The organism is Anaeromicrobium sp. (genome assembly GCF_025210435.1).
Lineage (GTDB): Bacteria > Bacillota > Clostridia > Peptostreptococcales > Thermotaleaceae > Anaeromicrobium.
In genome coordinates this window covers 1-42,189 of sequence record NZ_JAOART010000108.1, presented here as the reverse complement: position 1 = coordinate 42,189, position 42,189 = coordinate 1, and the positions used below count along the sequence as shown (strand labels likewise).

General features: G+C 31.6%; 33 protein-coding genes. 28 read left to right on the top strand and 5 right to left on the bottom strand.

Going from position 1 to position 42,189, the window contains the following annotated elements:
• The first annotated feature begins 211 nt into the window (after nucleotides 1–211).
• From N4A57_RS13530 to N4A57_RS13460, 15 genes are all read left to right on the top strand, one after another.
• Nucleotides 212–709 (top strand): shikimate kinase, encoded by a 498-nt coding sequence (locus tag N4A57_RS13530; RefSeq protein ID WP_293658521.1) that lies wholly within the window; start codon nucleotides 212–214, stop codon nucleotides 707–709.
• Nucleotides 710–951: 242 nt separating this feature from the next.
• Nucleotides 952–3,273, top strand: a complete 2,322-nt coding sequence (locus tag N4A57_RS13525; protein WP_293658520.1) for a pyridoxal-dependent decarboxylase — start codon at nucleotides 952–954, stop codon at nucleotides 3,271–3,273.
• Between the two features lie 25 nt (nucleotides 3,274–3,298).
• Nucleotides 3,299–5,365: a methyl-accepting chemotaxis protein gene (locus N4A57_RS13520; RefSeq protein ID WP_293658519.1), complete on the top strand. Its 2,067-nt coding sequence runs from the start codon at nucleotides 3,299–3,301 to the stop codon at nucleotides 5,363–5,365.
• A 294-nt stretch (nucleotides 5,366–5,659) separates the two neighbouring features.
• Nucleotides 5,660–5,956 carry a hypothetical protein gene (locus tag N4A57_RS13515; protein ID WP_293658518.1) on the top strand — a complete coding sequence of 99 codons (297 nt, stop codon included), beginning with the start codon at nucleotides 5,660–5,662 and terminating at the stop codon, nucleotides 5,954–5,956.
• Nucleotides 5,957–6,206: 250 nt separating this feature from the next.
• Complete coding sequence (locus N4A57_RS13510) at nucleotides 6,207–7,388, top strand: MalY/PatB family protein (protein WP_293658517.1); 1,182 nt, start codon at nucleotides 6,207–6,209, stop codon at nucleotides 7,386–7,388.
• 333 nt (nucleotides 7,389–7,721) lie between these two features.
• Nucleotides 7,722–8,540, top strand: a complete 819-nt coding sequence (locus N4A57_RS13505) for a transporter substrate-binding domain-containing protein (protein ID WP_330671520.1) — start codon at nucleotides 7,722–7,724, stop codon at nucleotides 8,538–8,540.
• 22 nt (nucleotides 8,541–8,562) lie between these two features.
• Nucleotides 8,563–9,231 carry an amino acid ABC transporter permease gene (locus tag N4A57_RS13500; RefSeq protein ID WP_293658516.1) on the top strand — a complete coding sequence of 223 codons (669 nt, stop codon included), beginning with the start codon at nucleotides 8,563–8,565 and terminating at the stop codon, nucleotides 9,229–9,231.
• A gap of 11 nt (nucleotides 9,232–9,242) precedes the next feature.
• Complete coding sequence (locus tag N4A57_RS13495; RefSeq protein WP_293658515.1) at nucleotides 9,243–9,980, top strand: amino acid ABC transporter ATP-binding protein; 738 nt, start codon at nucleotides 9,243–9,245, stop codon at nucleotides 9,978–9,980.
• A 408-nt stretch (nucleotides 9,981–10,388) separates the two neighbouring features.
• Nucleotides 10,389–11,672, top strand: coding sequence for an amidohydrolase (locus N4A57_RS13490; RefSeq protein ID WP_330671521.1), 1,284 nt, complete (start codon nucleotides 10,389–10,391; stop codon nucleotides 11,670–11,672).
• 29 nt (nucleotides 11,673–11,701) lie between these two features.
• The gene (locus N4A57_RS13485; RefSeq protein ID WP_293658514.1) at nucleotides 11,702–12,826 is read left to right on the top strand and encodes a BMP family ABC transporter substrate-binding protein; all 1,125 of its coding nucleotides are present in this window, start codon (nucleotides 11,702–11,704) and stop codon (nucleotides 12,824–12,826) included.
• Between the two features lie 63 nt (nucleotides 12,827–12,889).
• A complete protein-coding gene (locus N4A57_RS13480; protein ID WP_293658513.1) occupies nucleotides 12,890–14,443 on the top strand; it encodes an ABC transporter ATP-binding protein in 1,554 nt (517 codons plus the stop codon).
• Nucleotides 14,436–15,521: an ABC transporter permease gene (locus N4A57_RS13475; protein ID WP_293658512.1), complete on the top strand. Its 1,086-nt coding sequence runs from the start codon at nucleotides 14,436–14,438 to the stop codon at nucleotides 15,519–15,521. The genes N4A57_RS13480 and N4A57_RS13475 overlap by 8 nt, the downstream gene beginning before the upstream one ends.
• A gap of 1 nt (nucleotide 15,522) precedes the next feature.
• A complete protein-coding gene (locus N4A57_RS13470; protein WP_293658511.1) occupies nucleotides 15,523–16,461 on the top strand; it encodes an ABC transporter permease in 939 nt (312 codons plus the stop codon).
• Nucleotides 16,462–16,479: 18 nt separating this feature from the next.
• A complete protein-coding gene (locus N4A57_RS13465; protein WP_293658510.1) occupies nucleotides 16,480–17,793 on the top strand; it encodes an amidohydrolase in 1,314 nt (437 codons plus the stop codon).
• A 184-nt stretch (nucleotides 17,794–17,977) separates the two neighbouring features.
• Nucleotides 17,978–18,727: a tRNA threonylcarbamoyladenosine dehydratase gene (locus N4A57_RS13460; RefSeq protein ID WP_293658509.1), complete on the top strand. Its 750-nt coding sequence runs from the start codon at nucleotides 17,978–17,980 to the stop codon at nucleotides 18,725–18,727.
• A 162-nt stretch (nucleotides 18,728–18,889) separates the two neighbouring features.
• On the opposite strand, the gene N4A57_RS13455 is transcribed toward N4A57_RS13460, so the two are convergent.
• Nucleotides 18,890–20,494, bottom strand: coding sequence for a peptide chain release factor 3 (locus tag N4A57_RS13455; protein WP_293658508.1), 1,605 nt, complete (start codon nucleotides 20,492–20,494; stop codon nucleotides 18,890–18,892).
• A gap of 252 nt (nucleotides 20,495–20,746) precedes the next feature.
• Here N4A57_RS13455 and N4A57_RS13450 point away from each other — a divergent pair, with 252 nt between their 5' ends.
• From N4A57_RS13450 to N4A57_RS13430, 5 genes are all read left to right on the top strand, one after another.
• Nucleotides 20,747–21,841 (top strand): GerAB/ArcD/ProY family transporter, encoded by a 1,095-nt coding sequence (locus N4A57_RS13450; RefSeq protein WP_293658507.1) that lies wholly within the window; start codon nucleotides 20,747–20,749, stop codon nucleotides 21,839–21,841.
• Nucleotides 21,838–22,821, top strand: coding sequence for a YeiH family protein (locus N4A57_RS13445; protein WP_293658506.1), 984 nt, complete (start codon nucleotides 21,838–21,840; stop codon nucleotides 22,819–22,821). The genes N4A57_RS13450 and N4A57_RS13445 overlap by 4 nt, the downstream gene beginning before the upstream one ends.
• A 141-nt stretch (nucleotides 22,822–22,962) precedes the next feature.
• Nucleotides 22,963–24,330: a hypothetical protein gene (locus tag N4A57_RS13440; protein WP_293658505.1), complete on the top strand. Its 1,368-nt coding sequence runs from the start codon at nucleotides 22,963–22,965 to the stop codon at nucleotides 24,328–24,330.
• Nucleotides 24,331–24,389: 59 nt separating this feature from the next.
• Nucleotides 24,390–24,605 carry a hypothetical protein gene (locus tag N4A57_RS13435; RefSeq protein ID WP_293658504.1) on the top strand — a complete coding sequence of 72 codons (216 nt, stop codon included), beginning with the start codon at nucleotides 24,390–24,392 and terminating at the stop codon, nucleotides 24,603–24,605.
• Between the two features lie 158 nt (nucleotides 24,606–24,763).
• Nucleotides 24,764–26,035 carry a methyl-accepting chemotaxis protein gene (locus N4A57_RS13430; RefSeq protein WP_293658503.1) on the top strand — a complete coding sequence of 424 codons (1,272 nt, stop codon included), beginning with the start codon at nucleotides 24,764–24,766 and terminating at the stop codon, nucleotides 26,033–26,035.
• A 55-nt stretch (nucleotides 26,036–26,090) separates the two neighbouring features.
• Here N4A57_RS13430 and N4A57_RS13425 read toward each other — a convergent pair whose 3' ends face one another.
• From N4A57_RS13425 to N4A57_RS13415, 3 genes are all read right to left on the bottom strand, one after another.
• Nucleotides 26,091–28,364 carry a xanthine dehydrogenase family protein molybdopterin-binding subunit gene (locus N4A57_RS13425; protein WP_293658502.1) on the bottom strand — a complete coding sequence of 758 codons (2,274 nt, stop codon included), beginning with the start codon at nucleotides 28,362–28,364 and terminating at the stop codon, nucleotides 26,091–26,093.
• Nucleotides 28,365–28,564: 200 nt separating this feature from the next.
• Nucleotides 28,565–29,020 (bottom strand): (2Fe-2S)-binding protein, encoded by a 456-nt coding sequence (locus N4A57_RS13420; protein ID WP_293658501.1) that lies wholly within the window; start codon nucleotides 29,018–29,020, stop codon nucleotides 28,565–28,567.
• Between the two features lie 19 nt (nucleotides 29,021–29,039).
• Nucleotides 29,040–29,915, bottom strand: a complete 876-nt coding sequence (locus tag N4A57_RS13415; protein WP_293658500.1) for an FAD binding domain-containing protein — start codon at nucleotides 29,913–29,915, stop codon at nucleotides 29,040–29,042.
• A 259-nt stretch (nucleotides 29,916–30,174) separates the two neighbouring features.
• Between N4A57_RS13415 and N4A57_RS13410 the strand changes: the two genes are divergently transcribed.
• The 8 genes from N4A57_RS13410 (at nucleotide 30,175) to N4A57_RS13375 (ending at nucleotide 41,719) form a co-directional block, all read left to right on the top strand.
• The gene (locus N4A57_RS13410) at nucleotides 30,175–30,882 is read left to right on the top strand and encodes a cache domain-containing protein (protein ID WP_293658499.1); all 708 of its coding nucleotides are present in this window, start codon (nucleotides 30,175–30,177) and stop codon (nucleotides 30,880–30,882) included.
• Nucleotides 30,883–31,321: 439 nt separating this feature from the next.
• A complete protein-coding gene (locus N4A57_RS13405) occupies nucleotides 31,322–34,606 on the top strand; it encodes an efflux RND transporter permease subunit (protein WP_293658498.1) in 3,285 nt (1,094 codons plus the stop codon).
• Nucleotides 34,593–35,699 (top strand): efflux RND transporter periplasmic adaptor subunit, encoded by a 1,107-nt coding sequence (locus N4A57_RS13400; RefSeq protein WP_293658497.1) that lies wholly within the window; start codon nucleotides 34,593–34,595, stop codon nucleotides 35,697–35,699. The genes N4A57_RS13405 and N4A57_RS13400 overlap by 14 nt, the downstream gene beginning before the upstream one ends.
• A gap of 12 nt (nucleotides 35,700–35,711) precedes the next feature.
• Nucleotides 35,712–37,157, top strand: coding sequence for a sensor histidine kinase (locus N4A57_RS13395; RefSeq protein ID WP_293658496.1), 1,446 nt, complete (start codon nucleotides 35,712–35,714; stop codon nucleotides 37,155–37,157).
• 22 nt (nucleotides 37,158–37,179) lie between these two features.
• On the top strand, nucleotides 37,180–37,878 hold the full coding sequence (locus tag N4A57_RS13390) for a response regulator transcription factor (protein WP_293658495.1): 699 nt from the start codon (nucleotides 37,180–37,182) through the stop codon (nucleotides 37,876–37,878).
• A 552-nt stretch (nucleotides 37,879–38,430) separates the two neighbouring features.
• Complete coding sequence (locus N4A57_RS13385) at nucleotides 38,431–40,365, top strand: S8 family serine peptidase (protein ID WP_293658494.1); 1,935 nt, start codon at nucleotides 38,431–38,433, stop codon at nucleotides 40,363–40,365.
• An 18-nt stretch (nucleotides 40,366–40,383) separates the two neighbouring features.
• Nucleotides 40,384–40,827 carry a hypothetical protein gene (locus N4A57_RS13380; protein WP_293658493.1) on the top strand — a complete coding sequence of 148 codons (444 nt, stop codon included), beginning with the start codon at nucleotides 40,384–40,386 and terminating at the stop codon, nucleotides 40,825–40,827.
• A 226-nt stretch (nucleotides 40,828–41,053) separates the two neighbouring features.
• Complete coding sequence (locus N4A57_RS13375; protein ID WP_293658492.1) at nucleotides 41,054–41,719, top strand: hypothetical protein; 666 nt, start codon at nucleotides 41,054–41,056, stop codon at nucleotides 41,717–41,719.
• Between the two features lie 346 nt (nucleotides 41,720–42,065).
• Here N4A57_RS13375 and N4A57_RS13370 read toward each other — a convergent pair.
• On the bottom strand, nucleotides 42,066–42,189 hold a 124-nt coding region (locus N4A57_RS13370; RefSeq protein ID WP_293658522.1), incomplete at its 5' end, for an IS3 family transposase.

Genomic DNA, 42,189 nt, shown 5'->3' with positions numbered 1-42,189 from the left:
GGAAAATATATTGAAAATCTTTGGAACCCTGGAACGTCACAACATCCTATGCTACTCCAACATGACACATGAACCTATATACGAAGATTCACACTTTCGCTTGTGACAAGGACTTGGGTGGAAAAAATTTTCAATATATTTTCCTGAAGTAGGCTCACATAACTCAAGTTTGAAAATGATAAATCTATAGAACACAAAGGGATGATAAATTATGAAAAATATTGTATTAATAGGTATGCCTGGTTGTGGAAAAACTACCATAGGAAAAAAAGTTGCCCACAATTTGAATAGAGTATTCATTGATATAGATGAAGAGATAGAAAAGATAGCAGGAAAAACTATTCCTGAGATATTCAAAAGAGGAGAAAGTTATTTTAGGGAAATGGAGACGAAGGCCACTGAGATTGTTAGTGAAAAAACTAATGGAGTAATATCCACAGGTGGAGGAATAATAAAGAATCCATATAATGTGAAGATAATTAAGAGAAATGGAGTAATTATTTTTATAAATAGGCCTATAGATAATATATTAGAGGATATAGATACGGAAAGTAGGCCTCTTTTGAGTAAGAAGGAAAATTTGTTCAAGTTGTATGAAGAAAGATATGATTTGTATAAAAAATATTGTCATATGGAAGTTATGAATGATAGAAGTTTAGAAGAGATTATAAAGAATATAATAAATTTTTTGAATATGCCTAAAGCTTAAATAATCAAGAAATTACAGATAATCACATATTTTGTATATATGTGATTTTTTATATAGAAAAAAATATATTTTACTGGTAAATCATATGCCTAATCATTTAAAAATAAAATAAATCGCAAGAAATGACAAAAAATTGTAGGTTAATATTGTAAAATTAGTTAAATAATGTAATGTTATGTAATGATTAAAGATTACTATAATATTAAAATGCTTTAATCACATAAAAATAGGGAGGAAATAGGGTGAAAGATTCAAATAATTGTCTTTGTCTTGTAGAACCAGAAATAATCGCTGAAAAATATGAGTTTAATGGAGAAAAATTTCAAACGTATAATGAGTTTATCTCACAGCTATTGAAAAACTATGAGGATTATTTTAATCATATAGATGAAAATATGTTACCTAATAGGGATAAGGAAGTGTTAATGAAATTATTTAACTATCATATTAACAATGTGGGAAATCCAGATGGCCAATGTAAATATGGATTGGAAACAAGGGAAATTGAATTGAAATTATTAAATAAAATATTCAAATATTTACATCTAAATCCTTATGGAGGAAGTGATACAAATACTTTTGGATATTTTACATTAGGTCATAAGGAAGCATCAATTTTTGCTCTTAAATCAGCAAAGACAAAATTTAAAAAAGAAAAATTAGAAACCCTTTTAATGGGTTATGGAAAAATTCCATTGAGTATGTATGAATCAGCAGTTTTGTTAAATATAGAGAAACAAATAATTGTGGAAGATGAAGGAAAAGAAATTTTAGGCCATTTTAAAAATGAAGATTTAAAGAAGAAAGGTATATTCTTCACAATTTCATTACCAAACCAGTATACGAAAGAAGAGATGAATAAAATAAAAAATATTATTAGGGAAGTAAGGAAAAATTTTACAAATTCATATATTCATTTAATGGTTCATTCTATTAATGATCTAAAGGTCCTTTCAGGAGGGATGAATCTATTAGAGAAAAATGAATCTCATGTATATATTGACTCTGTATCTATTAGTTGTACTTGTGCAAAGTCATCTTACTTAACAGGACTATTAATAACTAGTGTGGAAGTGCAAAAATATTTTAATGATGCTACTGTTCAGTATATAGGTGCAGAAGACAGCACTGTTGTTGGTTCTAGAAATGGAAACTTTCTTTTCTTTGATGATTATTTTTTCAATAGATTTAGTTTAGATGAAATAGGTGAGTTAAAGAATCTGAGGGAAGAAGAATTAAGTGAAGTATTTGCTAAAAATCAATTATTAGAAAAGGATTATCATGGGTACAAAACCTTTATGGAAAAATTAAAAATTCTAAAACCCATGTCAATGGGTTATCCCATTAACCAACTTTGGGATGATAGTCAATTAAATAATTTGTTTGAAATGTTAATAAAAGAGAGTATTATGTACAATACATGTAATGGAATTTTTTCAGTAGACTTAAATTTAGATACAATAAAAAATCCTACATATGATACTTCTTATACGGATAAATTTGATAATGAAATTATTAGTTTTTATAAAAATATATTTTTCCACGAACAGGTACAGGAAAAATTCACAGGATATGTAACAACTGGTGGAACAGAAGGAAATTATATAGGATTACTTACGGCAAAGAGAAAATTCAAAGAGAATGGGGTATTGTTTTTAACTGGAGAGACTCACTATAGTCTATCAAAGGGAGCAGCCATATTTGATATAAAAACAGAAAAAGTTGAACATGATCCCATATGGGGAGAAATGGATTATACTTCATTAAAAGAAAAAATCATCCTAAATAAAAGGTTAAATCCAAACTTAGGAGCTATCATAAATATTAATTTAGGAACAACTATGAAAGGTTCTATTGATAAGTTAAAAAAAGTTGGAGAGGTTTTAAGGGAATGTGAAATGCCTAGAGAACAAGTATATATCCATTGTGATGGAGCATTACACGGACATATTTTACCTTTTTTAAGTACATATGAAGAAATAATACCTTTTAAACTATCACCAGAAGATGAAAATTATATGCCTATAGACTCCATAGCTGTAAGTGGACATAAGTTTTTAGGAGCTCCATTTCCATGTGGTATAGGAATTTTTAGAAAAAGCAATATAGATATTATTATGAATGAAATAATATCAAATCTTACATCTATTATTGAAAATAGCAAAAATGTATATACGGATGAAGATGTTCAAGATTATTTTCATAAATATGGAACGATTATTACAGGATCTAAGAATTCATACATGTCTGTTGTTATTTGGAAAAGAATATGTGAGTTAGGAGAAAAGGGATTAGGCGAGTTTGCACAAAATACTATGGAAGTTAGTAGATATGCGGAACAAAGGCTGAAGGAAGTAGAAAAAGATACCAATATAAGGCCATTTAGGAATGAAAGTTCAAATATTATCATTTTAAAACCTTCTCCTAGGGCTAAGATTAGAGAAAAATGGGGAATGCCTGAGGTAATAGATGAAAATAACCACTCCGTATCTCATCTTGATATTATGCCCCATGTTTCACCAGATGTGATTGATGAGTTTATAGATGACTTAATGGCAAAATAAAAGGAGAGGAGAGGAGGTTACAAGTATGAGAAGAATATCTTACAAAATAGCCCTGGCTATTATTTTATGTACATTACTAGTGTCTGTGGGAATAAGTGCTGTGAGCTATGTAAAATGTAGTGAGATTATTAGCAATGATGCAAATGATAAAATGTTATTGACTGTACAAAATAAAGCAAATGAATTTGATAAAATGATGAATTCCCTTGAAGGTTCAGTAGATAATTTAGGAAATAGCATTTCAGGAATATATGATGAGAGTAAATTAAGTGATCCTAATTATATGGACACTTTTATTAAAAGTATCCATCCCCTAGTTTATAATGGTGCAAGAAGTGCAAAGGGAAATATTGATGCTTACTTTGCATTTAATCCAGAATTAATTCATGGAGATAAGCTTTATCAATCAGTATATCTTATAAACGACAGGGGTGATTATGAAAATGTGGGAGATGCTACACCCCTTGAAGATTTAACTCCTTCAAATGAAAATGCAGCCTGGTACTTTAGACCTATTAAAGGAGGACAAGGCATATGGAGTAATCCTTACTATGATGAAAATTTAAAGGCTAATGTGATTACATATTCTTCACCCATTTATAAGGGAAATAAGTTAATTGGTGTTGTGGGTATGGATATAGATTTTACATTTATTGAAGAGAATGTTTTATCTATGAAATTATATACTAGTGGATATACTACCTTATTAAATTCAAATAAGGATATTATTGTACATCCTACAATAAAGGAGAAGATTAACCTAAAAGATCTAGGGGGTAATGCATTTACAAAACTAGAAGCTATTATAGATGAGAAACTTTTAGGTATTCAAGAAACAGAATTTGAAGGAATAGATAAAATAACTAGTTTTTCAAAAATGGATAATGGATTTATAATTATGGCCACAGTCCCTAAGAGTGAAATTTTAGCACAAGCACGGGAAATGCTAATTTTCCAAAGTTTTATACTAATAGGTGTGTTAATTATTTCTATGATAGGTGCCTATTATACGGGTAAAATTATCACTAAGCCTATTCATAATTTAATCAATCTAATGGCATATGCTGAAAAAGGCGATTTTACAATTAGGTCAGATAGTAAAAGTTCAGATGAATTTGGGAAACTTACAGATAGCTTTGAAAATATGGTACAGGGACAGAAAAATATGATGCTAGAAATAAAAGAGGTGTCAGCACTTGTGGATTATGATGCAAAGGGTTTAAATGAAGTAGCTGAAAAAATTAATCATTCATCCAATGAAGTGGCAAGTTCCATAGGTGATGTGGCACAGGGAACCAATTATCAAGCCCAAGATTTAGCAGAGATTACTAATCAATTAATAAATTTTGGTGATGAAATGGATAATGTTGCAAAACTTGTTTCAGAAGTGAGCAATAAAACAAATTCAATTAATTCAAAGGCTAATGTAAGTAACGATCAGTTAGAAAAATTAATATCATCCATAGAGGTTATGAATAAAGCTTCTACCAGTGTAAAAGAAAATATTTCAATATTAAGTGAAAATATTAAACAAGTAAGTCAAATTACAGAGGTTATTAATAGTGTATCAGAACAAACTAATCTTTTAGCACTAAATGCAGCCATTGAAGCGGCAAGAGCGGGGGATGCGGGTAAAGGATTTGCAGTAGTAGCAGATGAAATAAGAGGATTAGCTGAACAAGTAAAACAATCTTCTAGCAATATAAACCAATTAATTAGTAGTATTTCAAATGATGCTGAAACAGCAGTAGATAGGGCAGATCATGTAAGTGTACAGTTAATAGAACAAGAAAGAATTGTTAGAGATTCTATTAAAACCTTTAAAGATGTCATAAGTGAAGTGGAAGCAGTCATTCCAAAGGTTACACATATTGATGTTGTCACATCAGATGTGATTGGAAAGAAAGAAAATATTATCGAAAAGGTACAGTCTGTATCGGCAGTATCTGAAGAAGTATCGGCTGCAACGGAGGAAATTGCGGCTACAATTCAGGTGGTCAGTGAAGCCACAAGAGATATTTTAGATACAAGTGTGGAACTAAGAGAACGTTCTGATTCTATGCAAGGAAATATTGAAAGATTTAAACTTTAGGCATATGAAAAAAATAAACTAGTCAAGTCTCTGAGGGATTTGGATTATTTTCAAGGCATGGTGAGTGAGCATATTAAACATATGTGAACGACTCCATAACGAAGAAAATAATCCAAATAACCAGTGAAATGACTAATTTATTTTTTGAATATACCTTAAGTAAAAATTATGAATCTAATATGGGGGGATTATCCTATAGGATTCCTTTTTATATGATGACATGGAAAATATTTGTAAAGAAATTCATTGAATTTTTTGTAAATTCATTTATCATATAAGTAAGGGGGGATTTTTATGAAGATAGAAGGTTATAGAGATTATCTAATTAAGGACAAAGGTAGAGATGAAGTTGACAAAATCATGGAGGTTTTAGGTAAGTTAGAAGCTGAGTATAAAATTGCGTTAGATGAAATGGTCAAAAGGGAAGAGGAAGTGCAAAGATTGAGAACTACTATTTATTTTGACACGGATCTTACGCCAAGGGATAAAAGAATGTATCCTGAAGTTTTAAAATCCTATTATACTTTTGCCACAGGAAAAGAACTGCCACCCATGAGATTCAAAAAGAAGGGTCAAAAATATAACTCATGAGAAAACTGTTTTATAAATTGTTTATGAAAAAACATATGATTAATGATAAATTTTAAGGACACGGATTTAAGTCGTGTCCTTTATTTTATTGGAATGGAAAAACTTACGACAATAGGATTAACTGACCTGTTGTATAAGCACATTCTATAATAAAGATAGAGAAGATAAGATTTTTCTATTGGATTATTATGTAAATGAAAATTATAATGAAATTTGTAAGATTATAAGGCATATGAAAGAAGGGGTCTTTATGAAATATAATTTTGATGAAGTAAGGAATCGTTTAAATACAAATTGTATAAAATGGGATGGATTAGAAGAAGTATTTGGTATTGTAGATAAAGATATACTACCTTTATGGGTAGCAGATATGGATTTTAAGGCTCCTAAGTGTGTATTAGAGGCTATTATGAATAGGGCTGAACACGGTATTTTTGGATATGCTGGAGGATATGATACATATTATGATGCAGTAATTCATTGGATGAAGCATCGTCATAATTGGAATATAAAAAAAGAATGGATTGTATTTACACCAGGAGTTGTTACGGCATTAAATATCCTAGTAAAAGCATTGACTAACCCTAATGATAAAGTAATCATTCAATCCCCCGTATACCCACCATTTTTTAAGGCAGTTAAGAATAATGGATGTGATGTAGTTTCTAATCCTTTGAAGTTTGATGGAAGAAAATATGTAATGGATTTTCATGATTTAGAGAAAAAAATTGATGATAGGGTAAAACTTATGTTTTTATGTAGTCCCCATAACCCAGTAGGAAGAGTGTGGAGTGAAGAAGAATTAAAAAGGCTTGGAGATATTTGTATTAAAAATAATATAATCCTTGTATCTGATGAAATTCATGCTGATTTAGTATTAAAAGGTCATGAGCATAGACCCTTTCCTTCAATAAGTGAGGAGTTTGCTCAAAATACTATTGTTTGTACAGCCCCAAGTAAGACTTTTAATATTGCAGGTCTTCAAATGTCAAACATTATTATCCCAAATGAAAAAATAAGAAATAAGTTTTTAAATGAAAGGGAAAGCTGTGGAATTTCAAGGCCAAATGTATTTGGAATAGAAGCATTAAAAGCAGCATATGAACATGGAGAAGAATGGTTAGATGATTTATTGGTATATATAGAAGAAAATTTAAAATTCTTAACAAAATATATAGAAGAAAATATCCCAAAAGCAAAGGTAATCCAACCTGAAGCTACATATTTAGTATGGCTAGATTTAAGAGAGCTAGGATTGAATAAAAATGATTTAGAAAATCTTATTCATAGTAAAGGAAAGCTATTGTTAAATCAAGGATATACCTATGGAGAAGAAGGAGAAGGATTTGTAAGAATAAATATTGCTTGTCCACGATCTGTATTGAAAGAAGGACTAAGTAGGTTGAAAAAAGCTGTATATACCCACATATAGGAAAAAATCATAGATGAAGATTAATTATAGATTTCGTATTTATAAACCAGCTTTATGTGTGCCTATTTCAGGAAAATATATTGAAAATCTTTTCCACCCAAGTCCTTGTCACAAGCGAAAGTGTGAATCTTAGTATATAGGTTCATGAGTCATGTTGGAGTAGCATAGGATGTTGTGACGTTCCAGGGTTCCAAAAATTTTCAATGGTTTCCCTTATAGGCAAGTTACTGTATAAAGAAATCTTAGCGTTACGAAATCTATATACATATGGTAATATTCTCAGCTTGACCTTTGTGGTTATACATAATTTTTTTATAAAAGGGGAGGATTAATATGTTTAAGAAGAAGAAATTAGGAATACTGTTAGCAGTATTAGTAATGAGCACTATGCTATTTGCAGCATGTGGTAAAAAGGAAGAGGTAAAAACTGATGGAAGTGCACCTCAAGAGGTTGAAAAAGTAATGAGAGTTGGAACAGGTGGTACATATAATCCATGGTGTTTTAAAGAAAATGATAAGCTTCAAGGATTTGAAGTAGATCTTTGGAATGAAATAGGAAAAAGATCAGGATATAAGATTGAATTTACAGTATCAAAGTTTAGTGGATTAGTTGGATTGTTAGATGCTGGTCAAATTGATACGGTGGCACACCAAATGTCCATTACGAAGGAGAGACAAGAAAAGTATAATTTCACTGAACCATATGCTTATAGTAAATACGATTTTATAGTAAAAAAAGATAGCCCTTATGAAAAAATAGAAGATTTGAAAGGTAAAAAAGTTGGAGCTTGGTTAGGTGGAAATGGAGAAAAAACATTAAGAGCATTAAATGAAGAATATGAACTTGGTTTAGATATGTCATTTTATGATGGAACTCCTTTAGAAAAGGAAGTAGAAATAGAAAGACTTGATGCATGCTGGCAAGGGGCAGTTAAATCTCAAACAGTGATAACTAAAGGAAATTTAGATGTAAAACTAATGGGAGCAGATACAGAAATAGGTGCTGAAATCAATGCATATCCATTCGCAAAAAGTGAAGATGGCAAAAAAATGTCAGAAGAGATTAGCAAAGTGATTAAAGAGATGCATGAGGACGGAACACTAACTGAACTATCTAAAAAGTGGTTTGGCCTAGATACCACAAAAAAGTAATAATTTAGTGAGTGATTAGAATATGAATGTTTTCAGTTTTAAGTTTGCATTGAGGCTACTTCCCTTAATGCTAAAATATCTCCATGTGACCCTTTTTATGTCTGTATTATCTTTAGTATTTGGGTTGATGATTGGAATTATGATTGCGTTAATTATTCAAACTAAAATAAAAATTTTGTATCCAATTACAAGGATATACGTTTCCTTTTTTAGAGGAACACCACTTATAGCACAATTGTTTTTCTTATATTTTGGATTAGTTCAGATTTTTCCAAGCTTAAAGGGAATGGATGCTTTTACGGCTGCAGTTATAGGACTAAGCTTAAATGCTTCAGCATATATGTCTGAAACTATTAGAGGTGCCATATCCTCTGTAGATAAAGGACAAATGGAAGGGGCTTTATCCATAGGAATGACCTATCTTCAGGCAATGAGAAGAATTATTTTGCCACAAGCTGCAAGGGTGGCCATACCAGCCTTGTCCAATAATTTTATTGATATTATAAAGGGTTCTTCCCTTGCTTTTACATTAGGAGTAGTGGAAATAATGGCTACAGCCCAAATGGAAGGAGCTGCAGCCTATAGGTTTTTTGAAGCTTTCACAGATGTGATTATTATATATTGGGCCCTTATCTGGTTCTTTGGGTACTTGCAAAAAAAATTAGAGATTAAGATGAGTAAAGCATATTAGGATGTGTCTATATGATAAAAATAAAGAACCTATATAAAAGCTTTAATGAATTAGAGGTCCTAAAGGGAATTAATTTAGAAATTAAAAAAGGTGAAGTAGTTGCAGTGATTGGCCCCTCTGGCACGGGAAAATCTACTCTCCTTCGATGTATAAATTATTTAGAGGTTCCTGATAAAGGTGAAATTCAAATTGAAGATTTAAAGGTGAATATAGAAAATGCAACAAAAAAACAAATATATGGATTGAGAAAAGCCACTTCCATGGTATTTCAAAGCTATAATCTTTTCAAAAATAAAACAGCCATACAAAATATTATGGAACCATTAATTGTAGTAAAAAAGATGGATTACAAAAAGGCAGAAAGGATTGCATTAGACATATTAGAGCAGGTAGGACTAGGGGATAAAAAAGATAGCTATCCTTCAAAACTATCAGGAGGACAGCAACAAAGGGTTGGAATTGCTCGAGCCATGGCTGTAAGGCCTAAAATTATGTTATTTGATGAACCCACATCTGCATTAGACCCGGAGCTTGTAGGAGAAGTTTTGGATGTAATAAGAGGATTGGCAAAAAAACATACTACTATGATTATTGTTACCCATGAAATGAGATTTGCAAAAGAAGTGGCAGATAGAGTTATATTTATGGATGGAGGAAATATTGTTGAAGAAGGTTCACCCCATGAGATTTTTAATAATCCAAAACATGAAAGAACAATAAAATTTAAAAAAACTATTGACTGTTATTAATGATTTTCCTTTTCAGTTATAATCCCATTATAAAGTGGGCTTCATGTGACCTTGGGAAGGAGTTTCACAAAAAAATTTAGAACAGAATATTTTAAGCATATTCAAAAAATAAATTAGTCATTTCACTGGTTATTTGAATGATTTTCTTCGTTATGGAATCGCTTACATATGTTTAATATGCTCGCTTACCATGCCTTGAAAATAATCCAAATTTCTCAGAGAACTGACTAGTTTATTTCTTTCATATGCCTTAGTAATTAAACGATACCCATAGTAAGGTATCGTTTTGTGCTTTCTGTTGAAATCAGGAATTTACTTAAAAGTAAAATTGTAGTAATATGTAGTAATATAAGGAAAAATACAGAAAAAGATTGACTAATACGTTAGTAATGGAAAGGGGTGTTTTAAATTAAAGATAAGTTATGCCATATTATAGATAATAATTCTGAGGAATTAATTAATATAGGGAACCATATATTTAAAAACCCTGAACTGGGATTTAAAGAGTACAAGACTTCAAAAATCATTCAGAAATACCTAAAGGATTTGAATATACCCATAGAAGAAAATATATCTATTACTGGTTTAAAAGCTACTATAGGAAATGGTCATGGTATAAATATTGGAATTATTGCAGAAATGGATGCAGTTCCAACAGGAGGACACAAATACTCAAGTGATGATTTGGGGGCCGCCCATACTTGTGCCCATTCAAATCAGATAGCCATTATGTTGGCCGTTATGAAGGCATTAAAGGAATCTAAAATATTAGAAGAAATAGGGGGAACTGTTACCTTTATTGGAGCACCAGCAGAAGAATTTACTGATATTGATTATAGGGAAAGTTTAATAAAAGAAGGAAAAATAAAATATTGTTCTGGTAAACAGGATATGATATCCAAGGGGGTATTTGATAATATTGATCTAGTTATTTCATGTCATACTATGGGTGGAGTAGAAGGTAGAATGACAGATATTAATTCATCCTTAAATGGATTTATTCAAAAGACCATAACATACATTGGAAAGGCTGCCCATGCAGGAGCTGCACCTCACTTAGGAATAAATGCATTGAATGCTGCTGTAATAGGTTTAACAGCAGTAAATGCTCAAAGGGAGACTTTCATTGATGATCACAATATTAGGGTCCATGGAATAATTAAAAATGGAGGTCATACGGTTAATTCAATACCAGAGAAGGTTGAGATTGAGGCTTATGTAAGAGGTGGAGATGTTCAATCTATAATAGATGCAAATCACAAGGTAAACAGAGCCTTTGAAGCAGGGGCTTATGCAGTAGGTGGTAAATGTTTAATAAAAGATAGGGTTGGATACATGCCCCTTAAACAATGTGAGGATTTATCTAAAGTTATTAAAAATAATATGGATAAGTTTATAGATGAAAAAAATATAATAGATGGTCAAAAGTCCATGGCATCAGGAGACATAGGAGACTTAGCTTCTATAATTCCTACTATTCAGTTTGGATTTAGTGGCTTTTCTGGAAATGTCCATGGTTCTGATTTTTCCATTGTGGATGAGGAGATGGCCTACATAATACCAGCTAAAATAATAGCCATGAGTATATATGATCTATTAAAGGATCATGGCAAGTTAAGTAAAGAAATAAAAAATAACAATATACCAAGATTATCAAGGGAAGAGTATTTAAAATCCTGGTTAGGTTGTTAATTTAATAAAAAAATATGAGGTGGGGTTATATGAAAAAATTATTAAGCCTATTGCTAGTTCTTTGTATCATGTTCTCTTTAAGTGCATGTGGTTCAAAACCAGAAGAAGCTAGTAATGGAGGAGAAGAAACAAAGGAAGTAACAAAGGTAGCTTTATTAGTATCAGGTTCTTTAGGTGATAAATCATTTCATGATTCATCCCAGGGAGGAATAGACCTAATTAAAGAAAAATATGGTGATAAGGTAGTTACAAAAACTATTGAAATGGGATCTGACAAAACTAAGTTTATCCCCACACTAGAAGACGTATCTGAGGAAGATTGGGATGTAATTATTACGGGAACTTTCCATATGAAAGAGCCTATAGAAGAAGTGGCACCAAATTATCCAGATAAAACTTACATATTGTTTGATACGGCTGTAAGTTATGATGAAGTTGAAGGTTTGGATAATGTATATTCAATTTTATATAAGCAAAATGAAGCAGGTTTCCTAGCGGGTGTATTGGCAGCTCAAATGACTACAGCAACAGATGTTGATAATATTAATCCTGATAAGAAGATTGGTTTCTTAGGTGCTATGGATATTCCAGTAATAAACGATTTCCTAGTAGGATATATTGAGGGAGCTAAATATATTGATGAAGAAATAAAGGTAGATATTTCTTATATAGATTCCTTTAGTGATGCAGCTAAAGCTAAAGAGTTAGCCATAATTCAATATGATACTAAGGGTGTAGATATAGGATTTAATGTGGCTGGTAGAGCAGGTCTTGGACAGATAGAAGCTGCATATGAAAAGAATACCTATGCAATTGGAGTAGATTCAGATCAAGCATTACTATTTGAAGATAAGCCAGAGAAGGCAAATAAAATAGCTAGTTCTGCATTAAAAAGAGTAGATAAATCATTACTTCGTGCCCTAGATATGTACTTTGAAGGGAATATTCCAACAGGTAAAAAAGAATCTATTGGTTTAGAAGAAGGAGCTATAGGTCTTTCTAAGAATAAGTATTATGAAGAAATAGTACCAAAAGAGATTAAAGACAAGGTTTTAGAGATAGAAGGTAAGATTGGTTCAGGAGAAATTAAAGTTAATTCAGCCTTTGGTCTTAGCAGTGAAGAAATAGGACAACTAAAAGAATCTGTAAAATAATTATTTATTAATAATATGAAGTCAGCCTAGTGCTGACTTCATATCACTTAAGGAGTGTAATTGATGTGTAAATTTTTGGAGATGGATAAGATAACGAAAATTTATCCAGGTGGAGTTGTGGCAAACTATGAAGTTGATTTTTCTGTTCAAGAAGGAGAAATACATGCTCTTATAGGTGAAAATGGTGCGGGAAAGTCAACACTTATGAAAATATTATTTGGAATGGAGAAACAAACGGAAGGTAAGGTGTTTCTAAAGGGAAAAGAATTAAATATGAATTCTTCCCTAGATGCTCTTAGTAATGGAATAGGAATGGTTCACCAACATTTTATGCTAGTACCTAGCTTATCTGTGGCTGAAAATATAGTATTGGGAAGTGAGATAAAAAAGGGTGTCTTCTTAGATAAATCTAAGGCCATAGAACATGTAAGACAATTATCAGAGAAATACAATTTACCCGTTAATCCTAAATCTAAAATAATGGATATATCCGTTTCTAATAAACAAAAGGTAGAAATTCTAAAGGCCCTATATAGGGGAGCTAAAATACTAATATTAGATGAGCCTACTGCTGTATTAACTCCTCAAGAAATTGAAGAATTGTTTGAACAACTCAAATTATTGAAAGAATCAGGCCATACAATAATATTCATATCTCATAAACTACATGAAATAAAAAAACTATGTGATAGATTGACTATTATGAGAGATGGGAGATCCATGGGAGTATACAAGGTGGATGAAGTTTCTGAAGATGATATATCCAGGTTAATGGTTGGTAGAGATGTAAAGCTTGATATAGAAAAGAAAGAACCCAAAGCAGAAGAAGTCCTATTAAATGTTAAAGACGTAAGTTATGTGGACGAATTTGGAAAGGGTGCAGTAAAGGACGTATCCTTCTCTGTAAGACGTGGTGAAATTGTAGGTATAGCTGGCGTGGAAGGTAATGGCCAATCAGAGATAATAGAAGTTATTACAGGACTTAAAAGGGCCAATAAGGGAGACGTTTTCCTAAAGAATAAAAATATAGGTAAGATGAATATTAAAGAAATACGTAATTTAGGAATGTCCCATATACCAGAAGATAGGATGCATACGGGGATTGCCCCTAATATGAGTGTAGAAGAAAACTTTATTTCTGAAAAATATTCCAGTGAGGAATTGACTAAGAGGGGCTTTTGGTTAAATAAAAATAAAATAAATAATCTTTCCCGTAGTTTGATAAAGGATTTCAACGTAAAAACGGATAGTGAAAAGTCTCCTATTAAAGGTCTATCTGGAGGAAATATTCAAAAGGTAGTTGTGGGAAGGGAGTTTAGTTCTGATTCGGACCTTCTCATTGTAAATCAACCTACTAGGGGTATTGATGTGGGAGCCATAGAGTTTATCAGAAAGAAAATAGTTGCCATGAGAGATAGGGGGAAGGGAATATTATTAGTTTCTGCTGACTTAAATGAGGTAATGACTTTAAGTGATTCCTTAATAGTTATGAATGAAGGTGAAATAGCAGGATACTTCCCTAACTCAAAGGACGTGACAGAGGAAGAATTAGGATTATATATGTTAGGAGTTAAGAGGCAAGAAAAAGAAGAAATAAGGAGGGCTACAAATGAATAGGCTAAAAAATAGTATAAATAAATTTGATGCACTAAGAACCTCATTAGCAATTTTAATAGCCCTTAGTATATCGACTATTATAATTTTTTTCACCAGTGAAACCCCAATTTATTCATTACAGAATTTCCTATTTGGACCACTACAAAGATTAAAGTATTTTTCTTATGTATTAGAGATGATGATTCCTTTAATCTGTACAGGACTTGGTTTATCTATAATATATCAATCTAAAAACTTTAGTTTAATTGCAGATGGATGCTTTTATATGGGCTCTATTATTGCGGCCTTTGTGGGAATAAAATTTGCAGCACCCATGGGAATACATCCTCTAATAGGTATGGCTTGTGCTGGTCTTGTGGGTGGAACAATAGGTATGCTACCAGGAATAATTAAAATTAAATGGAAGGCTAATGAATTAGTTACATCCCTTATGTTTAACTATATTTTTTACTTCTTTGGATTATATATAGTTAATTACTATTTAAGGGATCCAAAGGCCAGTGTATTTGCCTCCTATAAGTTTAAAAAGTCCTTTGGATTACCAAGGATTTTACCTGGTACTAGGCTTCATTTTGGATTTGTCATAGCCATAGCATTTATAGTTTTAGTCTATATCTATTTATATAAAACTAAATGGGGATATGAGATCAGAACGGTGGGAGATAATCTAAATTTTGCAAGATATTCTGGCATTAATACGGCTAAGGTTATAATCTGTTCTCAATTTATAGCAGGTTCTATTGCAGGAATGGGTGGAGCTATTGAAATGTCAGGAATGTATAAGCGGTTTTTATGGGATGTACCTCCTTCATATGCTTGGGATGGAGTTATAGTAGCCCTTTTATCTAGGAATAATCCTAAATATGTTCCACTAGCTGCCTTTTTTTTATCCTATTTGAGAATAGGAGCAGATATGATGTCTAGAAGGGCAGATGTGGATAATGAAATAATAGCTATTATACAAGCTGTTATGATTTTATTAATTGCAGCAGAAAGGTTCCTGGCCTTTTGGAAACAGAGACAGGAAGATAAAAAAGCTAAAGAAAAATATTTAAATGAAAATGTGGAGGTGGCATAATATGGAATCTTTATTTGAAATGATATTAAATGATGCCTTTTGGTTTGCAGTCATAAGGGCCACTACTCCAATTTTATTTGCAACTCTAGGTGCCGTAGTAGCCAGTAGGGCAGGTGCCATAAATATAGGAATAGAAGGAACCATGTTAACTGCAGCCCTAATGGGAGTAATATTTAGTGCTTATAGTCAAAGTGTGTGGATAGGACTTATGGCAGCAGTTATAGCTGGAATTATTCTAAGTATAGTATTAGCCTATTTTGCTTTTAAATTAAAATCTAATTTAATCGTAACGGGTATAGCCATAAATATATTTTCAGCAGGAGGAACTGTATTTCTTTTATCATCCTTAACGGGAGACAAGGGAACTTCCACATCTTTAAATAGTTTAGTATTACCTAATATACATATTCCCATAATAGAGGATATGCCTGTGGTAGGATCCATATTATCAGGTCATAATATTTTAACTTATGTGGGATTAGTATCTATAATATTTATGTATATATTATTTAATCATATGTCCCTAGGACTAAGAATTAAGGCTGTAGGAGAATCGCCAGAGGCAGCAGAATCTGTAGGTATAGATGTATTTAAAATAAAGTTTATTTCCCTTTGTATGAGTGGTGTATTTGCAGGTCTAGGAGGAGCCTTTCTATCTATGGGATATGTATCTTGGTTCTCAGCAGGTATGACTGCTGGAAGGGGATATATAGCATTAGCTGCTAGGGCCATTGCAGGAAATACTTCCATAGGAGCACTACTAGCATCCCTTTTATTTGGATTTGCAGATACTTTATCCAATTATTTACAGGCCTTTAAAATCCCTGTGGAATTTATCCATATGACTCCATATATAATGACCATAGTTGGATTTATTGTAATATCCATAGTAAATAGCAAAAAAGAGATTAATAGAAAGAAAAAAATGATGAACGAATAATTTTATGAAGGTGATATAATGTCATACAAATGTATATACAATGGAACTATTTTAACTATGAATGAAGATAGACATATTATAGAAAAGGGTGCCATTATTATTAGAGATAGGGAAATCATAGAGATAGGAGATTGTAAAGAATTACTTTCAAAATACCATGATTGTGAGATGATAGATGGAAAGGGAGGCATAATAATGCCTGGATTTATCAATGGTCATTGTCATGTTTCCATGAGCCTTTTTAGGACACTAGGGGAAGATGTGCCCGATAGGCTTAGGAAATATATATTTCCACTGGAAGAAAATATAGTAGATGAAAAACTAGTAAGGGTTGGAGCTAAACTGAGTATGGCAGAAATGATCCTTGGTGGAGTCACTACCTTTGTGGATATGTACTATTATGAAGATGAAGTGGCAAAGGTTACTAAGGAAATGGGAATGAGGGCCATCCTAGGAGAGTCCGTATTAAATAAGAAAACTCCAGATTCACATAAACCCTATGGTGGAATTGACTATAGTATTAATTTTATTGAAAAATGGAAAAAGGATGATTTAATAATTCCTGCCATAGGGCCCCATGCTACCTATACTAATGATGGGGAACATCTATTAAAAATTAAAGATATTGCTCATAAATATGATGTACCTATTTTAATGCATCTATCGGAAATGGATTTTGAAATAGAAAGATTTAAAAATGAGTATGGTAAAACACCAATTGAGTATTTAGATAGTATAGGTTTTTTATGTGAAAAACTAATAGGTGCCCACTGTGTTTATACTACAGATAATGATATGGAAATTTTAAAGAAGAATAGAGTAAGTGTTATACATAATGTGGGTGCAAATGCTAAAAGCGCTAGACCCATAGCCCCTATTCATAGAATGCTCAAAAAGGATATTTCTGTGGGAATAGGAACTGATGGACCCATGAGTGGAAATCATCAAGATATTATTAGTGTAATGCACCAGTACACTAAATTTCAAAAGGTGAGAGAAGGAGATAGAAGTATTGCCAGTGCCCTAAGTGCAGTGGAACTTGGAACTATAAGAGGGGCTAAGGCCATTGGACTAGATAAAATAATAGGTTCTATTGAAGTTGGAAAGAGGGCAGACATAATCATAATTGATACGAATACTCCAAATATGTTACCTTTATATGATTATTATGCAGGTATTGTATATGGAGCATATGCAAGTAATGTGACCATGACTATGGTAAATGGAAAAGTACTTATGAAAGACAGAAAATTATTAACTACTGAACTTTCACATATATATGATGAAGTTAGTCAAATGAAAGATATTATATTAAATATGATAAAGTCCTAGTAAAAAGGCCTATGATAAACAAATTTTGTCATAGGCCCTATTTAGTCTATAGGGGATTGTAACAATGAATACAAATATGTAAAATAATTAATAATAAATTTATATTTAGGCTCATTAAAATTAACTTGAAAATCATTATCACATAAAGTAAAGTGTTACTAGAGTATTTTTAAGGAGGCAGGACATGTTACACGAATTTTCAAGAACAGAAATGGTTATTGGTAAAGAGGGACTAGATAAATTAAAGGGAAGTAAAGTTTTAATCTTTGGAGTTGGTGGAGTAGGTTCTTTTGTGGCAGAAGGGTTAGCCCGCTGTGGAGTGGGGCATTTTGTTTTATGTGATGATGATGAGGTATGTTTAACAAATATTAATAGGCAAATTCATGCCACTAGAAAAACTGTTGGGAAATCTAAAGTGGAAGTTATGAAAGAAAGGATTTTAGATATTAATCCAAAGGCAACTATAGAAACTTATCATATGCTATATAATAAAGATACGGCTGAGGAGATTCTTCCAGAGCATTGTGATTATGTGGTAGATGCCATTGATATGGTATCAGCTAAACTAGATTTGATTGAGAGATGTAATAAAAGGGCGTTTCCTATTATTAGTTCCATGGGAACAGGTAATAAACTTAATCCAACCATGTTAGAAGTAACAGACATTCATAAGACTAGTATATGTCCTTTAGCAAGGGTCATGAGGAAAGAATTGAGAAATAGAAGGATTAAGAAGTTAAAGGTAGTATATTCTAAGGAACAGCCAATAACTCCTAAAGTATCAGAGGGAGATTGTAAAACAGATTGTATTTGTCCTAATACGGATAGGACCTGTGTTGAAAGAAGATCTATTCCAGGAAGTGTTTCCTTTGTGCCTTCTGTGGCAGGACTTATTATTGCATCAGAAGTTGTTAAGGATTTAGTTAATAAATAAGAAATTGTAAAAGAGGATGAAAAAAAGTCTAGAAACATTTGTATTATATATTTACAAGGTATTCAATTATCTAGAAAATATGCCTTAGTAGGCTTTTAATAATCATCTTACTAAAATACCCATGGATTCTATAAAAATCCATGGGTATTTTTTAACAATAATCTATTCAACTAAAGAAGTTTCTCTTAAGGATAATCCTTCGTTTCTTTCTATTATCTGTCTGATAGACCATTCGTTTGAGAATAATAATACAGGTTCTTCATCCTTATTCTCAACTAACATAGTATCCATTGTCATGGAGAATTTAGAAGCATTGAAGTTATCCATTTCTACCCAACGAATATAACGATATGGTAATCTTTCCATAGTAATATCCACACCATACTCGTTTTTAAGTCTATATTCTAATACTTCAAATTGAAGTACTCCAACTACTCCCACAATAAGTTCTTCTATACCTATATTAGGACGTTTATATACTTGGATTGCTCCTTCTTGGGCAATTTGAGTAATTCCCTTTAGGAATTGCTTCCTCTTAAGAGAATTCTTTGTGGATATGGTTGCAAAATGTTCAGGAGCAAATTGTGGTATTCCCTTATATTTTAGTTTTACGTTTTTAGCTGATAGGGTATCACCAATATTAAATATTCCTGGGTCATGTATACCTATAATATCTCCAGGATAAGCTGACGTCACCATTACACGATCCTGGGCCACAAATTGCTGTGGTTGGGCAAGTTTTACCTTTTTATTTCTTTGTACATGATTTACAGCCATACCCTTTTCAAATTTACCAGAACAAATTCTTAAGAATGCTATTCTGTCCCTGTGGGCAGGGTCCATATTAGCTTGAATTTTAAAGATAAATCCAGAGAAGTTATCTGATTCAGGATCGATTTCACCTAAATTACTAGTACGTGGTGTAGGTGGCATGGTTATGTCTAAGAATGACTCTAAGAATGGTTCCACACCAAAGTTAGTAAGGGCACTTCCGAAGAATAATGGAGTTAATTCTCCCTTTAATATCTTATCCAAATCAAAATTATCTCCTGCAATGTCTAAAAGCTCAATATCTCCCATTAGTTGTTCATGAAGTTCTTCTCCTAATAAGTCATTAAACTTTTCGTCTGTTAAATCACCTTTAATTGCATCAGCAATGGATTGTCCGTGGTTTCCATCATCAAAGACTTCTATTTGTTCCTTGTGACGGTTATAAACTCCTTTAAAATCCTTACCTGAACCAATAGGCCAGTTCATAGGACATGAACGGATTCCCAGGACATTTTCAATATCTTCAAGGAGTTCAAAGGGCTCTCGTCCTGTACGGTCCATCTTGTTTATGAAAGTAAAAATAGGAATTCCTCTCATTTTACATACTTGGAACAATTTCTTTGTTTGGTCCTCCACACCCTTTGCAGAATCAATAACCATAACGGCACTATCTGCTGCCATAAGAGTTCTGTAAGTATCTTCACTGAAATCCTGGTGACCTGGTGTATCTAGAATATTAATACAAAAGTTATTGTACTCAAATTGAAGCACACTGGATGTGACTGATATACCCCTTTGTTTTTCTATTTCCATCCAATCTGATACGGCATGTTTTTGTGATCTTCTAGATTTAACAGATCCTGCTGATCGAATGGCTCCTCCATATAATAGGAACTTTTCAGTTAAGGTAGTTTTTCCCGCATCCGGGTGGGAAATGATTGCAAAGGTTCTTCTTCTTCTAACCTCATCAATGAAACTTAAATTTTGTTCTGTCATTTTTAATCTTCCTTTATTTAAAATTTTTCATATGCCTTAAAATACTAATCCTATTGATAATATAACCATATGGTGTGCCTGTCAATTGTTATTTATAAAAATTTTTGAATATGCCTAATAAACTTTATGACTTGATCTTATGTTAATGGCAGGGAAATACATTAGAAGAATCTTTTAATATATTTTATTAGTTTGTGAAACAATATGATATATTCCATTAATATAGTTTTATCATACTTTGGAGGGAAAATAATGGGTAGAGAAGAAATTTCTGATAGACAAGGTGTACTATTAGTAGTAATGTTTGTAATAGGAAGTACATCCATATTAGGCATAGGAGGAGAGGCAGGTAGAGATTCTTGGTTAGCAACCATACTAGGAACAATTATTTCCTTTCCCGCTTTGATGATTTACGCAAAAATACTTGCTACTTTTCCTAAGGAAGATTTATTTTCCATACTTGAAGTAGTTTTTGGTAAATTCCTAGGAAAATGTATTTCCATATTGTATACATGGTTTGCCTTTCATTTAGGTGTATTGGTCCTTAGGAATTTTGGAGAGTTTGCATCTACTGTATCCTTATTAAAAACTCCCATGATGGCAACTATAATTATTCTTAATCTGTTGTGCATATGGGCAGTTATAAGTGGAATAGAAATATTAGGAAGGTGGGTACAAGTTACTTTTATTATGCTTATAGTTCTAATAATAGTAACCATATTTTTTTTAATACCTGATATGGACATAAATAGAATACAGCCTATCTTATCAGATGGGATAAAACCCGTATTAAAAGGTGCCTTTTCAGTTTTTACATTTCCCTTTGCTGAAACAATTATATTCTGTCTTGTTTTTTCATCTTTAAAGGATAGTAAATCTTCCTATAGGGTTTATACATGGGGATTAGTAATAGGTGGGTTTATGGTTATTAGTACAGCCTTTACTGGAATTCTTGTTTTAGGAGAAAATAATTATAAGGAATTATTCTTCCCTTACTATAGTGCTGTAAGCAGAATAAATATTGGGAATTTTATACAGAGATCAGAAATTGTAGTATCAATAGCCTTTCTGGTAGGAGGATTTATTAAAATAAGTATATGCTTTTTGGGAGCCTGCAAAGGGGTGGAGAGGATCTGTGGACTAAAGGATTATAGAACCATAGTAGTGCCAGTGGGTTTATTAATGATTAATCTATCTAATATAATTTATGATAACGTAAGGGAAATGGTCCAGTGGGCTTTTAAAGTATGGCCCTATTATGCTGTAGTATTTCAAGTGATTTTACCTACTATAGTCCTTTTTAGTATCCAAGTAAGAAAGAAGAAATTTAAGGGGGAAAAGGAATGAAATATATTAAAGAGTATATGCCTGGTATTATTTTTATTCTAGGAATTTCTTATTTATCCATGTGTATAAATGAATTATTAAAAAACCATATAAATATTGAAGCTCTTACAATTGCCATAATCATAGGTATTATTTATAACAATACAATGGGAACCCAGAACATCTTTAAAAAGGGTGTTACCTTCTCTTTGAAGAAACTTTTAAAGGTAGGGATAGTTTTATTAGGTTTCAAGCTTAATATTTATGCCCTATTAAAGCTAGGTCCTAAAATAGTAATAATGGTATTAGTATATGTTACTGCTGCATTAACCTTATCCATAATATTAGGAAAATTATTTAAAGTAGATAAAAAATTAGCCACATTAATAGGGGTAGGAACCAGTATATGTGGGGCATCGGCAGTAGTTGCCATGGCTCCTTGTATAAATGCAGATGATGATGATTCTGTAATCTCCGTATCTGTTGTTAGTCTTTTAGGTGCCATTGGAGTAATATTATATTCAGCCATTGGCACAAGTTTTATAGACATAAGTTCAGTTCAATATGGAGTATGGTCAGGTATTTCTCTTCATGGTGTGGCCCATGCCCTTGCAGCTGCATTTGCACTAGGAGATAAATCTGGAGAAATTGGAACTATTGTTAAAATGACAAGGGTATTGATGATGGTTCCCATATCCATAGTATTAAGTTCTATTTTTAACAAAGAAGGTATAAAAAATAAAAAGGCTAAGTTTCCAACCTACGTTTTATATTTCATATTAGCTAGTGTTATAAATTCATTTAAAATAATTCCAGTAGACATGACTAGAATATTAACAAAGGCAAGTTCACTATTAATACTTATGGCCATGACAGGAATGGGATTGTCTGTTGATTTTAAAAGTATTCTAAATAAGGGAATAAGGTCATTTGTTATAGGAACTATACTTTTCATAATTCTTTCTACTTTAAGTTTGGTTATTATTCTTAATTTCATATAAATTATAGATTTATTATTTATAAATTTCCTTTGTGTGGGCCTACTTCAGGAAACCATTGAAAATTTAAATTTCATATCTTTATGCTTTTTGAAGGTTTTTAGGAAAATTTGTAGAAATTAATCCTTAGTAGGAGGAGTTTTTATGAAGAAGTTGATTTTCTTATTATTTATAATATTTATGGCTTTTACCTCTATTGTAGCCTATGGGCATGGAGAGTTGGAGAAATTAAAGTTTACAATTTATGTACCTGAAGATGAGGTCCTATTAAAATCTGGTTTTACCAATGAGGATAAGGATATATATGTGGTAACTATGAAAGAAGAAAAATTAGATGTATTTAAAAAGTATAAATTTAAATTACTCATCTACGATAAAAATACTGGAGAAAATAAAGAAACAAGAACTATGGAAACTAAAGAGTTAGCACCCCATTACTCCATAGAAGCTAAAGTTCACAATAAATTTAAATATATGATGGTGTACAAGTACTTAAATAGGGGAACAGAGAATGAAATAAATATATATGATTTAAAGGAATTTAAACTTTTAAAATCTATTTCAATAAATGAAGAGAATAGGGAGAGACAATCCTTAATAGATTTCTCTGGAGATGGGAAATATTTAATATATCCCATGGAACCTAGGAAAAAAACTTTTATGGAAGAGAGTAATAAAATAAGATTACCTAGGATTACTGATCTAGTATTATATGATTTAGAAAATATGAAAGTATTTAAATATATAAGTATGGAAGAAAAACTTAAAAGTGATCCAATTCAAATTGAAAACATAATCTTATCAGATGATGGTAAGATAATATTTTATGACGGAGTCCATTTATACTATAATAACAAAAAGGATTACTATACAAAGAGTTATTATCATGTGAAAAAAATAATACATGTGGAAAAGGACTTGATAAGGGATGTTAAAATAAATGAAAAATATGGACCCTTTAAAAGTGTAGATTTTATAAGGGATAAAAATATATTAAGTGCTAATTTTGGCGTAGGAAATGTATCCATATATGGATTTGATTTGCTGGATGGAAGTATGAAGTATAATGATACTTACAAAAGGAGTATAAACAGTGATTGGACATTAATGACTAGTGCTTTAACCGTAGATAAATCTAAAATAATAGGATTATATTCTGATAAAACCTTAAGAATATTAAATTCTAATAGGGGGAAAAAAATAAGTACTATGAAATTGGAAAAGAAAACTACCCTACCCATATTTGTGGCCACAGATGAATTAATATTTGTACCAGCCTTTTTAAAGTATGGAGAAGATGTTAGTATGCCTAGTGAGTTTTATCATGTGGTAGACATGAAAAAGGGACTAGTAAAGTATAAAATTAATAATAAAAAAATTGCTCGTATACTTAGTATAAGCGAAAATAAGGAGGTTGTTTTATCTCAGGAAGGTATATTTTGGGATAATGAACTTTCAAATAATATATATGTATGGGACATAAGTAAATTAACTAATATGAAAGGGGAATAGGCCTCGTAGATTTCTTTTTGGGGTTTTTCTTGGTATAATTATAAAAAAGGAGATTTGGAGTGAGAACTATGGTGTATGGATTAGGAGTATTTTTTGTAATATTAGGATTATTCTTCATATCTTTAGGAATGCTATTTGTAAACTACGAATTATCCCCATTAAAAATAATAGTTAATAAAGAATTAGTTTATAAAAGCAACAAGTTAGGAATTCAAGTAATGGTTCCTGGAGCCATACTAGTAATGATGGCCCTTTGGATAATGGTTAAATTTTAATTGTTTTTACTTTTTTATTTTTTAGGACCTTTTGTTCAATCTAGGACATGAAAAAGAAAAAAATGTGGAAAAACCATGAAAATTAGAAATTTTTGTTATATAATGTAATATATAGACATATGAAAATGTGTGAGGAAATTAATATAGGGGGAGTGAAAGTGAAGCTAAGTAAAAGAATGGTTTTAATGAATGTGGGCATGTGCATAATCGCATGTATATCTATTATAAGTTATTTAATGATTAGTATTTATAATAATATTGAAATGGCAAAGACTATGATTACTTTATCTGTTGTAGGAACATTAATCATGTCGATAGTATCATATTTGAACAATAGATATGTAATAAAATCTGTTGTCATGTTATCAGATATTACAGATAGATTAGCCACTTATGATTTTACCTTTGATGAAAAAAGTGAAGCTGTTAAGTACTTAGATAAGAAAGATGAAGTGGGAGATATGACTAGATCATTGGCTACTATGCAAATGAATCTAATAGAGTTGATGAAAAAGTCACAAGAGGTATCAAAAGAACTAACTACTTCTTCACATGAGTTAAAATCCATATCCCAACAGACATCTACTTCTTCTGAGGAAATTGCAAGGACTATTGAGGAACTAGCTAATGGAGCTACTAATCAAGCTAGGGAAACGGAAAATGGATCTGAGTCCGTATGTGAATTAGATGAAATAATAGAATCAAATAGGTTATTGATGGATAATTTAAACGAATCTTCTAACAAGGTAGTTGAAGTAATCAATGAAGGATTAAATGTAATTAAGGAATTAATAGATAAAACAGATGAGAGTGGGAATGCAGCAAAGGACATTTTTAGTATAATAGTTAAGACTAATGAGAGTACAGAAAAAATAGGACAGGCTAGTAATGTAATTGCAAATATATCAGAACAGACCAATCTCCTTGCTTTAAATGCAGCTATAGAAGCTGCTCGTGCAGGGGACGCAGGAAAAGGATTTGCTGTAGTGGCAGAAGAAATAAGGAAGTTAGCAGAAGAATCAACTAACTCAACTAAAGAAATTGATACTATAGTAGTAGAACTAAGAGAAAACGCTGGTGGTGCAGTTACTAAGATGAAAGAAGTTGCAAGAATAGTAGAATCCCAAGTGGTAAGTGTAGGGGACACAGAGAGTAAATACCATGAAATTGCCAATGCCATGTCCTTATCAGAAAAGGCCATGGAGAGATTTATCATATCTATAGAAGAAATGGGCCAAAAGAAAGAAGAAATTTTGAGAGTTATGGAAGGCCTATCAGCCATAACTCAGGAAAATGCAGCTAGTACCCAAGAAGCCGCAGCTTCAACAGAGGAACAATCTGCTGCCATAGAAGAAGTGGCTAATTCTAGTGAGCGTTTGTCTCACCTAGCTCAAGAATTACAAGAATCTATAGTTAAATTTAAGTTTTAAAATAACAAAGAGGATATCCCATGGGATATCCTCTTTGTTATTTTAAAAAGTAAAACTACTTATTATTTTTAATTGCCTCATATACACGTTCTTCTGTTAAAGGAATTTCATGGAAACGGATACCTATGGCATCATATACTGCATTGCATATGGCAGGAGCTGTGGCAACTGAACTTGTCTCTCCCACACCCTTAACTCCAAAGGGACCAGTAGGATCATTAGATTCTACAATGATTGTATATATTTCTGGAATATCCATAGCCGTAGGAAGGTTGTATTTTTCAAAGGAATAATTTAGCTGTTTTCCCTTAGAATCATATTTTATTTCTTCTCCTAAGGCATAACCCATTCCCATAACTACTCCTCCTTCTAATTGTCCTTCTACTATTTGAGGATGAATGGCTTTACCTACGTCGTTGGCGCATACTACTTTTATAACGTTGACCTTCCCTGTGTCCATATCCACTTCTACTTCGGCAAATTGAGCGAAATAAGGAGGTGCATTTTTAGGAACAATCTTACCTACTCCAACAAACTGCTTTCCTTCCAAATGGGCTTGTAGAGCTATTTCCCTAAGACTCATTCTGTTTTCTGGATTATCTGTACAGAAAACGAAACCATCTTCCATGATTAAATCTGGTGCATTCATTTTAGTTGTGGCATATTCTAATATTTGTTTCTTTGCATCATTAGATGCTGCTACTACGGCTGAGCCAGAGGCATAACAAGTTCTACTAGCATGACTTCCAATTTCATATGGAGTAGATTCCGTATCAGCAAAGGTTATGGATACCTTTTCAAAGGGAACTTCTAAAACTTCTGCTGCCATTTGACTTAAGGTAGTTATGGTTCCTGTACCCATATCCGGTACTCCACTGGCAACATGAACAGAACCATCCTGTTGAATAGTAACATAGGCATTTGAATAATCTACACAAAATGGCCATGCGTTAGATACGTGGGTACCAATACCCATACCTACACCTCTACGTATGCTTCCATTTTCCTTATTAAGCTTACCTCTACGTTCCCATTCTATGGCATTTGCACCCTTGTCCATACATTCTTCTAAACCTGAACTTAAACATTCATAAGGTAATATCCATGATTTACCCGGTTTCATTATGTTTTTTCTTCTAATCTCTAATGGATCTATGCCTAAGGCTTGAGCCATAATATCTACTTGAGATTCTATGGCAAACATGGCCTGGGGATTACCAAATCCTCTCATGGCTCCAGCTGGTGTTGTATTAGTATATACACAATGGCCATCATACATTTGATTTTCACAATAATATATGGAAAGACCCATGGCACCTAAAACTCCAGGAACTTCCGCACTAAAACTACAATATGCTCCTGCATTTAGAACAGATGACATCTGTCTAGCTGTAAAGGTACCATCATTTTTAACACCAGTTTTCACAGTTACATATCCACTATGGCGAGTATCCGATGCAATAAAGTCTTCTTTACGATCATATACAACTTTAACAGGTTGTTCTGAAAGGATGGATAGGGCCACTGCAATAGGCTCTGCCTTTGCGGACAATCCTATACGAACACCAAATCCACCTCCAATATAAGGAGGGTTTAATACCCTTATTTTACTGTAGGGCAAATTAAATAGACTAGCTAGAATTCTTCTAGTTGGATGGGGTGTTTGAGTAGTTGACCAAACGGTAACCTTACCTCCTACCCCCACTTCAGCCAAAGCAGCCTGAGTTTCTAATTGTGCTTGTTTTTGAACGGGCAATTTAAAGGTGTGTTCAAATATATGATCTGCAGATTCAAAACCCTTATCTACATCTCCCTTCTCTATATGGACCCTTTCAGCCACAATATTATTTTCCTCTTCTGTAGGATGGATTTCATAGGCATCTTCCTTCATGGCTTCAAAAGGTTCAAATAGGGCAGGTAGAATTTCATATTCAACTTGGATTAATTTTAGTGCTTCCTTTGCTATTTTTTCAGATATGGCAGCTACGGCAGCTACTTCATCTCCCACATAACGAACAACTGAATCAAATAGGTATTGATCTTCCACAGGTTTTAAAGGTGGTATAGTAGTTTGTGCTGCCACGGATGTGTTAAATTTTACCCTAGGTGTATTTTTATATGTGGCAATGGCCTTAACACCAGGTAATGATTCGGCTTTTTTTGTATCTATTTTAATTATTCGAGCATGGGCATGGGGGCTTCTTAGGACTTTACCATAAAGCATCTTAGGAAGTGTCATGTCCGTTGTAAATGTGGCCTTTCCCATGGCCTTTTCAATTCCATCTAATTTTTTAACATTTTTACCTATAGTAGAATATTCTCTTTTCACTATTTTCCCTCCAAAACATGTTTTTCAGATTTATTTTCTTCACATAATGATAAGGCATATTCAAAAAATAAATTAGTCATTTCACTGGTTATTTGAATTATTTTCTTTGTTATGGAATCGCTTACATATGTTAAATATGCTCGCTCACCATGCCTAGAAAATAATCCAAATTCCTCAGGAAATTCACTAGTTTATTTTTTTCATATGCCTAAAACAGCTTCTTCAATTTTTACGTAACCTGTACATCTACAAATATTACCAGAAATAGCTTCTTTCACATCTGATTTATTTGGAGATGGATTTTTATCTAGAAGAGCTTTAGATGACATGATCATACCTGGAGTACAAAAACCACATTGTATTGCACCCTTACTAACAAACGACTCTTGCAACTTATGAAGATTATCCTTAGTACCAATACCTTCGATAGTTTCCACAACAGAATCCATAGCCTGCATAGCTAAAACTATACATGAATTTACTGCATTACCATTCATAATTACAGTACAAGCACCACATTCTCCTTGTCCACAGCCTTTTTTTGTACCTGTTAATTGAAATTTATCTCTTAATATATCTAACAAAGTTTCATCTGGGGATACATGTACTTGAACCATTTCTCCATTTAATGTAAACTTAAGTAATTTTTTTTCCACTTCTCTGACCTCCTGAGTTTTATATGTCTAATCCTGCTTCTGATAAAGCTTCTTTTAAGGCCCTTTGTATTAAAGTTTCTAATACTTCTTTCCTATATTCTGCTGAACCTCTTAAGGAACTACTTCTTGGATGCGCATCCTTTGCTGCTAGTTTTGAAGCTTTAATAATCAATTCATTATTAATTGTAGAACCCTTTAAAAGGTCTTCTGCCTTTGTGGCCCTTGTAGGTTTAGGTCCCACTGGTGACATGACAATTCTAGCCCAATCAATAGAATTATCTTCATTTAATGATAATACAACGGCCACATTTAACATTGGTAGAGCCAATGCATTACGTTGACTTAATCTAACAAATGAACTTCCTTGATTTTTTTGCAGAGCCTTAAACTTTATGTGTGTAACTAATTCACTTGTAGAATCAATAACCGATTTACTAAGTCCACTATACATGTCTTTAACAGCTATATATTTTGTTCCATTACTATCCTCAACTTGTGCCATAGCATCTAAAGCAACTAGGGCAACAGCACCATCAGCTGCTGGCTGGGCTTTTACCACATTTCCAACAAGGGTGGCTGTATTCCTAATTTGAAGGGAGCCAACAGTTCCACAAGCTTTAGCCAATAAGGATCCTTTTTCATTTATCAAATCTGATTTATTTACCTCATTATGGGTAACTCCAGCTCCAATTAAGATTTCTCCATCTTTTAGTTGGATTTTTTTTAAAGATTCAATCTTATTGATATCAATAAGATGATCACATGTTATTTTCTCAGATTTTAAATCTAAGATTAAGTCAGTACCTCCAGCAATTACTCTACAATTGCCAGCATATAAGGAGAAACTCTTAATTACGTCTTCTGTAGATTTAGCTATAATATAATCTTTTAACAACTTAATACCTCCTCTTGAAATTTTGTAAAAATTAGACTATTCTTTTTATTTATAAGACCATATTTCCATATCACTCCGCAGTATTTCAAATTTCTTCAAATATTTACAAAAATATGGTCTATAAACTATATTTTAACAACTTAATGAATAAATTTCAAATGATTGTTAATTTCCATGAATAGACTTATGGGAAAATAGAGGAATATGTAGAAATTTAAAGAATTATCAAAGAAGGGAATTAAAGAAAGGGGGAAACCATGTGAGGGGGAAAAAATTAAGTTTATACTTAGGATTAATACTTGCCATAATAATATGCAATGTAATGATGGGAAGTTTAATTTATGCGGAAATGATGGAATCTAGTATTTCTAATAATATGGAGTATATTCATAATATATTAGATCAGGCCACAAGGAACCTAGATGAAAAATCTTTAAGAGAGATACACTCAGATAATGTATATGAAACAATAATAAACAATAAAATTACGGAAAGTGGATATCTGTTTTTAGCGGATAAGGATGGAACCATACTAATACATCCAAATAAGGAATTGGTAGGTACAAATATTTCTCAAAGGGAATTTATTAAAGACAGGTTAGACTATGATGCAGGAACAATAGAATATGAATATTTAAATGAAAATAAGATTCTTTTTTATAGAACTTCAAAATCAGGTTTTAAATTAATTTTCATTACTAGTAAAGATGAGCTAGTAAGTTTTAAAAAAGCATATATTATGGTAGCTATTATGATAGTTACTTTAATTGAAATGATAATTTGCCTTATTTTAGTTAAATTATTTTTTAAGGATGAATATTATTATGATAATCAAATTGGGTCATGTGGCAATGATGAATTAAAAAGTAAATTAGAAAGATTAAAAAACTATAGATTAAACAATACAATCACAGAGGAAGAATACAATAGAAAAAGAGAAAGTATAATTGATAAATATGAAATTTAAAAAGGATGTGAATTTTCACATCCTTTTTTTAGTACACAAAAGATCTATGAACCCTTTAAAGTATGGTATGGGCCTTATATTGGTGTGCTAGAGATCTCTTGTATATGTGCTTATTTATTGGACGAAGCTATGGATAAAAAGTTCCCAATTAGGCATATTCAAAAAATAAATTAGTCATTTCACTGGTTATTTGAATTATTTTCTTCGTTATGGAATCCCTTACATATGTTTAATATGCTCGCTCACCATGCCTCGAAAATAATCCAAATTCCTCAGGGACCTGACTAATTTATTTTTTTCATATGCCTTAATCTTTTTTTTATATGAGTTAATAAAAAATTAATATTTACTTTCTTATTATTTAATCCTTATGGATTAATCTATAATAGACAGTTATATAGATTTATCATTGTTAAAAAACAAAGGCGGTGGAGGGAATTTGAGTAATAGAAATGAGATAAATGATAAAATAAATATTTTAGGCCAAATATCTAATTTTTTCCTAGAAAGATATAGGGTAGTATATTTAATACTTATAGGATTGTTGTTATTAGGAGGAACTGCATACATAGGATTACCTAGAGAGAGAACACCTGAGATTGAACTTCCCTATGTAAACATAATGACCACATATGTGGGGGCGTCACCTAATGAGATAGAAAATCTTATTACGGATGAAATAGAAACTAAGATAAATGGATTGGAGGATATAAAATCCATTACGTCCACATCACAAAATAGTGTGTCTAGTATAATTATAGAATATGAAATAGGAACAGATGTGGATAAGAAAATACAAGATATAAATAATGAACTATCAAAAATGAAAAGTAAACTACCAGAAGATAGTGATGAACCTATAGTTAGAAAATATGACATAGGAAAATCCCCAATTATGAAATTAAATATAAGTGGAGATTATGATTTAGTTACTTTAAAAAATATAGCAGAAGATATTAAGGATGAAATAGAAAAGATAGATGGAATACAAGAAGTAGATTTAATAGGGGGACTTGATAGGGAAATACACATATATATTGAGGATGGAAAGTTAAAAACCTATAATCTTACTAGGGCAGATATAAAAAATGCCATATCATCATCTAATGTGGATTTTCCAGGTGGAGATATGGAATTAGATGATACCAATTATAATATAAGAACTGTTGGTTCCTTTAAGGAAATAGAAGAAATAGAAAATACGGTTATAATGACTAAAGATAATGTGCCTGTAAAATTAAAAGATGTGGCACAAGTGAAGGACACCTTTGAAGATGTAAAGTCCTATGCTCAAATGTTTCAAAGGGCCATGTCTCATGAAAATAAAACTACTAATACTATAAAAATATCCGTAAAGAGGGAAGATGACGGAGATATAATAGGTCCTTGTAACGAAATCTTAGGATTAATTGAAGGGGGAAAAAATCTATTATATCCATCGGATGTTTTTGTAAGTGTGGCAAATAATCAGGCTGTAGAGGTGGAGGATTCTTTAAATGATGTAGTATCTAATGCCATTTCAGGATTATTAGTTGTAATCATAGTTTTATTCCTATTCATAGGTCTTAGAGAATCCATAATAGTATCCTTTGTAATACCATTATCCCTATTATGTAGTTTCATTCTTATGAAAAATACAGATATGACCTTTAATGGTGTATCTGTACTGGCATTGATTCTGGCCTTAGGAATGCTTGTGGATAATGCCATAGTTATAATGGAAAATATAGATAGAATAAGGGATGAAGGATATGATGTAAAAACTGCATCTAGGGTTGCTACAAATCAAGTGGCACCAGCAGTAATGGCATCTACCTTAACTACCATGGCAGCTTTCTTACCTATGGCAATGATGGGTGGAATCATGGGACAGTTTATGAAGGTAATACCAATAGTTGTAATGTTCGCCATAGGTTCATCCTTTATAGTATCCTTAGTAATTACTCCAGTACTTTGTTCTAAGTTACTAAGTAAATACAAGAAGGATGAAAAGAAGGTTAGTCCTAGGATAAAGAAATTAAATAATATACTAGCCATAGTATTTGTATTTATACTTTCCATGTATGCCTTTAGTATAGATGGTAAAATTGCCATAATAACTATAGTATTGGCAATTGTATTTTCAGGAGCCATGTTTATAAAGAGATTTAAAATGAAAGAAAATACTTCCCATGGAGATTTGGTTGTAATTAAGAAGTATTCAAATTTCATGGATAATGTACTAAGTTCTAAAAAGAAGAGAATTTTAGTATTATTATGTGCCCTTTTAGTATTTGTATCTAGTTTAGCCACCATACCTATGGGGCTATTAAAGATTAAACTATTGCCAGATACGGATAGTACCACATTTACTATTAATATAGAGACGCCACCTGGGTATCTTTTGAGTGAAACAGGTCAAGTAGTGGAAGATGTGGAAGAATTATTATATAAATATGAATATATAGATAACTTTGTAAGTAGTTTGGGAAGTGATTCTAATAGGGCAGCAATAGATATAAACTTAGTGGACTCAGATGAAAGGGAAAAGACTAGTAATGAAATTGCAGCTATTATTAGAGAAGAAATGTCAAATATTCCTGGAGCTAAGATTACTATAGAAAAACAACAACATGGTCCTCCTACGGGTAAACCCATAAGCATTGAATTAAGGGGAGATGATTTAGATACCATTGAAAAAATTGCAAAGGATTTTAAAAATATTATAGATAATATAGATGGAACTACAGAAGTATTTACTAGTTTAGAAGGTGGTAGGCCAGAGCTTCAAATAGAAGTCAATAAGGAAAAGGCTGCCACACTAGGATTAAGTGTATTTGATGTGTCCATGGAAATCAGAAATACAATTCAAGGTATAAAGGTGTCTGAGCTTAAACAAAACAATAAAGAAACGGATATAATAATAAAAAATTATAAGGATGAATTTAAAACCCTAAGGGACTTAGAAAAGATATATATAACTTCTAATAAGGGACAAAAGATACCATTTAAAACAGTTGCAAGTGTAAAAGAACATATAGGCTTATCTAAGATAGAACACGATGATTTAGATAGGATAGTAAAAATAGAAGGGCAAGTAGAAGGTATAACATCAAGGGAAGTAATCCAACAATTTAAAAATGAAACAAAGGATTATTCCCTACCAAAGGGAGTAACCATATCCTATGGTGGAGAGACACAGGAAACAAGGGAATCTTTTACAGAACTATTTATAGATATGATAATAGCCGTATTACTGGTATTTATCATATTAGCAGTACAATTTAACTCCCTGTCTCAACCAATAGTAATATTAGTATCAGTGCCCCTTGCCATAATAGGTGTAATGGCAGGACTTATCATTACTAATAATAACTTTGGTATGTATGCCTTTATGGGATTAGTATCCCTAGTAGGTATAGCTGTTAATGATGCCATCGTATTAGTTGATTATACTAACTATTTGAGAAAAACTGGGTATAGCCTAGTAGATGCTATTAGGGAGGCTGGAAAGACTAGATTTATGCCAGTATTTGCCACATCCATAACTACTATAGGTGGAATATTACCTCTAGCTATAAAAAATGCTGAATATGGAGAGATGGGTTATGCTTTAATATTTGGATTAGTTGCATCTACCCTATTGACTTTAGTAATAATTCCAATAGTGTATTCTTTATTAGAGGAAGGTAAGGTATATTGGTCAAATAAGAGAAGGGGGACATTGAAAAATGAAGAAGCTTAAGACATGTGTACTTATCACATTAACTATAGGGTTATTATTTAGCGTTACCGGTTGTGGAAAAAAAGAAGTGGCAGCCCAGGTGACTAAGAAAAAAGTTGTGCCAGTGGAAGTAATGGAACTATCCACATCTACAGTTACGGAAGAATATGATTCCTTTGGTAAAACATATCCATTAGAAGAAACTAATGTGTCAGCTAAAACTAAAGGAGAAATAAAAAATATTTATTTTAATGTGGGAGATAAGGTAAATAAGGGAGATGTACTTTATACTGTAGATAGTGATACCCTTGTAAATACCTATCATATGAAAATTAGCTCATTAGAAAGAACTATAAAAGATCTAGAACTTAAATACAGAGATGCCCTTAGAAACTACAATAATACTAAGGTATTATACGAAAATAGGGCCGCCTCTAAAAATGATTTAGATAATGTGGAGTCTCAACTTAATCAAATTAAGTTAAGTCTAGAACAATCTAAGAAGGATTTAGACTTAAATAAAAGGGATAGAGAACTGGCCCTGGGAAATACCATAGTAAAAAGCCCTATAAAGGGTATTGTTGCTGAGAAAAACATTGAAGTTGGAGAAATGGCAGGGAATGCTGACTTTAAAATAGTTAATTTAAATAAAATAAATATTAAAGTTAATGTGGCAGAAAATGTGGTAAATAGAATTAATGAGGGAGATAATGTCCAGGTATATATAGAATCATTAGATGAAAACTATAATGGAAAAATAACTTCCATAAGTCCCATGGGAACAGGGAATAACTCCACATATCCTGTAGAGATAGAGATTCTAAATGAAGATTCTAAAATAAGAACGGGAATGTTTGCAAAGGCTAATTTTAAAATAGCAAATCTCAATGATCAAATTCAAGTACCTAAGAAATCCATATTAAAGGCTCAAAATGAAGACTATGTATATGTAGTAGATATAGAAACTAATATGCCTAAAAAAACAGTTGTGAAGACGGGAATAGTTAATAATGGATTAGTCCAAGTTAAAAAGGGTCTAAAGGCAGGAGATAAACTAGTTGTAAAAGGTCAAGAATATGTGGATGAAAAAAGTGAAGTTAAAATAGTAAATTAATTGGAGGAAACTATGTCTATAAAAACTAGGCTTATACTTTCATATATAGGGATGATTCTCATGCCTATAGTTCTTATTTTCATATTTAATGGTATGTTAAGTACTTTAGTATTTGATGATAAATTAGATTATTATGAAAGGGCAAATCCATTAAAATTAACGAGAATAAGTATCTATAGGAGTGGAAAGATTTTAAGACAACTGAATATGGATTATATTAATAACAAGGAAAAACTAAAGGACATAGATTATTTAAAATCCTTTGATAAGGAACTGGATGAAATTTTTTTGGGGATGGTTATAAAGGAAAATGGAGAAATAAAATATGTATCTCCCATAGTAAATGAAGAGAGGATACTATCTAAATTACCTGGCTTTGGTGAAAATGCAGATATGGAGCATGAGGTTATCCAGAAGGAAGGATTTGTAGTAGGGGCTCAAAGGGATTTTATAATAGATGATTCTAATATGAGTATTTATATTATAGTGGATTTATTAGAATGGGATGCTGTAATGAGTAAGGCTAGAATATTTACCATATCAGTAACTATTGTGGCAGTTTTAATAGTAGCCTTTGGATTAACCTTTTCCATGTATAGGGGTATAATAAAACCTATCAGAAAATTAAAAAATGGAACTGACCAGATTAAAAAGGGTAATTTAGACTATCATATAAAAGAGCATGGAAACGATGAGATGGGAGAATTAATAAAAGACTTTGAGGATATGAGATTAAGGTTAAGACATGCTAGACATATGCATATTAAGTATGAAGAAAATAGAAAAAACCTAATATCTAACATATCCCATGATTTGAAAACTCCCATAATGTCAATAAAAGGATATATAGAGGGAATAAAAGATGGGGTGGCCAAATCTCCAGAAAAAATGGACAAATATATAAATACCATATATGATAAAGCTAATCATATGGAAAATTTAATAAATGAGTTGTTTTTATTTTCAAAATTAGATTTAAACAAGGTGGATTTTGTTTTTCAATCTATTGATATAGTAAAATATTTAAAATACTGTGTTGAAGACTTAAGTTTTGACATGGAGAAAATAGGTGGAATTATAGAATTTAATCAGGGAAATGAAGAAATCATGGTAAGGGCAGATCTTCAAAAACTTCAGCGTGTCATATTAAATATTATACAAAATTCCATGAAATATAAATCTGATAAAAATTTAATAGTAGAAATAAATATTAAAGAATATGAAGAATTTGTCCAAATTGAAATAAAAGATAATGGAAAGGGCATAAACGAAGATGATCTTCCATATGTTTTTGATAGGTTCTACAGGGCAGACAAATCTAGAAATACATCCATTGGAGGAAGTGGACTAGGATTGGCCATATCTAAAGAAATTATAAGGGCCCATGGAGGAGATATATGGGCTAAAAGTGAAGTAAATAAGGGTACTAGCATATTTTTCTCCATAAGAAAATCTTAAGGCATATGAAAGGGGTACTCCTATGAAAAAGATATTGATTATTGAAGATGATATAAGTATTGCCGAGTTAGAAAGGGATTATTTAGAAATCAATGATTATAAAGTTGAGATAGAAACAAGTGGTCAAGGGGGACTAGATAGGGCATTAAATGAAAAGTTTGATTTAATAATATTAGATTTGATGCTTCCAGAAATAGATGGATTTAAAATATGCAAGTCCCTAAGAAGTAGTATAGATATTCCCATACTTATGGTTTCTGCTAAGGGTGAGGGAATAGATAAAATAAGAGGATTGGGCCTTGGGGCTGATGATTATATAACCAAGCCCTTTAGTCCCAGTGAATTAGTTGCTAGGGTAAAGGCCCATCTAGGAAGATATGAACGTCTAACTAGTAAGAGTGTAAGTAATAATAAAAATATAGAGATAAATGGATTGGTTATAGATAATTATTCAAAGAGGGCCTATGTGAACAACAGGGAAGTAAATCTTTCCTCTAAGGAATTTGATATATTAGAACTATTGGGTAAGAATCCTAATAGGGTATTTAGCAAGGAGGAAATATTTGAGCGAATATGGGGATTAGATTCCTTTGGTGATATATCCACAGTAACAGTTCATATAAGAAAGATAAGGGAAAAAATCGAACCAGACCCATCTAACCCACAATACATAGAGACCCTATGGGGTCTTGGATATAGGATTAAAAATAAAAGCAGCTAGGAGAATTTCTCCTAGTTATTTTTGTATATATAATTGACTTTTGAATCTTTATATAAAATTTTATGTTGATGGTGCTAGAAGTCTTGAAAATCGTGAAATTAAAGAAACTTGTGTTAAATAAGTTTTGGATTTATTTTGTTCATTTTCAAAGGGTTATAATCTTAGGATTTGTAACCTAATAAATAAATTTACATTATTTAATGGCATAGGTGTTAATATTTTTAAAGGAAAATTATAAAAAATTAAGTTTTTTCATGTATAAAATCACCTGTTTTGAATAAAAATACATGAGGTTTTCTTAATGAAGATGATAAACATATTGAAAACAACAGGTTTATAGATGCTTTAATCAATGTAACTTAATTAGACAATGTAGAACATTGACAAATTTATACAAACTGTAAAATAAATAAAAAAACATTTTTCTACATTTTTTTCACTTCGGATAGTTTAAACTATACTATGACTAAATATGGTTTGAACTAGAAAGGAGAGAAAACAGAGTATAAAGCACAATAATATTATTTACATAAACAATTTAAGGAAGATATAATGAAAAAAAGAATTATAGTATTAATTTTAGGATTAAGTATTTCAATTAGTGGAGTCCCATCAATTGCATTTGGGCAAAATCAAAACAGTATTGAAGGCAACAAAACGGTAGTATCAACTGTTTATGAGAATGCAAGTGAGAATATGGAAGACAATATCATAATGTACAATGGTGAGAAATATGAATTAGTTTTTGAAGAACTCGATGATATTTCAAGAGAATCCGAAATCAAAATTAATTTAGAGCGTACAAAAGCGAAAACTAAATCAATGAAATTCAATACAATGTTGGCAAAATCTTTTGTAGAAGAAAACACAAGTGATATTCAGGATAAATTAGAAGGTAAGATTAAAGAAATATACACAAATAAAAATCCTGATGAAAAATTTGATGTGCTAATTAATACATTTCATAAAGTGAGCGACTTAGAAGAGAAACTAATACAAGTATTAAATGATGATAAAATAGAAAAAATTGATTCTACAACTTATAAGGCTAGTTTAAAAAAAGAAGAAGTTGAAATTATTTTAAATAAAATTCCTGAAATAGATTATATTGTTCTAGAAGATGAAGTGAAAGGAACCTTAGAAATTCAAGATTCAGAAATTACTGATATAAAATCTTTAACAGGAATTTCTGCAAGTAAGGCAAGCTCAGAAATATTAGAAGAAGTAGAGGATGCTAGAAGAGATTTCAATGTTACAGGGGATCGTGATGGTAATGAAAGTAGTTACTCAAAAAATGATGTGGTGATAGCAGTTATAGATACTGGTATAGATGCGGATCATAAAGAATTTGATAAAGGTAAAGTTATTGCTTGGTATGATGCTGTTGATGATGAAAAAAAACCTTTAGATGAACAGGGGCATGGAACTAAAATGTCTACTATTGCTGCGGGAAATAATTATGGACATGCTCCTGGTGCGGCATTAGTAGGTGTAAGAGTCTTGAAATCAGATCGTGGCGATTTAGGTGATATGCTAAAAGGGTTGAAATGGCTATGGAAAAATAAAGATGTATACGATATAGATGTAGTTAATATTTCTCTTGGGCATGAACCAAAAAGATATCCAATAGGCGATTATACCATGAATTTAGTTGTAGACTATATTAATAAATTTAATAATGATGGAATCCCAGTAATGGTAGCTGCAGGAAACGAAGGGGATGAAAGTCCATATTACGATACTCTTACTACAGAAGCTAAATATACAACTTATCCTGTTGGAGCAGGAGTAGACCCTTTTGCAGGAGGATGGAGTCCAACAAAGTATTCTTCAAGAGGAAAAGGCAGTAGAGGTCCGAGATTTATAGCTAGTGCTGAACCACATAAAGTTGCCAAAGCTGGAACTTCTACATATACCTATGGTAATGGATCATCATCGGCTACAGCAGCTGCTTCAGGAACATTAGCATTAATGATAGATGCAAGAGGAAATAGTTCAAGGAAGTTAAACTTTATCACTAAGAAATTAGGGCCAAAAGGATTTGATAAAATATATGGAGAAGGAATGTTAAGAAGATATGATTCTATTGCAGAAAGTAAAGGAAGTTCAGAACGTTATGGAGATAAGTTGAGTGTTGCATACACTAAAGAAAATGTTACTGAAAAAAATAAATTTTATGTTTCAAAATTAAAGATTTTAGATGATGATTACTTAAATGTAGTATGTCATGTTTTAAATGAGAAAAATCTTCCATCTTCACAAAATGATTTTTTTGTATTTTGTTGGAAACCTGGGAAAAGTCCAAGTGATGGTATAAATTCAGAAGCGCTTAATTTGAATGGTAGATATACTCCTATTTGGTATAATTTTGCATATCATAAAGATGATATAAAAGCAGGTGATATTATATATGTCGCAGTTCACGGAAAAGAAGATATGGAATATTTATTAGAAATCACAGGAGCCGTTGAACCTGCTAATAATTAATTATATGGAGAGATGGATTTGAAAAAAATATATATTATATTGTTAACGATTGTTATTATAATAGGCAGCGCATATGTAGTAAATAAAAATAATATAGAACAGGAAATAAAAAAGTTTGAATTATTAGGATTTACTGTGCATTCTGTAGATACAGGAGGTTTTCTTTTCAAGGAGCAATTTATTAATTCATTTGATGAACCTGATGAAAAGGACATAATAAAACTTGACAAAAATACATCGTATGAAGTCGTTGGAGAAGATTTAAAACCTTATGTGGATGTGTATGTAAATACGAAAGAAGGAATAAAAATCAGCGAACTTGAATATTATGGATATACTTATATTGATAGTATTAAACATTATTATTTTAGAAAAATAATTGGAAGAAAGAAGAGATATCTAAGCATAGAAAAAACTGATGTTGTTAAATTAGTACAAGTGTATAAAAAAGAACAAAATTAAATTGTTTAACTTATGTAACATAAATTATGTTACATAAGTTAAACAACCATTAAGCCTAGATGTATCAATACATCTAGACTTTTCTAACTGAAAAGTTAATGTATTTATATACAAAAGTCCATGATTTATGCAATTTTCGACATGAAAATGATATAAATTATGGGCTTTTTTTATGTAACTCAATTAGACATTATATTTTCGTTTCTAAAGGAGGTAGTCCTAGACATTGAAAAAAACATCATTAGTATTGTTAATATTTTTATTCATTTTTAGCACAGTTACATCATTTGCTGATGCAAAAGTACCAATGAAATATGGTTCTGGAAAAGTAGAAATCACAGAAGAAGATGGAATTCCCGTATATACATGGGAAGCTAATGAAAAGCAATTAGAAAAAATGAATGAGCTTGAAGGGAAAGGTATGTCATATGGAGAAGTATTAAAAGCTGTAGCACCTCAAGAATTTGCAAAAATGCCAAATAAGAATAACTTAATGAAAACACCTTTTGATCAAAATGCTAGAGAAGTTAAAGAATTTGATATAATTAAAATGCTTCGTAGGTATGGTTCAAGTTGTGATATAGATTATTCTTTATCTAGATATGAAATAACTTTAGATTTAGAGATGAAAACAAATGGAGAGACAAACTGGATAGAGATACTTTCAAGATTATACGATGCAAATACAAGAAAAATAGTTAGTGCTAGAGTCAGTACAAAGGGAGATGAAAGCTCAAGTCGTATGTTTAGATCCCATTCTATGACTCATGTGATTAGTCCTTCAGATGGTACTTACTATGGTTGGGGGCAATTTAGAGTATATTCACCAGCTGATGGACACTATAAATGTGAAAATTCATTAACACGTAAATTTTCTTTTGATAAAAAATAAAAAGTCTAAATAGTGTATGTATATAAAACAAAAGGAGGTTATGATGAGTAAAATTATCAAAATATCTTTTTTGTAATGTGTTTTATTATTTTTTTCTCAGGGTGTAAATCACAACAAAACAATAGTATAAGCAATGAATCGCTTTCATATAGTGAGAATACACAAAAAAAAGATAGATTATATTTTAATGATGAAGAAGCGTTAAATATAACTAAAGATTTGTATAATGTTGAGAGTATATCATATGTAGAAGCTTATTGCGCTAATAAAGTATTATTTATAAATGCAGTTTTTGATAAGGAAATTTCAAGAAATGATATGATGAATATTGGATTGTCAACACTTTTTAGGACACTTTTTTATCGGACATCATTAATCTATATTCTACAGGGGTTAGGTAATCTAACGACCCATGTATCCTGTGGTTATTATACCAATTTACGTAATCAAACAATTCGTATTCTAATTGT

Excerpts from the sequence above, each read along its gene's own strand:
- N4A57_RS13495 (WP_293658515.1), top strand. The coding sequence starts at position 9,243 with ATGATAAAAATAAAGAACCTATATAAAAGCTTTAATGAATTAGAGGTC.
- N4A57_RS13505 (WP_330671520.1), top strand. The coding sequence starts at position 7,722 with ATGTTTAAGAAGAAGAAATTAGGAATACTGTTAGCAGTATTAGTAATG.
- N4A57_RS13455 (WP_293658508.1), bottom strand. The coding sequence starts at position 20,494 with ATGACAGAACAAAATTTAAGTTTCATTGATGAGGTTAGAAGAAGAAGA.
- N4A57_RS13485 (WP_293658514.1), top strand. The coding sequence starts at position 11,702 with ATGAAAAAATTATTAAGCCTATTGCTAGTTCTTTGTATCATGTTCTCT.
- N4A57_RS13385 (WP_293658494.1), top strand. The coding sequence starts at position 38,431 with ATGAAAAAAAGAATTATAGTATTAATTTTAGGATTAAGTATTTCAATT.
- N4A57_RS13515 (WP_293658518.1), top strand. The coding sequence starts at position 5,660 with ATGAAGATAGAAGGTTATAGAGATTATCTAATTAAGGACAAAGGTAGA.
- N4A57_RS13445 (WP_293658506.1), top strand. The coding sequence starts at position 21,838 with ATGAAATATATTAAAGAGTATATGCCTGGTATTATTTTTATTCTAGGA.
- N4A57_RS13460 (WP_293658509.1), top strand. The coding sequence starts at position 17,978 with ATGTTACACGAATTTTCAAGAACAGAAATGGTTATTGGTAAAGAGGGA.
- N4A57_RS13450 (WP_293658507.1), top strand. The coding sequence starts at position 20,747 with ATGGGTAGAGAAGAAATTTCTGATAGACAAGGTGTACTATTAGTAGTA.
- N4A57_RS13400 (WP_293658497.1), top strand. The coding sequence starts at position 34,593 with ATGAAGAAGCTTAAGACATGTGTACTTATCACATTAACTATAGGGTTA.
- N4A57_RS13440 (WP_293658505.1), top strand. The coding sequence starts at position 22,963 with ATGAAGAAGTTGATTTTCTTATTATTTATAATATTTATGGCTTTTACC.
- N4A57_RS13465 (WP_293658510.1), top strand. The coding sequence starts at position 16,480 with ATGTCATACAAATGTATATACAATGGAACTATTTTAACTATGAATGAA.
- N4A57_RS13390 (WP_293658495.1), top strand. The coding sequence starts at position 37,180 with ATGAAAAAGATATTGATTATTGAAGATGATATAAGTATTGCCGAGTTA.
- N4A57_RS13500 (WP_293658516.1), top strand. The coding sequence starts at position 8,563 with ATGAATGTTTTCAGTTTTAAGTTTGCATTGAGGCTACTTCCCTTAATG.
- N4A57_RS13510 (WP_293658517.1), top strand. The coding sequence starts at position 6,207 with ATGAAATATAATTTTGATGAAGTAAGGAATCGTTTAAATACAAATTGT.
- N4A57_RS13470 (WP_293658511.1), top strand. The coding sequence starts at position 15,523 with ATGGAATCTTTATTTGAAATGATATTAAATGATGCCTTTTGGTTTGCA.
- N4A57_RS13520 (WP_293658519.1), top strand. The coding sequence starts at position 3,299 with ATGAGAAGAATATCTTACAAAATAGCCCTGGCTATTATTTTATGTACA.
- N4A57_RS13475 (WP_293658512.1), top strand. The coding sequence starts at position 14,436 with ATGAATAGGCTAAAAAATAGTATAAATAAATTTGATGCACTAAGAACC.
- N4A57_RS13395 (WP_293658496.1), top strand. The coding sequence starts at position 35,712 with ATGTCTATAAAAACTAGGCTTATACTTTCATATATAGGGATGATTCTC.
- N4A57_RS13530 (WP_293658521.1), top strand. The coding sequence starts at position 212 with ATGAAAAATATTGTATTAATAGGTATGCCTGGTTGTGGAAAAACTACC.
- N4A57_RS13480 (WP_293658513.1), top strand. The coding sequence starts at position 12,890 with ATGTGTAAATTTTTGGAGATGGATAAGATAACGAAAATTTATCCAGGT.